Source organism: Corynebacterium hiratae (assembly GCF_009708045.1).
Lineage (GTDB): Bacteria > Actinomycetota > Actinomycetes > Mycobacteriales > Mycobacteriaceae > Corynebacterium > Corynebacterium hiratae.
In genome coordinates, this window is sequence record NZ_VIOG01000013.1 from 1 (window position 1) to 57,671 (window position 57,671).

A 57,671-nucleotide genomic window follows, 5' to 3' on the forward strand; every position below is an offset into this window, starting at 1 on the left:
AATCAGACTACCGGCTACCCCCGCCGATACCCGCTTAGTGCCGAAAAAATAACCGCCACAACACCAAACCTCCAGGCCACAATGTCAAGGGTGACCTTCATCACCTAACCGTGAGCCAAGTCAGGTTTTAGAACCCGCATAAATAAGAAAAGTCCGCCCCCAGAGTGATATCTGGGGGCGGACTTTTGTGAGTAATGGGAAAGGGGGTGTGCGGAAGGGCTAGTCCTTCGGCACCTCGGGCTTCGTGTGCTCCACGAAGGTTACGGAGGGATCTGGGTCCTCGCGGTCGTATTCAATCTCATCGTCGGCCTCGAGCTCCTCGTGGATCTCATCGGCAACGGTCGAGACGAACTCTTCAGTTTCCATGTTGGAGGCCGCTGCCAGCTTGCGCAGCTCGCGCTCGTTCTTCTTGGTGAAGTGCTCGCGCGGGTCAAGGCGGCGCTTAACCAAGGTGCGGGCGCGCACGCGGCGGTCAGACTCGGAGGTGATCTTGTCGCGCTGGGTAATCCAGGTGATGACCATGACGGCAATCATGAGCAGGCCAATCCAACCCAGAATCGGGTAGACGCTGGAGACCAGCTGCTTGAAGCCAATGAAGGAGAGGATGAAGCCCACGACACAGGCGCCCGCGTAGACGGGGTAGAAGAGCTTCGGCTTCTTGCGGGTCAGGCGCTTGCCCATGGCGTAGAACATGCCGATGGCGGTGTTGAAGACCATGCCGTAGATGATGAAGGTCATGAAGTAACCCAGAGCCGGGTTCACGTGGTTGATCAGCGTCAGCACCGGCAGGTCCTGCTTGTAGACTTCCGGCGCCACCATGTAGAGGGAAACCACGAGGAGGGCAAGCAGAAGCAGGTAGAAGAAGCCACCGATGAGGCCGCCAACACCGACGGCGCGGTTATCTAGGATGTTGCCGCCGATGACGATGGACATCGAGACCGCGCACATGACGTTGAGGCCGGTGTAGTTCAGCGCAGCCAGCCACCAGTTGCTGAGCGGACTCTCGACGTTGTTGACAGCAAACTCATTGGCTTGGGACCAATCCACGTCGGTCACGATGATGGTGTAGCCGGTGGCCAGGACCACGAAGATAATGATGAAGGGCGTAATCGCGCCGATGACGTTACTGACCTTATCCACATCGAGGAGGCCTACCAGCAGGACGAGCACGAGCATAATAGCGCCGCCCACCCAGATGGGCACGCCCTCGAATTGCTGGCTGATGGTGGAGCCACCACCGGCGAACATGACGAAGCCAATGGAGAACAGCGTGGCCAGGGTGCCCCAGTCCAGGATCCGGGAGACGATAGGTCCACTGATGCTGTCATAGACTGCGGTGTGCTCGTCGGCCTGGAAGTAGGATCCGAGCTGCAAAATTGCCACGCCAGTAATAATCATGAGGGCGGAGGCGAGGAGCACGCCCCACAGGCCCATGTTTCCGAAAGCCACGAAGTACTGGAGTGCTTCCTGTCCGGAGGCAAAGCCGGCGCCGACGACGACACCAATGAAGGCCATGGAAATGGCCACTGCGCGTTTCCACATAAAGTAAAGAGGTCTCTCAATCTCACACGCGCCGGGGTAATGCCATCACGACCCAAGGTGTGGTGCGGGCAATCGGGAAAGCCTCGCGGGCCCGGTTCGACTATCGATTTATCACGTGTGCCTCGGAAAAGATTAGGCGTGGTCTATCGGTGTTTTCCAGCTGGGGCTGCGGTTTCCTTAAGGATAGGCAGTGGCGGGGGTGTCAGAATTTGCCGTTTGGCGCATGTAGATGCAGGTTCTATGGCCGGCCAAGCCGATTTGTAACGGCTCGATAACGATTAGCCGCGTTGGTTGATTAAGTCCTTGCGGGCCCGGCCACGCGGGAGCGGATAGTGCCAACACGAACCCCGGCGATCTTCGCGGCCTCCTCGTAGGTATAGCCCAGCACTTGAGTCAGGATGAGGGCTTCGCGGCGGTCTTCTGGGAGGGCGTCGATAAGCGTGCGGGCGTCGATCCACTCGCTCCACGTGCCGGCGTTTTCGGGAGTTGCTGCGAGGGCGGCGGCATCCTCGTACTCGGTGGCGGACTTGCGCGGGCGGGCCATGTCGTGGCGGATGTTATCTACCCACACGCGGCGCGCAAGCGAAAGTAGCCACGTGCGCGCTGAGGAGCGTGCAGCGAAGCGGGGGAGTGCACCGATGACGCGCAGGTAGGTCTCCTGGGTGAGATCGTCCGCGATATCGGGGCCGCCAAGGTGGGCGAGCAGGCGCCAGACATCATCTTGGGTGGACTTAATGAACTCCGTGAGGGCTGCGCGATCGCCACGGCCTGCCTTGAGGGCGAGGTCGGTGACGCGCGCATCGTCGCGCTCGGAGTGTCGTTTCACCTCCCATAACTTACCAGTCGGGGGAGGCAGGACTTGGGTGCCTCGGGCTTAAGGCCGTGAACTCTGGCAACGTCAAAAACTGTTGCGCAGGTCATTTTTTATGGGTAGGCTATGAAAGGTCCGTGATTGATAATGTAAAGCAAATTATCAACCGATCTAGGAGGCATTAACCCCATGACTAACGCTTCGAATGAGTCCGCGGCAGACAAGGTTCTAGACAAGGGCCAGCGCGCCCCGGGCGGCCCGAACACAACCCGCCCCTCCGGTCAGCCAATTGCTACTGAAAACACCAGCATCACCGTTGGCCAGAACGGCCCGGTAGTGCTCAATGACATCCACCTGATTGAAAAGCTGGCGCACTTTAACCGCGAGCGCGTGCCGGAGCGCACCCCGCACGCTAAGGGCCATGGCGCCTTTGGTGAGCTGCACGTTACCGAGGACGTCTCTGCTTACACCAAGGCCAAGCTCTTCCAGAAGGGCACCGTGACCCCGATGATGGGTCGTTTCTCCACCGTCGCCGGCGAGCAGGGCTCCCCGGATACCTGGCGTGACGTCCACGGCTTCGCGCTGCGCTTCTACACCGAGGACGGCAACTACGACATCGTGGGTAATAACACCCCGGTCTTCTTCATCCGTGACGGCATTAAGTTCCCGGACTTTATCCACTCCCAGAAGCGTCTGGGCGCCAACGGCCTGCGTGATGCTGACATGCAGTGGGATTTCTGGACCCGCAACCCGGAGACCACCCACCAGGTGACCTACCTTATGGGTGACCGCGGTACCCCGAAGACCACCCGCCACCAGAATGGCTACGGCTCCCACACCTTCCAGTGGGTCAACGAGTCCGGCGATGCCTTCTGGGTGAAGTACCACTTCAAGACCCGCCAGGGCGTGGAGAACTTCACCGACGCCGAAGCCACGGAGATGGCTGGCAAGAACGCGGACTACCACCGCGAGGACCTCTACAACGCCATCGAGGAAGGCAACTTCCCGGTCTGGGACGTCAAGGTCCAGATCATGCCGGTGGCAGAGGCTGAAGAGTACCGCTTCAACCCCTTCGACCTCACCAAGACCTGGTCCAAGAAGGACTACCCGCTGGTGGATGTCGGATACTTTGTACTCAACCGCAACCCGCGCAACTTCTTTGCGCAGATTGAGCAGGTTGCCCTGGATCCGTCCAACATTGTCCCGGGCATTGGGCTGTCTCCGGACAAGATGCTGCAGGCACGCGTCTTCGCGTACTCCGACCAGCAGCGCTACCGTATCGGACCGAACTACAAGCAGCTGCCGGTGAACCAGCCGCTCAACCAGGTCAACACCTATGAGCACGAGGGTCCGATGCAGTACCTATTCAACGCCCCGGAGGATCCGGTCTACTCCCCGAACCGCCACGCCAAGGGCGGCGGCTACCTGGATGGCGATGAGAACCTGCGCTTCAAGGAGCAGGAGACCACCACCGCGCCGGATCTCTACGTCAACCCGGACCCGGCAGGCATCGACCTGGTGCGTGCGCCTTATATCCGCCACGCTGAGGACAACGACACCGTCCAGGCCACCGACCTGTACGAGAACGTCTACGACGATGGCGCCAAGGAGCGCCTGGCGGACAACATCACCAACGCTATGGCCGGTGTGTCCCCGGAGACCGAGGAGCGCGTCTACGCCTACTGGGATGCCGTCTCCCCGCAGCTGGGCAAGCGCGTGCGCGAGCTCTTCGCTGAGAAGAAGTAATTAACGCATACGCGTTAATTACGTAACCCCAGTAGCCCCGCCGGTCTAGTTCATTGAAGCTAGTTCCTGGCGGGGCTTTTCCGCGCGCCTGACCGCTTTTGCCCAGCGTGGGCGATAGTTTCTTTTACATGACCTCACGCCTAGCTACTCCTGCCGACGCTAACCGACAGGTTGGCACCCGCGCACTCCTTCTCGCCCTCGTGCTTATTGTGCCGCTTGTTATCGGCGCGGTCGTTGCCACCGTGTCCGAGTGGCAGCCAGCCGAAGCCTGGTCCCAGGAGCAGGCGGGTGCGCCCAGCGATGGCACCATCGATCCCGCTGAGCTTTACGACGTCGCCCGCGCCCTCAGCGAAGCCAATGCCCAGGCGGGATTCCTGGCGAATGGAGCGCAGCAGCTGGCCGATGGCACCGGTGAGTTGAAGGATGGAGCCGGCGAACTGGGTGGCGGTGTGGACAAGCTGGCCGGCGGCTCGCAGGAGCTATACGACGGTCTCGTCCAGTTGCAATCCGGCACCGCCCAGCTGGGCAACGGTGCTACCGAGCTGGCCGACGGCGTCGGCGGCGCCGTCGACCAAGTCATCGGCCTGGGCGTGGTCCGCGGACAGATCCTGCAGGCCATCGACGGCACCCTCAAGGACTTGGAAGGAAACAACTCGGCGGAGGCGAAGAACATCCGCTCGCAGCTCGGTGATCTGCGCAGCCAAGTGGAGAACTTCCAATTTGACCAGTCCGTTCAGGATCAACTGACGCAGCTGAAGGATGGCTCGCGCGAGCTCTCCAACCAGTTGGCCGTGAGCGGCTACGCCTACCACGATGGCGTCTACCAAGCCACGGAGGGCGCAAAGCAGCTCAATGCCGGTATTGGTGAGCTCAACTCCAAGGTCGATGAGGCCCTGCAAGGTGTGGACAAGCTCGTTGCCGGCGCAGAGAAGGTCGACGGCATGGCGCAGCAGAACCGGTCCAAGGTGCAGGGCGCGCAGCGTGCCTTGCCCACCGTGGCCGGACCAGCTGAGGACGATAGCGCGCCTTCCCAGCTGCTCAGCCCCATCGTGGCCATGCTCCTCGCGGCTATCGCCGTCTTGGGCGGCGGGGTTATCGGAGCGCTGCTGACGCGCGTGGAGCGTCGTATCCTCGCGCTGCTGGGCGGCGCGGTGCTGATCGGAGTTGTGGTGGGCCTGCTCGTGGCACTTCTTGCTACCGGTGGAACCGCCGCGGCCGTGGCGTGGGCGGGTCTCGCGGCGGCGGGGGCCGGGGTGGCGTCGGCAAGCATTGTGTACGCACTCGTGCGCGGACTGGGGCTCGCTGGTTGGGGCCTAGGCAGCGTGCTTGGCGTAGCCCAGGTGGGCGTCGTGGGATGGGCGTGGAAAGCGGCCTCGACGGGAACCGATCTCAACGCCGCGATGAGTGCGCTCGTGCACCTCTTTCCCATGCAGTGGGCAACCTCCGCCATCACCGTGGCAGGCAATGGGGGGCAGTCCCCACAGCTGTGGACCGCGCTGGCTATTTTGGGGGTAATTTCGATCGCGGCTTTCGTTCTCGTGGGGGCACCCGCTAGGCACGAAGAAAATGGAAAAGCCTAGCTCAAAGGCCTGCGTGTGAAGCATCGACTGAGCCGGTAGAAGCGTTACAGAGTTTTTGAAGATTTATCTACCGTTGCGAGGGGAAATAGTGCTAGAGTGAGAATCGCTCACAAAGCCTACTTAGGGGGTAGGCAAACGGTTTCTCCAATCCGTTGTGAGTGATAGGGAATAGGGGCGACGCGGCTGCTGTAGGGGCACCGCGTCGTTTCCAATTTTCGGGGGTAAAATTGGCGGCACTGAACGCTGAAGCATTGGAGAATCACCGTGACCGACTCTCGCGATATCAAACCTTTTGCCGCCAGCCGTGGTCCCAAAATAACGTCAGTCGGCGCTATCGTCGGTGCAGTAGTGGCGGGAGGTCTGCTGCTCGGAGGTATTGGTGCGGGCGCGAGCTTGGCGGTCTTCGATGCGCCGGAGCGTGCCGATTTTCTCATGCAGCCCGCGCAGCGCGAGGTACAGGCCGACATCATGGACCCCGACGATGTGCTCACTCCGGAGGAGGAAGAGCGCATGCTTGGCGACGTCTCCCGGATCGCCGCCCCCGACGTGGTCCAAGGGCTGCACTACATGGTCTTTGCCAAGAACAAAGAAAACGTCAATGACTCCGTGGAGGAGTACCTGCGCGATAATCACCCCGAGCTCATTGGCAAGGATAAGTTTGCCGATGGCCAAGTCTTCGTCGGCGTCGGCCTCGATCCGCGCCAGGCCTTCGTCTTCGCGGGTGAGGACGTGGCCGAGCAGATGAAGCTGCGCAAGAATGACAGTCATCTCGAGCAGTCCATCGAAGCCATTAAACCGGGCGTGCGGGATGACAACATTCCTGCTGGTCTCTTTGCGGGTGCGGCGGCAGCGATCGACGTGGACCGTGCTGCGGATACCCAGTTTGAGAGTGCTCAAAATAACCGCGTTGGGGCGGCCATTGGTCTGGGGGTAGCGGGCCTGAGCGTTGGTGGCGCGGGTGCAGGCATCGTTGGCGGTACTCGCCGCAGCCGTCAGAAGAACGCGCAGCAGGCGCGCGAGGATTGGGATTATGTGTCGCAGACCTATACCGATGTGGCGCAGCGCCTGCGGGAGATCGATATCCGGGCGCACTCGCTGCAATCGGGTCTAGTGGATGAGCGCCTGCGCGAGGACTGGGAGGGCCTGCGCGATGACTTCCTGGCCATCGATGACAAGGTGGGTTCCCTCATGTCGATTCCGGCCGACGCGCCGGACGAGCAGTTCCGCTCACGCTCCGTGCTCATTGCTCGTGCGCGTTTGCTCTGCGAACGTGTAGAGACCGCCGAGGCTAACATCGAAAAGCTGCACCGCATCGAGAACGCTGATCCCGACACGCGCCGCTATGAGCTCTACGAGCTGGGCAAGGACCTCGCCCAGGCGGGGTACCTGGCTGCGGACATCGACTCGGCGCTTGAGCGCCACGCCAAGGAGCTGGAAGACACCGCCGTGGCCCTGTCCAAGGCGCCGAACCACCCGCAGTTCATGGAGCGCTACTTGGAGCTCTTGGACCGAACCGCGCTGCTCTCGGAGCACCTGCAAGCACAGCTGCAGAAGGAGAACGAGGCCGAGGAACGCCCCGTACGCACGCATATCTATGACTCCCACTTCTTCGCCGGCTCTGGCTACCACGGTTACGTGCCCTTCTATGTTGTGAGCACCTGGGACAGTGACGCGACTGCCGCCCGCGATAGCTCTTCCGGCAGCAGCGGCGGCGTCAACAGCGGGTTTAGCTCGGGCTTTTCCGGTTCGGGTGGCTCCTCCAGCTTCTAGGAGGGCGGACGCCCTGCCCGCCGCCCGGTGAAAACGAAAAGAACCCGCAGTTTCCTGCGGGTTTAATGGTCGGGATAACAGGATTTGAACCTGCGACCTCTTCGTCCCGAACGAAGCGCGCTACCAAGCTGCGCCATATCCCGGTGTCTCGCTCTAAGCGGTACCGGAATACTGTAACGCACCCCAGCCTGAAAGGACAAAACGGCAGCGTGGAGGGGGTAATCCTAGGCGGCCTTCTCTGTGATACGCAGCAGCGTGGCGGACGGGCGGCAGAAGAGGCGGAAAGGAACGAACTTCGAGGTGCCCAGCCCGTTGGAGACATGCATGTACATCTCTCCGAATCGGTGCAGGCCCTCCGCGCGAACGCGGTCGATGCCGCAATTGGTCACAATGGAACGTGAGCCCGCCACCTTGAAAGGCAGGCAGAGCTGGCCGCCGTGCGTGTGCCCGGACAGAGACAGCTGGTAGCCGTCGGCGGCGAACTTCTCCAGGACGCGAGGTTCCGGGGAATGCAGTAGCGCCAAGGAGAGGTCGGCGTCCTCGTTCGGGGCGCCGGCGATTTCGGAGTAGTCATCCAAATCGTGGTGCGGGTCGTCCACACCGGCGGCAGCCAGGCGAACATCGCCCACCTTGAACTCCACGCGGGCCTGGTTGGCGTCGTGCCAGCCGTGTTCCAGGAAGGCCGCGCGCATGCCCTTCCAGGGCAGGTTCACGTAGGAAGGTTCGTTCTTCTTCCCAATCAGGTAGTTGAAGGGGTTCGGGATACGCGGCGCCCAGTAGTCGTTGGTGCCGAAGCAGAACATCCCCGGGCGGCTCAGCAGCGGGCCAAGGGCGCGGAGGACCTCGGGGACCGCGCGCTCGTCGGAGAGGTTGTCACCGGTATTGATCACCAAGTGCGGGTCAAGGGCATCGAGGCCTGAGACCCACTCGATTTTGGCGCGCTGGCCCGGGATCATGTGGAGGTCGGACACGTGCAGGATACGGAACTCGGACTCCTCGCGCAGCGTACCGGGCTCCAGCAGCGGCAGGGTGTACTCCTTGAGCTCAAACTTGGTGAGTTCTGAGTGCGCCCACGCGGCAACGCCTAGGCCGGCGGCGGCGAGTCCGCCAAGAACAGGGAAAATCTTCACCTTCACCACACTACCTGGCCGGCAGGCGTAGATTGAAGGGCATGAGTGAGTTGAAAGAAACTATCCGTGCTGACCTCAAGACCTCGATGAAGGCCAAGGACAAGGCCCGTACGAGCGCCATCCGTTCTCTGCTGTCTGCCATCCAAGCGGAGGAAACTACTGGTTCCCGCCACGAGATCACCGATGAGGACATCCTCAAGGTCATCGCCCGTGAGATCAAGAAGCGCCGCGAGTCCGCAGAGGTCTACGCGGAAAACGGCCGCCCCGAGTTGGCGGAGGCAGAGCTTGTCGACGTCCCCTTCTTCGAGGCCTACCAGCCGGAGCAGCTTGACGACGACGCCCTGAACTCCCTCGTCGCTGAATCCATCGCCGAGGTTGAGAAGGACTCCGGCGAGCCGGTGACCATCAAGCAGATGGGCAACGTGATGAAGGTGGCCACCGCCAAGGCTGCTGGGCGCGCCGACGGCAAGCGCCTGTCCACCGCGGTCAAGGCCGCCCTCAACTAGCGTGCTAGCGCAGGAGCGCTAGCACCCACGCTGTAGCTCGTTTTACGCTTTAGCGCCTTGTCACGCTCTAGCCCGTTTTTACGCTTTAGCGCGCTAAGCGCTAAAGCCCGAAGAAATCCCGCACGTCGTTCGTCAAGCGGTCGACATCCTCTTGGGAGAACAGCGGGTCGGACTGAGTAGCCGGCTGGCCATTGTCCGTGCCACCGCCGTTGCCGCTCGGCGCTGATGGGGTGTAATAGCTGTAGCCAGAGGTGCCGGAGCTTGCGGAGTCGCCAGCGGAGCCGTCGGAAAGCTGCAGCGTTACCTCCGCACCCTTCTTAGTGCCGGATGCGCCGGTGATGACACGAACCACCTTGCCGTAGCCCACGCCGGGCGCGGGAACCTCGGTGGTTTTGACCACGTAGCCAGCCTTCTCCAGAGCGGAGCGGGCTTGGCTTTCGGACTTGCCCTTCAACCCGTCGATAAGCGGCGATACCGTGCCCGAATCATAAGCGCGGTCGTAGTCCGGCACCGTTCCCTTCAGCGCATCGGGAACGCGCGCGGCCATGGTGTAGAACGTTGATGCGGGCTCCTTGCCACCGAAGAGGTTGCCGTTGGCGCACTGGCGCACGGGCCCGGTGCACAGCGGGCTCGTGGTGGTGCCGTCATTGTAGATATACGGCGCGGCAGCAACCTCAGAGTTGAAGCCGAGGAATGCCGAGGACTGGTTGGACTCCGTGGTACCGGTCTTGGCGGCGGCCTTTCCGCTGAAGCCCGCAGCACGCGCAGAATCGGCCGCCGTGCCCTTTTCAGTATCGGCGGTCATGTTGTTTTCCAGCGCCTTGGCCACCTCTTTGCCCACCGCGCGTTCGCACGGGGTGTGCTTGAGGTACACCTCGTTACCGTGGGAGTCCGTGACCTCCTCGATGGGGTTCGGCTCGCACCACATGCCTTCCGACGCCACCGTCGCCCCCACGTTGGAAAGCTCGAGCGCGTTCACCGCCGTCGGGCCGAGCGTGAAGGAGCCCAGGTTGGAGTCCTTGATGTGGTCGGCGATGGAGGATTCGCCGTCGTAGCTGCCGGGCTCCTCGTAGGAGCGCAGGCCGAGCTTCACGGCGATGTCGACGATGCGCTCGACGCCAAGCTGCTCAGTGAGCTGGATGAAGGGGGTGTTGGGGGAGTAGGCGAGCGTGTCCTGCATGGTCATCGTGGAGGCGTAGCTGCCGGCGTTTTCCACGCAGTACTTGTTGGGTGGGCAGTTCTCAGCGCCGCCGAAGCCTAGCCCTTCCGCCTCGTAGCGCTTGGGCACTGCCAGTTTGTCTTTGATGCCGTAGCCCGATTCCAAGGCGGCCGCGGCGGTAAAGAGCTTGAACACGGAGCCGGCGCCGTTGCCCACCAGCGAATTGGGCTGGGGCAGGAGGGTTTCGTTGTTGGCCAGGTCGAGCCCGTAGGTGCGCGAGGACACCATGGCGAGGACTTTGCGGGAATCAGTGCCCGGCTTGATCACATTCATGACTTCCGCCACGCCCTCGGTATCCGGGGCGGTGTGGCTGCGTACTGCGTTGAGAGCTTGGTCCTGGACGTCGGGGTCAAGGGTGGTTTTCACGGTCAGGCCACCGCGCGCTAGATGCTCGCGGTCTATGCCCTTATCGGCGAGGTAGTCCATCACGTAGTCGCAGAAGAAACCGCGATCTCCCGCGCCGATGCAGCCATTGGGCAGCGTGGCGGGGCTATCCAACACCCCAAGGGGTTCTTGGGCATAGGCATCGGCGTCCTCCTGGGATAGAGAGCCGGTGTCGACCATAGCTTGGAGCACCACATTGCGGCGCTCGAGCACGCCTTCCTCGTTGGTATAGGGGTTGAGGTATTCCGAGGACTGCACCATGCCGGCGAGCATCGCTGCCTGCGGCACGGTGAGGTGCGCGGCATCGGAGCCGAAATAGGTGCGGGCGGCGGCCTCGATGCCGTAGGAGTGGTTACCAAAGGGCACGAGGTTGAGGTAGTTGGTCAGGATCTCATCCTTGGAAAGCTTGGCGTCGATATCCGTCGCCATGCGCATCTCGCGCAGCTTGCGGGCTATGGATTGCTCGGTTGCGGCTTGGCGTTCTTCATCCGTGGTGGCGTTGACGAGGAGGAGATAGTTCTTCACGTACTGCTGATCCAGCGTGGACGCGCCCTGGGAGACGCCGCCCGCGGCCAGGTTGGTCCACAAAGCGCGGACGTTGCCCTGCAGATCGACGCCTTCGTGCTCATAGAAGCGGCGATCCTCGATGGCCACAACTGCCTGCTTCATAGCGTCGGAGATCTCATCCGGCTGTACGGGATGGCGGCGCTGTTCGTAGATGTAGGCAAGGGGGTTGCCCTTGGCGTCCAAGATGGTGCTCACGCCGGGGGTATCCCCGCTGGTGAGATCCTGGATGTCCGATTGCATCGTTTCGTTCGTCCTAGCAACGGCAATGCCACTGACGCCGGCGACGGGGGCGATGGCTAGCGCGATGAGGATGCCGACCAGTGCTGTGGACAGGACGAGCTTTCCCAGGGATTTGATGACAGTCACCCTCCACACACTAGTGCTTTAGGGCGACAACCGGGAGACCCCCCTAAAGTGTGACCTGTTAGACAGGTATACCGGTCTGTGAATAGACTTACCAATGGTACATAATATTCCGTCGGGTTGAGGGTTATTCACGATCTTCCACTACGACGGGGGGAACTTGGAAGGAGTTACCTAGCCATGGCAGTCAGTGTCAAAGGTGCAGGACGGTCCGCAATGGTAAAGAATGCCTCGTTAACCTCCGAGCGTGGTGAGTGGGTTACCCAAGCCAAGTGCCGCAACGGTGACCCCGATGCGCTTTTCGTGCGAGGGGCAGAGCAGCGTAAGGCCGCGGTGATTTGCCGTCACTGCCCGGTGCTGAACGAGTGTCGCGCGGATGCCCTTGATAACCGCGTGGAGTTTGGTGTGTGGGGCGGCCTCACGGAGCGCCAGCGCCGCGCCCTTCTGCGTAAAAATCCGCACATCACCAGCTGGGCGCATTACCTTGCTGAGGGTGGCGAACTCATCGGTATTTAGTAGCATTGGGCCCATGACTAAATGGGAATATGCAACCGCGCCGGTTCTTACACACGCGACGAAACAAATCCTCGATTCCTGGGGTGAGGACGGCTGGGAGCTCGTCACTATCACCCCGGGCATGAACCCGGAGAATGTCGTCGCCTATTTCAAGCGCCCTCTGGAGGAGTCCTAATGGGTGCCCTCGCACGCTTGGAAGAACTCGGTGTCGAGCTTCCTTCTGTCGCGGCCCCTCTCGCGTCCTATATCCCGGCCATCAAGGTAGGAAACCAGGTATGGACCTCCGGTCAGCTGCCCGTCGTGGGCGGCGAATTGCCTGCCACCGGCAAGGTTGACGCAGAAGTGGACCTCGAGAAGGCACAGGAGCTGGCGCGCACGGCCGCGCTAAACGCGTTGGCTGCCATCGATGGCCTCGTGGGCCTCGACCGTGTCACCCGCGTGGTGAAGGTGGTCGGCTTCGTCGCCTCGGCTCCATCCTTTACGGATCAGGCCGCGGTTATCAACGGTGCCTCGAACTTCCTCGGGGAGGTCTTTGGTGATGCCGGTGTTCACGCGCGTTCTGCCGTGGGGGTAGCGGTCCTTCCGAAGGATTCCCCCGTTGAGATCGAAGTTATCGTAGAAATCGCTGAGTAATCGGATAGGGTTAGAACCATGGAGCATCCTGCATATAGCCAATTGCGTCCCGTGAGCCAGTCCGTCGGTGTTGTGCTGTGCGATAATCCCAGCTACACCGCCTTGGAAGGCACCAACACGTGGATCATTCGCGCCGGAGAAGATTCCCGCGCCATTGTGGTCGATCCAGGCCCAGAGGATGAGGGGCATCTCAACGTTGTGACCGCGAAAGCGGGCGAGGTAGCACTGATCCTTCTCACTCACCGCCACGATGATCACGCCTCGGGCGCTCAGCGTCTGCGCCAGCTCACCGGCGCTCCGATTCGCGCGTTCGATCCGAACTACTGCAACGGCGCGGAGGCGCTTGTCGACGGCGAAGTGATCACCGTCGACGGCATCACCCCGCAACTCGAGGTGGTCCATACCCCTGGCCACACTGCGGATTCCACCTGCTTCTTCGTATGGTCCGAAGAAGCTAAGAACTCCACCCTGGAGGGAATTCTGACCGGTGATACCATCGCTGGCCGTCACACCGTGCTCCTGTCTGAGACCGATGGTGACTTGGGTGCCTACCTGAAGACGCTGGACCTTCTCGAAGAGCGCGGCAAGGATGTAGCACTCTTCCCGGGGCATGGCCCGGACTTGGAGGACACCTCCGCGGTTGCCCGCAAGTACATTGACCGCCGCCACCACCGCTTGGATCAGATTAAAGAGGTCCGCGGGCGCCTTGGTGAGGATGTTGACGTTAAGACCCTCGTCGATGAGATGTACGACGACGTCGACCCGGTCCTTCGCCACGCCGCCGAGCAATCCACGCGCACTGCGCTGAAGTACCTCGCGGCTCAGAACTGAAACACCGCATAGGAAAATCCCCCGAGAAATTCTCGGGGGATTTTGCATTGGGCCACAGCCGCCCGGAGGCGGCATATACAGGCTCGGCCTTGAAGACCTAGCGCGCGCGGCGAGCCAAGTGCTCGGTATCGACGATGAGCACCGACTTGCCTTCCAAGCGAATCCAGCCGCGGTGGGCGAAGGTGGCCAGCGCCTTGTTGACGGTCTCGCGGGACGCGCCGACGAGCTGGGCGATCTCTTCCTGAGTGAGGTCGTGGTTCACGCGCAGTGCACCGCCCTCTTGCGAGCCGAAGCGGTTAGCCAGCTGCAGCAGGGTCTTGGCCACGCGGCCCGGAACATCGGTAAAGATGAGGTCCGCCAGGTTGGCGTTGGTGCGACGTAGGCGGCGAGCCAGCACGCGCAGCAGCTGCTGCGCAATCGCCGGATGATCAGCCACCCACTGCTTGAGCATTTCGGAGTTCATCGTGGCGGCGGTGACCTCGGTGACGCACACAGCAGACGAGGTGCGCGGGCCCGGATCGAAGATAGAAAGCTCACCGAACATATCGGACGGGCCCATCACGGTCAGCAGGTTCTCACGGCCATCCGGGGCGTGGCGAGCAAGCTTAATCTTTCCCGAGGTGATGATGTAGAGGCGGTCGCCCGGCTCTCCTTCCTCGAAAATGGTGGTGCCGCGCGGGAAACGGACGGTTTCCATTTGCTCGATGAGGTTTTGTACTGCTACCGGATCGACGCCCTGGAAAATGCCAGCGCGGGAGAGGATGTCCTGTACGCCTTCCACTGTTACTCCTTAAAGCCTGCGCAGCGAGGAAAACACTTGGACGCAAGCTGGTTTGGTCTATTTTGACGCACCTAGTCTCCAGTGCGCCACGAGGCACTGCACAACATCATACAGTGCAATTAGTCACTATTTCCACCAACGGGAAAAATAGTCACATGCCTTTACTAATCTGTTTAATTCTCGAAGGCCGTTGCCTCTAGCTTTTCCATAAGAATGGCAAACAGAGCGAGGCACAGCGGGACGAGAACAACGAGCGAAATCATGCTTTCCATTTTAACTGCCGTCACTAGAGTTATTTCTATGTCCCCTGACCTTTTTGCACAGCATGACGATGATACCGAGGAAGCGCGTGTTGCCCATATTCGTACCGCCCTCGCGGACGAATATCCCGATGCCGACTGTGAACTAGACTTCACCAACCCCCTTGAGCTACTCGTAGCGACAGTGCTTTCAGCACAGTGCACGGATGCCCGCGTCAACCAGGTCACCCCGGAGCTGTTCGCCGCCTACCCCTCCGCGCCGGATTATGCCGCCGCGGACCGCGCCGACCTTGAGCGCATTCTCCGCCCACTCGGCTTTCAGCGCATGAAGCCGGCCACCTGTTGGGCATCGGTGAAAAGCTCGTCGCGGACTTCGACGGGCAGGTACCACGCGGCATCGACGAGCTCACCTCGCTGCCCGGCGTCGGCCGCAAGACCGCGCTGGTGGTGCGGGGAAATGCCTTCGGGCTGCCGGGAATCACCGTGGATACCCACGTCACGCGCCTGAGCCAGCGGCTCGGTCTGACCGAGGCGAAGACGCCGCGGGCGATTGAGAGGGACGTCGCCAAGCGCGTGCCCGAAGAGGAACAAACCGTATTTTCTCACCGTCTCATCCTCCACGGGCGGCGCGTGTGCACCGCCCGGAAGCCGAAGTGTACGGCCTGCGTCCTCGCCCCATGGTGCCCGTCGCGGGGTTAAGGTGGAGCAATGAGCCAATATTCTCGGTGGCCCGGATACGTGAAGGTGAGCATCGCAGCCATTGTTGCGCTGGCGGCACTCGCGTTCGTCGGCGTGGTGAATCTCCTTGAGGATGATGAGCCGGAGGTCCCCGTCCCCGAGGCGCAGGAGCAAGAAATAGCCAAGCGTCCCAAGTGCCCCGAGGGGCCCATTGTTGGGGTGGACCTTCCCTGCTTAGGAGCGGCCGGTACCGCGGCGGCCAAGAACGTTCAGATCGTCACGGTGTGGGCATGGTGGTGCGAGCCGTGCCGCACGGAGCTGCCCTTCTTCGAAGATCTCGCGCGCTCACACTCGACGTGGAATGTCGTCGGCGTCCATGCGGATGCGAACGCCGCCAACGGTGCCGCGCTTCTGAGTGACCTGCAGGTCGACATCCCCAGCTATCAGGATGATGACGGCACCTTCGCCGGCCAACTGGGTCTGCCGGGCGTCATCCCCATCACCCTCGTGGTGCGCGATGGCAAGGTGGAAGAGAAGTTCATCAAACCGTTTAGCTCCGCCGAAGAATTGGAGGCGGCCGTCGAGGAGGTTCTTCAGTGAGCCGCCTGTTTCCTGCTCACGCCCCGGAGTGGCTGCGCCCGGCGCTCGGGGTTGATACAGACAAGGTCCAAGAACGCCTCATTCGGCAAGTCCCGGCCGCCAAGCGCCGGCGTGAATCGGCAGTGTTGGTGCTGCTGAAGGGCACCAGTTTTGAGGATGGTGAGGTGCTGCTCACGCACCGCTCGCCCTCGATGCGCTCGCACTCCGGGCAGATTGCTTTCCCCGGTGGGCGCAAGGACGAGGAGGACGCCTCGCTTGTCGACGCCGCCCTGCGCGAAGCCGAGGAAGAAACCGGCCTCGACCGCTCCACCGTCACGCCCCTTGAGCAGTGGAGCAAGCTGGATATCCCAGCTACCGGCAACACCGTGAGCCCGGTCCTGGCGTATTGGCATAAACCGGGTGACGTGTGGCCGGCGAGCCCCGCGGAAACCGATGATGTCTTCACCGTCCCTTTGCGGGAGCTGGCGGATCCCACGAATCGCATGATGGTGGGATTTGGCCGCTGGAAGGGGCCGGCGTTTCGGACGCGGGGCTACCTGGTGTGGGGCTTTACCGCGGGAGTGCTGTCTGGGCTGATGGATCATGCGGGCTGGAGCGTGGAATGGGATAAGAAAATGGTTCACGATCTGCGTGAATCACTCAACCGCTCCTTGAATAATGAGAAGATAGGTTAGTTTCTGCCCCTTTTAGCCCTTAAGAAAGCATTCCCTCTGTGTCTCTTGCTGTTGACATCCTGATCGTGGTTGCCGTGCTCCTCGCTGTTCGCGTGGGTTGGCGGCAGGGCGCCTTGGCAGCGGTCCTCGCCGCCGTGGGAATCATTGCGGGGCTGGTGCTGGGAACCGTGGTTGCCCCGCTGGCGATGGGCTTGGCGGACCAGGCCGCCGTGCGCTTCTTGTTGGCTGTCGGCGTGCTCATTCTGCTGGTGGGCTTAGGGCAGCTGGTGGGGACGTCGCTTGGCATGGCGTTGCGGGACCGCATGCGCACCCGCTCGGGGCAGCGCGTGGACTCCTCAGTTGGTGCGGTATTCCAGGCGGTGGCGGCCATCGTGGTGATTTGGTTGGTTTCCCTGCCTTTGGCATCCAACCTGGGTGGCCGGCCGGGGCAGGCGCTGCGTGAGTCGCACGTACTCAGCGCGCTCAATGCAGCGGCACCCTCGCGCCTAGCGGCGCTGCCGAACGGTATCGCAGCACTACTCAACGAGTCTGGGCTGCCGCCGCTGGTGTCTCCGTGGGAGCGCTCCGGTGCCGATGTGGAGGTGGATGCTCCCGCAGTGAACATCGAGGACCCTGAGCTGGCGGAACGCGTGCGACCTTCCGTAATCCACGTGCTGGGTGATGCGGAGGCGTGCTCGCGCCGGCTGATGGGCTCGGGCTTTGTTACGGAACCGGACTACGTCATCACGAACGCCCACGTCGTGGCCGGCACGGATAAGGTTCACCTCGATACTGTGCTCGGGCTCAAGGAGGCGCACGTGGTGTACTACAACTCGGATGTGGACATTGCGGTGCTGCATAGCCCGGGCTTGGGCTTGGAACCTTTGCCGTGGGCGGAGCAAGCGGCTGTGACGGGGGATGATGCCATCGTCTTGGGATTCCCGCAGTCGGGTCCGTTCACGGCGGAGCCGGCGCGAGTGCGGGATCGCCTCACCATCGCGGGGCCGGATATCTATTCCACGGGCCGCGTGGAGCGCGATGCCTACACGGTGCGCGGCAGCATCCGGCAGGGCAATTCCGGCGGCCCGATGATCAACCCGGAGGGCCAGGTGCTCGGCGTTGTGTTTGGTGCTTCCGTGGAGGATTCCGATACGGGCTATGCACTCACCGCGGACGAGGTGCGCGGCCACGTGGGTGACGTTACGCAGCTTGTCGACGCCACCCCAACCGGCTCCTGCGTCGGCTAACACCAGGTATTTTCTTCACTCCGGTTGCGGGGTTGCGGGTGCTGTTTTAGTCTCTGTGCCCATGGGGGATATCGAAACCTACCTCCGCCTCCGCAACTCGGGGATTGCGCTGGTGGAGCATATACCTGGCACACCCGAAAAGCTCCGCGCGCTCGGCGCCGACCCAGCCGATGCTGCCGAGCTGTCACAGCTACACCAGGTGTACTTCGGACCCACCCGCTACACCGGTAAGCAAAAGAAAGCACGTGCAGCCGCCCTTGCCCAACGCCACAGCCTAGGCACCCTCACACTCATTGAAACCTACGTTTCAAAAGTAAAGAAAACCCTCGACGCGTGGAACCTCCGAGCAAAACTCGCCGCCACCCCCGCACACCGCATCCCTGCCGTGGCCACCGCACGCCTTAAAGAACTCAAACGCAAAAGAACCGCCAAACCAGGCGTGCGCATCACCTACAGAACCGAAGGACCCAACACCCTCTCGATTACTGACGATGCCACCACCATCGCCAACATGCGCGCAGTCCTAGAATCCACCAACAACACCGACCTGCTACAAGCCGCCAACGACGTCTTCTTCAACCAAGCCTCCGGCGCCAAGCCTGCGGTGCGCACCCAAGTCATCGTCACCCTGAATGAGTTGGACCAGATCATCAACGGTGACGGGGACGAGATCGAACTCAACCTCACCAACGGCGCGCGCATGACAGGGGCAGAATTCCTCACCCACAAGTTTGCCGAAATCGGGTATGCCACCATCGTGCACCCTGTCGAAGGCCCCATCAACACCTGGCGGCTAGAGCGCGGGGCAAACTTCAACCAACGCCTTACCCTGCACGCTGAATTCCACACCTGTTCTAGGCCTGGGTGTAATAAGCCAGCTGATTACTGCCAAGTGCACCACCTCATTCCTTGGCAGGCTGGTGGCTACACCAACATCAAGAACCTGACCTTCCTGTGCGCCTACCACAACGGGATCAATGATGATGACCCACAAAGGCCTACTGGGCGCGGCTACATGTACCGGCTCAACACCGGGGTCAGCTTCATCCCGCCCTGGGGAGCACCGATTACCGCAATGCCGGAATACCAAGAAGCACTAGCCAGACTCAACGCCGAACAAGCAGGACAACCACCAGAGGAACCACCCGACAGCAGCTAACACCCCAGCCACCAAACACAAAAGAGTAAAAGCGCCGGTAACCTGCAACAAAGGCGCTCCCGATAGAAGAACCCGTCAGACAAAGCCACACTGACGGGGATATCGGCGATCCCAGGTTGCGCTTCAGTCACCGCCGGATACAACAGGGGCAGCCACGGCAGGATCCTTAAGCCCTTAAAGACGAAACCCGCCAACCACAGCAAGGTTGACGGGTAGTCGGCGCGCTTGAGCTAGATATCCGTGCCGATATCGAGGTGCATACCCGGAACCGAGTTGATGAGGTTGCGGGTGTACTCCTGCTGGGCGTTTTCGAAGATATCGTCGGCGGTGCCCTGTTCGACGGCCTGGCCCTTCTTCATCACAACTACGTCGTCGGCAGTCTGGCGGACCACTGCGAGGTCGTGGGTAATGAAGAGGTAGGACAGGCTGAGCTCCGACTGCAGCTCCGCGAGGAGCTGGATGATCTGGTTCTGCACCAGCACGTCCAGGGCGGAAACGGCCTCGTCGAGGACGATGACCTCTGGGCGCAGCGCGAGCGCGCGGGCGATGGCGATGCGCTGGCGCTGGCCGCCGGAGAGCTCGTTGGGGTAGCGGCGCATGGCGGAGCGAGGCATGGAGACCATGTCGAGAAGCTCGGCCACGCGGGCCTCGCGTTCCTTGCGCGAGCCCACCTTGTGCAGCGCCATGGGTTCCTCGATGCACTTGTAAATGGAGTACATCGGATCCAGTGAGCCATAAGGGTTCTGGAAGACCACCTGCATTTTGCGGCGGAGCTTGAAGAGTTCCTGCTTCGATAGCTTCGAGGTATCACGGCCTTCGAATTCGATGGTGCCGGAGGTCGGCTCCAAAAGGCCCAACACCATGTTTGCCACCGTAGACTTGCCGGAGCCGGACTCGCCCACCAGCGCCAGGGTGGTGCCGCGGCGGATGTCGAAGGAGACATCGTCGACAGCCTTGAGGAGCTTCTTGCCGCCACGCTGTCCGCGGATGTCGAATTCCTTGGTGAGGTTGCGAACCGAGATGACCGGGGCCTGAGCCGCGGAAGATGAACCTTCAGCGGAATCTGCAGCGGTGGAGCCAGGTTCGACGGCGGTGCCGATAGCCTCGCCCGACTTGAGTTCCTTGGCCTCCACGCCAGCTTCCTTGGCCGCGCGGATGCGGGAGGAGGCGAGGGAAGGGGCGGCCTTGACAAGGCGGCGGGTGTAAGGGTGCTGCGGGGAACGCAGGATCTCGCGCGACGGGCCCGACTCCACGATGCGGCCGCGGTGCATCACGATGAGGTGTTCGGCGCGCTCGGCCGCCAGACCAAGGTCGTGGGTAATGAAGAGAACGGCGTTACCCAGCTCCTCGGTGAGGTGCTCCAGGTGGTCCAGGATGGTCTTCTGAACAGTTACATCCAGCGCGGAGGTGGGCTCGTCGGCGATGAGTAGCTTCGGGCGGGCGGCCAGGCCGATCGCGATGAGCGCGCGCTGGCGCATACCACCAGAGAACTCGTGGGGGTACTGCTTGGCGCGGCGTTCGGCGTCGGGAAGCCCGGCTTCCTCCAGAAGCTCCACAACGCGTTCGTGGCGCTTGGAACCCTCCACCACGTGGTTGGCCTTGAGAGACTCTTCAACCTGCGTGCCGATGCGCCATACCGGGTTCAGGTTGGACATGGGATCCTGCGGGACCAAGCCGATCTTGTCGCCGCGCAGCGATTCGAATTGCTTGTTGTTGTAGTGAGTGATGTCCTCGCCTTCGAAGAGGATCTGGCCGCCGGTGACCTTGCCGGTGCCCGGCAGCAGGCCCAGGATGGACATCGCCGTGGTCGACTTACCGGAACCGGACTCGCCCACGATGGCCACGGACTGGCCCGGGTAGATGGTCATATTGACGCCACGCACTGCCTCAACCACGCCGGTCGACGTGGTGAAGGAGATGCGAACGTCCTTCATTTCAAGAAGTGGGTTAGTCATTAACGCTTCCTCGCCTTCGGATCGAGTGCATCGCGGACGACGTCACCCATCATGATGAAGCTCAACACGGTCAGGCCCAAGGCACCCGCCGGGTAGAACAGAACTGCCGGGGCAACACGCAGGGAGGCCTGCGCGTCGGAGATGTCTCCGCCCCAGGACACGAACGTCGGCGGCAAGCCGATGCCCAGGAAGGACAGGGTGGCCTCGGCGACGATGTAGGTGCCCAGCGCCACGGTGGCGTAGGAGATGATGGGTGCGGCCGCGTTCGGCAGGATGTGGCTAAACAGGATGCGCCAGCTCGACGCGCCGATGGAGCGCGCGGATTGCACGAATTCCTCATTCTTGATGGAGACTACCGCGCCGCGCGTGATGCGGGCGATAGAGACCCAGCCGAAGAGGCCAAGAACCAAGACCACCGTGATGATGGTGCGGTGCTCCTTGAACATCTGCATAACCACGATGGCGGCGAGCACCAGCGGGATGGCGAAGAAGATATCGGTGATGCGGGACAGGACGGAGTCGATCCAGCCGCCGAAGAAGCCGGCGATAGCGCCGATCATTGAACCAAGCACCACGACGAGCAGCGTGGTGAGGATGCCGACGGCGACCGACGCACGCGCACCGTAGATCACGCGGGCATAGATGTCACAACCCTGGCGGTTGAAGCCGAAGGGGTGGCCCGGCTCGGCGGGGGCGAGGGACCTGGATAGTTCGCACAGGCGCGGGTCGGTGCTAGTAAACAGACCCGGTGCGATAGCCAGGAGGACTGCCACGAGAATCATTACGGCAGCGACCCAGAACAGTGGGCGGCGGCGTAGGTAGCGCCACGCTTCGCCCCACTGAGAGGAGGGAGCGGACTCGTCCTTGACGGCGTCGACCGCGCCGAGACCCGTTTCATCGGTTTCCGAGACGAAGTGCTCTTGGCCCGGGTAGGGAGTGGTTTTCTCGAAATTAGGCATAGCGAATCCTCGGATCAAGTACGGCGTACAGGAGGTCAACGAGCAGGTTGGCGATGATGTAGATGATCACCAACACCGTGGTGAAGGAGACGATGGTGGTCGGCTCACCGCGCAGAATGGCCTGGTACATGGTGCCGCCGACGCCGTTGATGCCGAAGATGCCCTCGGTCACGATGGCGCCGGTCATGAGTGCGCCGATATCGGCGCCGATGAAGGTGGCCACGGGAATCAGCGAGTTGCGCAGCACGTGACGGCGGGTCACCGCGCCGTTGGACAGGCCCTTGGCGCGGGCGGTGCGCACGTAGTCGGCGCGCAGGTTCTCAGCCACGGACTGGCGGGTCAGGCGGATGACGTAGGCCAGGGAGAGCGCGCCGAGCACCATGGCCGGCATGAGAAGGGACTTCACCGTGGCGTTAGCGCCGACGGTAACCGGCAGGACGCCCCACTTAATGCCTACGAGGTACTGGAAGACGAAGCCAATAACGAAGGAGGGCACGGCGATGACGAGCAGGGAGACGACCAACACGGTGGAATCGAAGAAGCCGCCGCGGCGCATACCGGCGAAGACGCCGAAGAGGATGCCGAAGACGGATTCAAAAATGATCGCCATGACGGTGAGCTTCACGGTAACCGGGAAGGCATTAGCCATCACCTGGGTCACGGGCACGCCGGAGAAGGTCGTGCCGAAGTCCAACATGAAGATGCCCTTGATATAGAGCAGATACTGAATGATGAACGGCTTGTCGAGGTTGTATTCCGCCTCAATGCGGGCGCGGGCAGCCTCGGTGAGGCCGCGGTCACCGCCAAGGGCTTCGACTGGATCGCCGGGCATCAAGAAGACGAGCGCGTAGATGAGCAGGGTGGCTCCGAAGAACACCGGAATCATCTGGAGCACTCGGCGCCCGATATAGCGCAGCATAGTGTGGTCCTTTACTCATTGTGGGGCAGGTGCTTGCCAGCGTTCTCCGATTTTTGGGACGCAGGTCAAAGCTTACGAGAATTCTAATGTGTGATCCCACGCTCCGGGAAATCTATAGCGCGTTTCTAATCACACTTCGGGGGTGAAAACGTGGGGCGACCCCCGCTCACGGAGGTTGCGGGGGTCGTGCGAAGTAGCAAAGGTGGCGTTACTTCTTGGTGATGTTGTAGTACACCGGCTGGGACTTCCAGGAGAAGACGACGTTGTCGACGTTCTCGGAGTAGCCGCCGGTGGCGTTGGAGTACCACAGCGGGATGACCGGCAGTTCTTTGAACAGGATTTCCTGGGCCGCGGTGTACTTCTTGATGGCGTCTTCCTCGGAGGTGGAGGTCAGGGCTTCGTCGAGAAGCTTGTCAAACTCCGGGTTGGTGTAGTCACCGTCGTTGGAGGAGCCGTTGGTCTTGTACAGCGGAGCAAGGAAGTTGGCCTGGCTCGGGTAGTCCGCCTGCCAGCCCGTGCGGAAGGCAGTCTTGATGGTGCGGTTGGTCACCTCATCGCGCAGGGACTTGAAGTCAGGGTACGGAGCGCCGACAGACTCGATGCCGAGGGTGTTCTTGATGGAGTTGGTGGTTGCATCCACCCAGCTCTTGTGGCCACCGTCGGAGTTGTAGGCAATTTCGAGGGTCGGGTTGTCCCACTTGTTGATCTTGTCGGCCTCAGCCCACAGCTCCTTAGCCTTCTCCGGGTCATACTTCAGGACCTCGTTGCCCTTGATGTCCTCGGAGTAGCCCGGCATAACCGGGGAGGTGAAGTCCTTGGCCGGGGTGCGGGTGCCCTTGAAGATGATGTCCGTGATCTCCTCGCGGTTGATAGCGTGGGAGATGGCCTGGCGGCGCAGGACGCCTTCCTCGCCGGAGTAGTGCTCGAGGTTCTCACCCAAGGTGAAGGACTGGAACACGGCGGTCGGCTGGTTCACAGCGCGGTCACCGAGGTCGGTCTCGTACTTGTCGAAGGCGGCGTCCGGGATGGCGTCGAGGACGTCAAGGTTTCCAGAGAGCAGGTCGGCGTAGGCCGCGTCCTGGGAGGCGTAGAAGACGAACTTGATGCCGTCGTTCTGCGGGGTCTGGCCACCCTTGTACTCTTCGTTCGGAACGACGGTAGCGTCCTGGTTGTGGTTCCACTCGGTCAGCTTGTACGGGCCGTTACCAATCGGGTTCTGGCCGAAGGAATCCATGTCCTCCAGGGCAGACTCGTGCAGCGGGTAGAACGCGGAGTAGCCCAGCTGTGCCGGGAAGTCCTGCTCCGGGCTGTTCAGTGCGATGGTGAAGGTGTGGTCGTCGACGACCTTAAGGCCCTCCATCTCCTTCACGCCTTCCTCGAAGCCCTTGATGTTGGCAAAGAAGGAAGCGTTGAGCTGGTCATTGGCCACGGCGTAGTTCCAGGCGTCCACGAAGTTATTGGCAGTGACCGGGGAGCCGTCGGAGAACTTAGACTCCTTGAGCTTGACGGTGAACTCGGTGTTGTCATCGTTCGGCTCGATGGATTCAGCCAGCTCGTTCTGGGCTTCGCCGTCGCCGTCGTAGTAGACCAAGCCGGCGTAGATGGAATCGACGATGCGTCCGCCACCGGTTTCGTTGGTGTTGGCCGGGATGAGCGGGTTCTGCGGCTCGGAGCCGTTGACGGTGACGATTCCGTCACCGGATGCGGAGCCGGAAGCAGAGTCCGAACCGGAGTTATCGCCACCACAGGCCGCGAGGGTGAGCGGCAGGGTAGCGACAGAGAGAGCAGCAAGTGTCTTCTTGAGCGTCATGTTGGGTCTTAGACCTCCGTGGTGCGAAAGATGTAGAAAACCTGTGGTGTTGGTTTGTTATGAAGCTACCGCGTGGCGCGCCTCATATACAAGGAATCGAAAAATATGTCCTGCAATGAAAGCTATAGATCGGTAGGTATTTGTCCCTGACCTGCGGTTTTGTTGGAGAATGAAAAAAGTCCCATCCCCCTGAGAGGGGTGGGACACGAAGGGGGGGTGAATGTTACCTATCTCGCAGCCACTGAGTGATGGTCTGAGTAAAACCGTGAGGGTTCTCAAGGTAGGGGAGGTTCTTGGCGCCGGGGGTGGTGGTGGCGGTAAAGCCCCCACGGCAGCGTCGCGCCGCGCGCCGGGCTACCGGCCGCCACAACATCTGATCGGCATGAATGAACAGCGTCGGACACTGCACGCTGAGCTCGAGCCAACTCAGCGGAACCACGGCGGTGCGCAGTCGGTGGTTCCAGATGATTCCGCGGCGGACGTTTCCAATACGTGAGGAGGCCACGCGCAAGCGCAGGGCCTCCGCGCGCTCGGCGCCGCTGAAGGATCCGAGAGCATCGAGATCCATCTCCCGGTGATAGGTATCTTCCCGCAGTAGGAGGCTGGGGGCGCCGATCTTTCCCAGGCGGCACAACGCCGCGCGTAGGAGAACCCACCCGAAATCCCAGGGGCGTGCGGCGATGGCGCGGCGCAAATCGGTTGGGTGTGCTGCCGAAACAGAAACCAGCCCGCGTACCCGCTCGGGCCGCTCGGTCGCCAGCGCCCATGCCACCGCACCACCGGTATCCGCACCAACCAGGTAGGCATCATCGTGGCCTAATGCGCGGATGGCACCACTGACATCGCCAACCGCCACGCGGATATCCTGGCCGGGTTCGAGCGGCGGTTTGTCAGACATGCCAAAGCCGCGCATGTCGAGGGCGGCGACGTGGAAGCCGGCGTCGGCAAGCGGGGCAATGACATTCCGGAAGTCGAACCACCCGCCGAAAGAACCATGGAGTAGCAGCACCAGCGGGTCATCCGGGTTGCCGGCGGTGACGGCGTGCAGGCGGATGCCGCGCGTGTGCAGGAACTCGTGCTCAAAGGGGCCGTCAAGCTCCACTACGGAGGGCGGTAGGGGATTCATAGGGGCGGGCCTTTCGAAGGGGGAGGGTAGATAGACGAAATCCGCCCCGAACGCAGATGCTCGGGGCGGGGCTGTAAAGAGAGAGAAAGGACCCTGAGGGTTTAGGTGTAGAGACCACGCTCGATGGACTTCTCAGCCTTACCCGGAACCAGCTTCTTGAGTTCCTTCGTGGACTGGATGGTCTTCTCCGGGGCCTTGACCTGCTTGACCTGCTTGAAACCGATAAAGGCCACGACGGCGGCCAAGACGACCATAATGAGGAAGACAATCAGGAAGGCAGCCCAACGGTCGAGCCATACGGCCAGCAGCTCCGCCAGGAAGAAGAAAAAGAAGAAGGAGCTATACAGAGCCACGGTGCCGGCCACACCGAACATGCCCGCGCCGATGCCGCCCTTCTTGGCAGAAGCAGCGAGCTCGGTCTTGGCTAGCTCAACCTCAGAGCGAACCAGCTGGGACATCTGCTCGGTGGCGTTGGACACGAGCTGGCCGATGGATGCTTCGCCACGGCGGGAGGTATCCGCATCGCTCAAGGGAATGCTGTCTACCTTCGGGGCGAACTTGTTGGACCCGTCAGTGAATAGTCCGTCGTTGCTCACGGTTTAATACTCCTACTGTTTTGTCGCAATCTATATCGGCCATAGTAATGAACTTTCCAGAGTTCATGTGGTGCGGCCCGCAAAGTGGGTACGGCGTTATTGTAATGGGTATGCCGCATTCTGACCCGCTGACCCCGCTGATGGCCCTTTCTGGGGTGGAGGACAAAGCCGGTTCCGCTGCCGCAGCGATAGCGCGCGTACACCGCCGACCCGCGGGCTTGCGCAAGTATGACGTTATTTCTTCCGAATCGCTGTTGCGCGGTGCGCGGGCGGCCGCGGCGATCGACGGCGCGCCGCTTGAGGCTGACGGTATCCCGCCCGCGGTCAGTGCCTATTCTTTGCTCGCTCCGGAGAAGCAGGCGGCTACGGTGCGCACCTTCGCGCGGGCCCCGCTGCAGGTCCTTGCCCGGATTGATGTCGCGGCGGGCGGCGCGGGCCACCCGGATCAGGAGCCGGCAGTGGTGCAGGCGCTGGCACAGCTCATCACGCGCGGGGCCGGCGTGGATTTCGACCGCTTGTTGCCGGTAGTGCTGCACTCGGAGATTGCCGCGCGCTCGCTGTTCGGTGCGCGCAGCACCGCCGTGGCGCTCGTCGCCGCCCGTACCGCCGCCATCCATACCGGCTTCGATCCGCGGGGATTCGCCGTGCCTGAGACCTACCTCAACCGGCATCGCACGGACTACCGTGCGGCACTGGACGCTTATGACAAGGATCCGGGGGCGCTCATCACGCTGCTTCTCGACGCCTGGGAGGCCGGCGCCCGCGAAGCCGACGGCATCGCGCAAGCGGCTTAATCGCGCAGTTGCTGGCGCGCAAATAAAATCCCGCCGACCACTAAGGCTGCGATGCCGGCCACGACCGCCGAGCCGATACCGAATTCGCGGGCGCTGGGTGCGGTGAAGAGCGGAACGGGGTGTTTAAACGTGCGAATTTCCCAGTCGTGGGTGATGGCGTGCTTCTTCAACAGGCGGTCCGGGTTCACGGCAACGGGGTGGCCAACCTGCTCCAGCATCGGGATGTCTGTGGCGGAATCGGAGTAGGCAAAGGATGCGTCGGGGTCGACGTTGAGCTGTGCGGCCATGCGGGCCAAGGCTTCGGCCTTCGCTGCACCTTTGCAATAAAACAGTATCTCTCCAGTGAACCGGCCGTCTTCCTCGGCGAGCTCGGTGGCCACAACGTGCTCGATGCCCAGTTCCTGTGCGATGGGCTCGACCAGCACGCTTGCCGACGCCGAGATGATCACCACCTCGTGGCCGGCGGCGCGGTGGGCGTCGATAAGCGCGCGTGCCTCCGCATAAATGGCGGGGGTGACCACGGTGTGCATGGTCTCTACCGCGATGTCGTGGACTTCCTTGACGGACCAGCCGGCGGCCATGGCGGCGAGCTGATCGCGGGTGGTGTCCATGTGTTCACTGCTGTGTCCAGCCAGCATGTAACTTGCTTTGGCTAAGGACAGCTGGAGGGCCTCGGCGTGGCTGATGAGGCCGTTGTGCATGAACTCGCGGCCGAAGGCATAGGCCGAGGATGTGGCAATGATCGTTTTGTCCAAGTCGAAGAACGCGGCCGCGCGGGTGGCGCCGTCAGTGGGAAAAGGGGTACCGGTCATCGAGGAAGGCCTGCCGTCATTGTGCGAGTTACCCTGCTCATCGTAGCCTCTTAGCAGGCAGAACCGGGAGTGCATCGGCACGGTGTTAGGGATCTCAAGGAATGTTGTCGCTCGCTGTTGTCATCTGTTCCCTCGCATGTCATAATGTGATGTGCAAGGCCCCGATATACAGTGCGGCCTGCCCCGGCGCACCCCCCGATGCCGGGTTACCGATGGCCCGCGCACACCCCCCCCGAGGCGCGGGCCATCACCTTTTTAATTTTTCCGCCATCAAACTGTTCGTATTTAATGTCCTGGCGTGGCGATATAATCTCAGTCGTGACAGGCTATCGTTCAAATTCTTCCTCTCGCCGAGGAGGTTCCGTTCCCCCTCAAGTGAGTTTGCCACTTGCTACAGAAAGCACCGTCTACTTTGTTGATGAAGCAGGGAGTAAAGGAACTTTAGGGAAGTATTTTGTTGTTGCGGCTGTTCGAACGGGGGATCCTGATTTCCTTTCGAGAGAGATTAAGGCATGTCGTGAGCAGCACAACTTCACAAAGGCTGACGAGATTAAGTTTTCGAAAGTCACTAAACACTCTGGACCTATTTTGCTGGAGATTTTTCAAACAGCGGTAAACGCGGGCTGCTCGTTTGGTGCTTTTGTTCTGGACAAGAGGCATTTTGATCCATGGAGTAGCCGAGAACAGTGGCAGGGGCATTTGTTCGCGACAGATCGGCTGTTACGGGGGTTGGTTACTCGGCGTGAGGTTGGGGTGGTGCTGCTTGATCACATTGATGTTCCTGTCGGGGTTTCCTATGGAGATGCGCTGGTGAATTCTCTCAATCAGAGATTCGGAAATAAGCGGTTTGCAACGGCGGTTAGCCTGGATTCTCGGACGTGTCCGGCTCTGCAGGTGGCGGATTTGCTAGCTAGTTCGGTTTTCCATGCGCGAAAGAAGATCGAAGACGTGGGTTTGGAGGCCTTCTTGGAAGATCGTTCGCCAAAGGCCAGGCTTTCGAAAGGTATTGCGGCTGCATTAGGTGAGAGTCACTTCAGTGACTGCCGTACATCACTTTTGAAGATTGAGACAAGCCATGAGAGGTCATTGACAGAATTGAAGCGCCAACGATACTCTTAAGTGAGGCGCTGAACGCCATAGCCGCAGGCTAAAAGCAAGCGCCCCTCGGGCCGAGTCTCAGACTCACCACCCGAGTTTAATGGCTAACCAAGCCATTATCTACCGCACTTATTGCGATACCCTCGAGCGCAGCTCGGGGGTATTTGCTTTGGGGCCGCCCAGGCGCGGGGCCCGCTTAAGAGGCAAGTTTTTGGTTCCCTGTGAATTATCGGTACCTAAGCCCCGTAACTTTGTTTAAGAGTCAGCAAAATGGGTGCGAATGACGCGAAAACAGCCGAGTTATCCACAGGCGGCTAGGTAGCCCTAGTGCGCGGTTGGTTCGCTCGCGCATGCTTCAGGCATGAGCACGTTTCACCTAGTTATCGCCGTTGGGGACTCCACACTGCGAGCAGAGGCAGCATCCACGGCCGCTGCCAGTACTGCGGAAGTGAGCACTGTGGAGGATCCGCGGGACTTCTCCCGGCACCTGCCCAAGGCGGATGCCGTCTTGGCTGATTCGCTGACAGCTCGCCTGGTGGCGGGACATCCACGGGTGTACTTTGTGGCGCTCGACCCGGGGCCGATCGACTATGAAGCTGCACTATGCTGCCGGGCCACAGCTGCCTTTATCCTGCCTGCGCAATCCAAAGAACTCCTAGGTGCGCTCGCCACAGAAACCAGTCCCGAGACAACGGTGTCCACTGGCGTGACCGTAGCGGTGACCGGTTCCGCTGGTGGCTTGGGGGTCTCGACGGTGGCGGCGGCGCTGGCCCGTGAGGCGGGCGCGGACCTTCTGGTTGATGCGTGCCCCAATTCCGGAGGGCTCGACTTGCTCATCGGCATTGAAAACAAGCCCGGCGCGCGGTGGCCGGATCTCGCTGCGGGGACCGGTGCGGTTGATGCGGCAGACCTCGTCCGTGCATTGCCCACCACCCCAGATGGCATCGCGGTTCTCTCGGCTGCGAGGTCGGCCAGCGCAGAGGCGGTTGCGATGAGCACGACACGGCGCGCGGCCATTATGCAGGCCGCCTGCTTATACCCAGGGACCGTGGTTGTGGACTGCCCTCCGTGGGATATCCCCGATGCGGCGGATCACGTAGTGTTGCTGACCGCCGCAGAGGTGCGGGCGGCTGCCGCCTGCGCGCAGCTGGTAGCAGAGCTTCGCGCCCGGCCGCAGGACTGCTCCGTCGTCGTGCGCCACCGCCAGTGGGCAGGTCTCGATTCCAGCGACATTGCCACGGTCACCCATGCGGATCCCATCGCTGACCTGCCGACCATCCGTGGTCTGACCCGCACGGTAGAAACGAGTGGGTTGCCGCGGCAGCTGCCACGCGCCCTGACGCGGGTGACCCGCCAGATTTGGGAGGCCGTGGCATGAGCCTGCTCGATACGATGCGCACCATCGTGGCCTCCGAGCCGCAGCTTGCCCACGATGCTCCGGCCTTGGCGCGGCGCATTCGTCAGGAAGCCGGCGTCATCAGCGATGTTGATGTGCTTGACCTCCTGCAGCGTCTGCGCCACGATTCCGTGGGGCTGGGGCTGCTGGAACCAGTGTTGTCGCTGCCAGGCCTTACCGATGTCGTTGTCAACGGCCCCGATTCCTGCTTCGTTGATTGCGGACAGGGCTTGCAGCCGCGCGATATTGGCTTTGCCGACGACGCCGAGGTGCGCCAGCTGGCCACCCGGTTGGCTGCGGTGGCGGGCGTGCGGTTGGATGATGCGCAACCTTTTGCCGATGGGCGCCTCACCCGCCCCGATGGCACCCGCATTCGCCTTCATGCGTTGTTGGCTCCGCCATCGGCCGGCGGAACGTGCATTAGCCTCCGCGTGCTACGGCAGGCGCAAACCAGCCTGGGGGAGTTGGTGGCCAATGGGAGCATTGACGCCAGCCTGGAGCATGTCTTGCGTGCCGTGGTTAAGCAGCGGGCATCCTTCCTGGTCACTGGTGGGACTGGCTCCGGCAAGACGACGTTGCTCGCTGCCTTATTGGGGTGCGTGCCCGCCACTGAACGCCTGCTCATCATCGAGGACACCCCGGAGCTTTCGCCCAATCACCCGCACGCGGTGACCTTGGTCTCGCGCCGGGCTAATGCGGAAGGGCGCGGCGAGATATCCATGTCGCTCCTGCTCCGCCAAGCGCTACGCATGCGCCCGGACCGCATCGTCGTCGGGGAGATCCGCGGCGCGGAGGTCGTGGAGTTGTTGGCTGCGCTCAACACCGGGCACGATGGTGGTGCGGGCACCGTGCACGCAAACTCTGTTGATGAAGTGCCCGCCCGGATGGAGGCACTCGCCGCTCTCGGCGGGCTCGACCGCGTAGCGCTGCATTCGCAGCTGGCGGCCGCCGTGCACGTGGTCCTCGGGATGGAGCGCACCGCGCACGGCCGGCGTTTAGCCCACGTCGGCGTGCTGGAGGGAAACCCGGTCACACCGCAGCTGGTGTGGACGGTCGAAGACGGCCCCCTTCCTGGGTTTGCGCAGCTGTGCTCGCGGCTGGGGGTGGAACCATGATGTGGCTATTCCTTGCAGCGGCGTGTTTGCTCTCGCAGCCTGCTTCGGTGACGCGGCTGGAATCGCCGAAGTCACGCTCGCTGGCCCCAGCGCTGCTCTTTCTCGGGGTGGGGTGCTGTGTCTTCTTCGGAAGGCCGACGGTTGTGGTGGCGGCCGGCTGCATCCTGGCCTGTGCGTTGTGGTTTGTCAACGACCTTGCGGCTTCCCGGCGCGAGCGCCGCGGCGCAGAAGCGCTCGCCTCCTACTTTGGCTCTGTTGCGGCTGAACTGCGGGCGGGATCGACGACGGCGGGCGCGCTTCGCCGGGGCGCCGACGCCCTTCCAGACTCCACCCCGGAGAATCTCCGCGCCGCGTTGAGCACGGCAGCGGGCCTCGCGGCGCAGGGCGGGGAACCCGCAGTTGCTCTCACCGCACCGGAGGTTAGGCGCTACGCGGCGTTGCTCACGCTCTCCGGACGCCATGGCGTGGCCTTGGCGAGCCTCATTGAGCAGGCTCAAAGCCAACTGGATACCGCGCGCCGCCACGCCGGTGAGACCGCGGCCTCCTTGCAGGGCCCACAGGCCACCGCGGTCATCCTGGCGTGCTTGCCGCTGGCGGGCATCCTCATGGGCGGGGCGATGGGCGCGGATTCTTTGGGGCTTTTGCTTGGCGGTGGTCTCGGTGGCCTGCTTCTCGACGTCGGCGTGGCACTCGTCTGCGCCGGATTCATCTGGTCGCGCTTGATATTGCGGAAGGCAGCGCAGTGATGGTCGTGACGTATTTATCCGCTGCCTTGCTGGCTGCAGCACTCGCTATTACTGCTGCTGCGCCAGCCGGGAGGATAGCCCAGTCAGGGTCGCGCACACCGCGCCCGAAGACGCCGCGCGATGGCCCAGCGGCAGAATACGGCCCGCTCGATGCGGCAAGCGACTTGGAGCTTTTTGCTGCTTGCCTAGAGGCTGGTCTCTCCACGCGCAGCGCGGTGCTAGCAGTCGCTGAAGCCTCACCGCAGTGGTCGGAGGCGGCAGCTCTCATCGGGGTGGGGGTTCCCATGAGTACCGCGTGGTCGGCGCTGGCCAGTCAGCCGCATTTGGAAGAACTTGTGCGACTGACGCAGCTGTCCGGCGAATCGGGTGCGGCCATGGCGGCTGGGTGTCACCGTTTGGTGGCGCAGCTGCGTGCCGAAGCCTCGGCACAAGCTACCGCGCGGGCGGAACGCGCTGGCGTGTTCATCGCAGCACCGCTGGCGGTGTGCTTCCTTCCCGCATTCCTGGTCCTTGGGTTGATACCTGTCCTCATCAGCTTGGGCCAGCAACTTTTCTAAGTCAGCACATACAACTAACCACTCACCAACTCAGTACATGCAACCAACACAAACACTGGAAAAGAAAGCTAGGTACATCATGCAGAAAAAGGTAAACTACCAGTCACTATTAGGGAATGATGATGGTATGTCCACGATTGAATATGCCATGGGTTCGCTCGCAGCCGCAGCGCTTGCCGCGGTGCTCTATGCCGTGGTCAATGGTGGCGAAGTCACCAGCGCCATTACGTCCATCATCACCGACGCCCTGTCCAACACCCCAGGCTAATGCGCGCGCTTGATGACGCCGGCTCCGTCACCATCGAGGCGGCATTGTCGCTGTCCGCGCTCGTCATCGTTGCTGCGGGAATCGTGGGTGGCATCGCCACGTTGTCGGCCCACCTCGCTGCCGTTGATGCCGCGGGCGCTGCGGCTCGCTCCGCCGCCATCGGCGTGGACTTTCAGCGCGATGGAGTGACGGTGAACGTGAGCGAAGGCTCCGGGCTTATGACCGCTGAGGCCGCCGTGCCGGCACCGCTGGGGACCATGCGCGCGCAGGCGGTGTTTCCTGCGGAGATGGCAGCGGGTGGGAACAACGGGGCGCAGCCATGAGGCGTCATCGGCGCAGCTGGTCGCGGATCCTGGCGGGGGAGGAGGGTTATGCCACCGTCGTCACTGCCGGGATCATCGCCGCAGTGGCTTCTCTGTTGCTGGCGGTTGCGGCGGTTGCTTCGCTCGTTGTGGCGCGGCACGAAGCGCAGGTGGCGGCGGACCTTGCCGCGGTGGCCGGTGCGTGGGAGGTGGCCAAGGGCAGGGAGGCCTGCACGAAGGCCACAGAGATTGCCGCGCTCAACGGCGCGGAGCTTGGCTCCTGCGTCATCGATGGGCGCGACGTTGAGGTTACTGCCCGGCTGCGCGGGCGCAGCGCTATTGCCCGCGCTGGTCCGGTCTAAGAGGTCATGGTGACCAGCGCGCCGAGGAGGGCTATAGCGCCTGCCTTGTCCAGAGGGTTGTTGCCGTTGCCGCACTTGGGGGACTGCACGCACGACGGGCAGCCGGATTCGCAAGGGCAGGAGCGCACGGCCTCAAAGGTGGCCTTGATCCACTCGGGGAAGCGGCGGAAACCTTCCTCGGCGAAGCCGGCGCCGCCGGGATGGCCGTCGTAGACGAAGACCGTGGGCAAGCCCGTATCGGCGTGCTGCGCGGTGGACACGCCGCCGATGTCCCAGCGGTCGCAGGTGGCAATGAGCGGCAGCAACCCAATGGCGGCGTGCTCTGCCGCATGGAGGGTGCCCGGGGTGCGCCCGGCGGTGACTCCCATCGCTGCGAGTGCCAGCGGATCGATGGTGTAGGCCACCGCCCGGGTCACCAGGCGCTGCTCCGGCAGGTCAAGGGGGATATCCTCGCCCACGGAGCCATCGGGAAGCCGCACCTGGTAGCCGGTGACCTTATCGGTCACCTCAACCTCCAGGCTGGCCACCCACAGGCCGGGGGCGTAGTTCACCAGCTCATCGGCTTCGCTCAGGATGCGGATATCCGTCGTGGACTTCGGCTGCGTGGTGTAGTCCGGGGCCTTTGGCACGGCGAGGGCCACGCCCGGCTCGGCGGGAGCTGCGCCACCAGCGCTGCCCAGGTGTAGTTCCTCGATGACGAAGCTCTCGCCACGGTGCAGATACACCGCGCCGGGATGTACCTGGCTCACCGCGCGCGCGGAATCAATGGTGCCGAGCAAGCGGCCATCGGAGGAATCCACAATCATGACCTCCTCGCCCGAGCCGCCACGCAGCGAGACGGCCGTGTGCGCGGTCTCCGGGGTGAGCTCGCTGGAGCCAGCCGGCAGGGGAGCAGCGAACCAGCCCTGCGGGCGCCGGCGCAGCAAGCCTTGCTGGGCTAGGTCGTGGACCACGGATTCGGCGCGGAAGGCGGCCACGTCGGCGTCGCTTAGCGGCTTCTCCACCGCCGCGCAGTACACGTGCCCGGCCAGGATGTAGGGGTTAGCTGGGTTGAACACGCTGGCCTCCACCGGCCGGCCTAACAGCGCTTCCGGGTGGTGGACCAGGTAGGTGTCCATCGGTTCATCGCGGGCCACCAGCACCACCAGCGAGCCCTGGCCGCGGCGGCCCGCGCGTCCGGCCTGCTGCCAAAAACTAGCGACGGTACCTGGGAACCCGGCGGTGACCACGGCATCCAACCCGCCGACGTCGATGCCCAGCTCCAAAGCAGACGTGGTGGCCACGCCGAGCAGGGAGCCATCATCCAGCGCCTGCTCCAGCGCGCGGCGGTCCTCGGCCAGATACCCCGCGCGGTAGGCGGCAATCCGGCGCGCAAAATCCGGCCGGCCCAGCCTCCCGGAGAGCTCTTCTGCTGCCCGCAGCGCGGTGGTCTCTGCCGCGCGCCGCGAGCGCACAAAGGTCAAGGTCCGCGCGCCCTGCGCCACGAGCGCGGCCATCATCCAGGCCGCCTCCGTCGTGGCGGCGCGGCGCACGGGGGCGCCGTTTTGGCCTTCGATGCCTTCCATGAAGCCCGGCTCCCACAGCGCGACCGTCCGCGCACCCGTCGGCGCGCCATCCTCGGTTACGGGGAGAAACTCGCGCCCCGTCAGCCGTGCAGCATGCCGGGCGGGATCCCGCATGGTCGCCGAAGCCGCAATCACCACCGGCCGCGAGTCATAGTGCGCGCACAGCCGCAGCAAACGCCGCACCACGAGCGCCACGTTCGCCCCGAAAACCCCGCGGTAGGCGTGCGCCTCATCAATCACGATGAACTTCAAGTGCCGCAGCACCCGCGCCCACCGCTGGTGTGCGCCCAGCAGAGAAGAATGAATCATGTCCGGGTTGGAAAAGATGAACCGCGCCTGATCGCGGATGCCGGCGCGCGCTTCGGTGGGGGTATCGCCGTCGTAGGGGGCGGGGTGGACGTCGTGAAGCGCAGCGATGCCCTGCGTGAGCTCGAGCACCGTGCGCAGCTGGTCCGAACCCAGCGCCTTCGTTGGCGTGATGTAGAGCGCGCACGCGGTCGGGTCCTGCGCCAGGTGGGACAGGATGGGCAAACGGTAGCCCAGGGACTTTCCGGAACTCGTGCCGGTGGAGACCACCACATCGCGCCCCTCCCACGCGGCCTGTGCCACGGCGACCTGGTGGGCATAGAGCTTGGCGACGCCTTGCTCCTCCCACGCCGACCGCAACTCCGGCAGCACCCACTCTGGCCACTCGGCATAGCTCGCTGGCTGGGCGGGCAGGGTAGTGGAGTGTGTTAGCTCGGACTCGGGGAAACGCTCAACGAGGTGCTCGACGAGCTCCTCGCCCAGAGGGTTCTCACTCACGCTTGCCTCCACTAATCTGCTGTAGGTGCCCAAACGTGGCACACTAGTGCACTAGTTTGCACTACTTTATTTCCGCAAAGGACAACTCATCATGGCATACGGTACCGTCAAGTTCTTCAACGCCGAAAAAGGCTACGGCTTCATTGAGCAGGAGGACGGCTCCGGCGACATCTTCGTGCACTACACCGAAATCCAAGGAACCGGCTTCCGTACCCTCGAAGATAACCAGCGCGTCTCCTTTGAGATTGGGGAAGACGCTAAAGGCCAGCAGGCCACCAACGTCGAGGTGGTTTAGGGGGATTCGGCATAGCCGCGTCGGGTATCCCACCACTCCAGCAGCTTATTCTGTCCCTTCTGCAGGCCGTAGCCGATGATGACGGCGGCGATGATGGAAATGAGCATGGCTATTGCTGGCGAGCCGGAGAAGGCCACGCCGCCGAGATAACCAATGGCTAGAGCCTGTGCCACCCACAGCAGGACGCCGATGGTGTCGAAGAAGAAAAACAGTACCCACGGGTAGCGCATGGAACCCAGCAGAATCGTCATGAAGAGCCGGGCCGAGGGGATGAAACGCGCAATGATGATGGCTGCGCCGCCGCTGCGTCGAATGTTGCGCTTGACCCACGTCAAGGCGTCATAAGCCTTCGTGCCCTTTTGGGCTCTATTAATAAGGGCAATGAGCCGGGTTCCCAGGAGGAAGCACAAGTTATCCCCCAAAATGGCGGCAACCATGGCGACGAAAAACATGGTGGGGAGGTGGGGGAATCCTTGGGAACCAGACCAGGCGCCCACCATGTTGAGGGGAACCTCTGAAGGCAAAACGGGGAAGAAGCAGTCGAGGAAAATCAGCGAGCCCACCAGCGGATAAATCCACTGGGTGGCCATGATGACCTCGAACCATGCAGTAATAGACGCAATCACGCTGTCTCCCTGTTGTGTGCTGTGAGGCGAATCCTCGGACGGCCAGTATAGACCCCCTGTTGTGTGGACGTGTACTGGCCTGAATAACTAGAGTGAACCTCTATCTGTGTACTCTAGGGGCAATTGCCCAGCAGAGGACTAGCCATCGGAAGGGATGAAGTCGAAGTGGCAGAAGCTACCGGCCCGGGGAAGACCCTGGTCATCGTCGAGTCAGCAACCAAGGCGAAGAAGATTCAGCCTTACCTCGGCGATAAGTACATTGTTGAGGCCTCCGTCGGCCACATCCGGGACCTTCCCCGCGGCGCTGCCGACGTCCCCGCTAAATATAAGAAGGAATCCTGGGCACGCCTCGGCGTGAACCCGGAGGATAACTTCACCCCGCTCTACGTCATTAGCCAGGACAAGAAGAAGAAGGTCGCGGACCTCAAAGCCAAGCTGAAGGAATGCGACCAGCTTTATCTCGCAACAGACCCCGACCGCGAGGGCGAGGCCATTGCCTGGCACCTGCTCGAGGTGCTCAAGCCTAAGGTGCCGGTGCGTCGCATGGTCTTCAACGAGATCACCAAGTCCGCCATCCTGGAGGCCGCGGAAAACACCCGTGAGCTCGATGAAAACCTCATCGACGCCCAGGAAACCCGCCGCATTCTCGACCGCCTCTATGGCTACGAGGTTTCCCCGGTGTTGTGGAAGAAGGTCATGCCGCGGCTATCGGCTGGCCGCGTGCAGTCGGTAGCTACCCGCGTCATCGTCGAGCGCGAGCGCGAGCGCATGGCGTTCATCCCCGCCGAGTACTGGGATCTCACGGCAACGCTGAAATCCACGCCGGATTTCGATGCACGCCTGAGTGCCCTCGACGGCAAGCGCGTGGCCGCGGGCCGCGACTTCAACGATAGGGGTCAGCTGAAGAGCGACGAGGTGGTCGTCGTCAAGCAGGCCCAGGCGGAGCAGCTGGCCAGCGTGCTGGAAGGCTCCACCATGACCGTGGCCAGCGTCGAGCACAAGCCCTATTCGCGCAAGCCTTCCGCGCCGTTTATGACCTCGACCCTGCAGCAGGAGGCGGGCCGGCGCCTGCACTACACCTCGGAGCGCACGATGCGCATTGCGCAGCGCCTCTACGAGAACGGCCACATTACCTATATGCGTACCGACTCGACCTCCCTGTCCAAGCAGGGCCTGGACGCAGCACGTGAGGCGGCGACGTCTATTTTCGGCGCCGAGTTTGTGGCCGACGGGCCGCGCACTTACGACCGTAAGGTGAAGAACTCCCAGGAGGCCCACGAGGCCATCCGCCCCGCGGGTGAGCGTTTTGCCACCCCGGGCCAGCTGGCCGGGCAGCTCGACGCCGAGGAGTACAAGCTCTACGAGCTGATTTGGAAGCGCACCGTGGCCTCCCAGATGGCCGATGCCAAGGGAACCTCGATGAAGGTGACCGCGGCGGTCAACGCCGGCGGCCACGACGCCGACTTCTCCGCCACCGGCCGCACGATTACCTTCCCGGGCTTCCTCAAGGCCTACGAGGACGTGGCGGCGAAGGGTTCGAAGGAAGAGTCGCGCTTGCCGCACCTCAATGAGGGCGACACGCTGACGACGTCCGCGGTGACTGCCGACGGCCACTCCACCAACCCGCCGGCACGCTATACCGAAGCCAGCCTGGTCAAGAAGATGGAAGATTTGGGCATTGGGCGCCCGTCGACGTACGCCTCCATCATCAAGACCATCCAGGACCGCGGCTACGTGCTCTCCCGCGGCAACGCGCTGGTGCCCTCGTGGGTCGCCTTCGCGGTCGTGGGCCTGCTGGAGAATAACTTCACCGAGCTGGTGGACTATGACTTCACCTCCTCCATGGAGGATGAGCTCGATGCCATTGCCGCCGGTTCGGAGAACGGCACGGATTGGCTGAATAACTTCTACTTCGGCAACACGGAGGCCGGCGAGCGCAAGGCCGCATCCATTGCCCGCCACGGCGGCCTGAAGTCCCTGGTGGACATCAACCTGGAGGCCATCGACGCCCGCCAGGTCAACTCGCTGCGTCTCTACACCGACGCTGAGGGCCGCGATGTCTTCGTGCGCGTGGGCCGCTATGGGCCGTATATCGAGCGCGCCGTGGGTACCAACGAGGACGGCACGGTGGAGTACCAGCGCGCCAACCTCTCGGAGACGGTCACCCCGGATGAGCTCAACGAGGCTTTGGCGGAGAAGCTCTTTGCCACCCCGCAGGGCGGGCGCGAGCTGGGCCAGAACCCGGAGAACGGACGCACCATCGTGGCCAAGGAGGGCCGCTTCGGCCCGTACGTGACCGAGCAGGTGCGTGACGACGAGCGCGAGAAGGCCGAGGCCGAGGCCGAGGAGATCGTCAAGGAGGAGCGCGCCGCGGAGGACGCCCAGCGCGCGGCCGAGGGCAAGCGCGCGAAGAACTGGGAGACCAAGACTGCGGCGAAGCAGAAGGAAAAGCGCATTGCTGAGTACGTTGAGGAGAAGCTCAAGCCGGGCACGGCCTCGCTCTTTGCCTCGATGGAGCCGTCCAGCGTCACGCTGGAGGAAGCACTCAAGTTGTTGAGCCTGCCGCGTGAGGTGGGCGTGGACCCCTCGGATGGGGAGGTCATCACCGCGCAGAACGGCCGCTATGGCCCGTACCTGAAGAAGGGCAAGGATTCGCGTTCCTTGGCCAAGGAGGAGCAAATCTTCTCCATCACCTTGGACGAGGCGCGCCGCATCTACGCGGAGCCGAAGCGCCGTGGCCGTGCTGCCGCGCAGCCGCCGCTGAAGCAGCTGGGTGATAACGACGTCTCCGGCAAGCCGATGACGGTTAAGGACGGCCGCTTTGGCCCGTATGTCACCGACGGCACCACGAATGCCTCGCTGCGCCGTGGTGACGATCCGGAGCAGCTTACCGACGCCCGCGCGAACGAGCTTCTCTCCGAGCGCCGCGCCAAGGATGCTGCGAACGGCGGGGCGAAGAAGTCGACGAAGAAGAGTACTAAGAAGTCGACCAAGAAATCGACGAAGAAGGCCACGAAGAAGTCGAGCAAGAAGGCCACGAAGAAGCCTTCGCCCGGCACCAAGAACGTGGTCAAGGCCGGATCGCGCAGGAAGTAGCAGGACATGAAGACCAGCTTCGCCCGCGACATGGTTGCCCGCACCCAGGAGGGGACTGAGGCTCTCCTGCGCGCGGTGGGTCCGGCCTTTACTGGCCGCGATCACTTCACCCTCGGCGCGCTCGCCCTGGGGGAGAGTGCCGTGTGGTCACGCCTGTTTAATTGGCGTGCGCTCGGCACGGCCACGACCGCCGCTGTACCCGTGTTGCTGGCCTTGCGCTCGGACTGTGCACCGGAGACCCGGGTGGGGCTTATCGCCGCTGCGCTTGGCCAAGCCGCCAAGCGCAGCGCACCAACGACGTTCGGCGTGACGTGTGTCAGCGTGCAATACGCATCCTTCGCGTGGGCGCTGCGCGGCGCGCGCAATGATGCGCTGGGTTGGGGCCTGCGCGCCGGCGCGTGGGCTGCGGGCCTTGCGCTTTCCCGTACTCGCGGCGAGCACCTCGCCACGGCCGTTGCCGGAATCCCGGCGGCTGCACTCTCCGCGCTAGCCGGCGATGAGAAGCTTCGCGCCAACCAGGCCACGCAAGGGATTAGCCACGGCGCTAACCTGCTTCTGGCCTCTGAGGCGCTGACGGTCCTGAACCCGGCTGAGCAGCGCCAGGATGCGGGCCCGCGTGGCCGAGTCCTGGATGCGGCGCAGTCGGCGGCGCAGACGGTAGGCCTGGTGCTGCTGGTGGATGGGCTGGCGCGGAAGGCGCGGGGTTAGGCGCAGCACCTAATTCCGGGCGCATCGTCTTGCCATAGGACAAGCGGCGGTGCACCCACTCGAAGGGCCCGGGCTTTCCTGCGGCCTCGAGCGCACAGGCAATGAGAAGCGTGGCCAGCCACACGCCGGCGGCCAGCGCTGCCTGGCCTGCGGCGCTGAACTCAGGGCCAATGTTGAGGGTGAAGGGGTAAACCAGCGCCAGGAAGAACACGGACTGCAGCACGTAGCCGGTCATGGAACGCTTGCCCAGCGCAATAAGCGGCCACAGGAACCACGGGCGCGCACCGCGGCGCTGCAGCGGTTCTAGGGCAAGTGTCGCCGCCGCCACGATGCCCGGCCCGGTGAGCATACCGATGCAGCTATTCGCTGCGTTGAGGGGATCCGCTAGTGCTGGATCCAGTACCCCAATCGTCGACAAGCCCCAGGGCAGCCCGAGGAAAAGGATGATGGCTAAGGCCACCAGGGTCCATGCCCACAGCTCGCGCCGATGACCCCCGGCTAAGGTTCCGCGGCGCGCCCACACGAAGCCCACGAGCATCACCGGCAGGACCATGGCGCCGGTTAGGGGAATGGACATCAGTTGGGCGCCGGCCATGATGGCCTGCTCACCCAGCAGCTCCCAGTAGGACTCGGCGGCAGTAAAGCCGCTGAAATCGAATTCTGAGGTATCGATGAACGCGGCCCCAATGCCCATTCCGATGCCCGACACAACCAGTAGCGCACAGAGCCCATAGGCCACGCGCATGAGGAGCTTGTCGGTGAAAGAAAGTAGCAGCGCGATGAGCATGCCCATCGCGCCATAGAGGATCATGATGTCGCCGGAAAAGAGAAAGAGGCAGTGCAAGACACCGAACAGGGCGAGAAAGCCATAGCGTTTTGCCAGCACGGCCTGCGCGCGACGAAGCGGGAAACCTCGCCGCCACAAGCTCATCGCAATAAGCCCCACGCCAAAACCGAGAAGCGTGGAGAACATCGGCAGGCCGCGCACGTGGATGAACATGGCGGAAAAGACCACGTAGATTTTGTCCGCGAGCGTTTCCACGCCGCCGAAATAAGCATCGGGGCCATCGCCGTCGTTCATAATCCACGCGGTGCAGACGTTTGCCAGCGCAATGCCCAGCAGGGCCATGCCGCGGGCGACGTCGGGGACGAGGAGGCGAGGACTCGAATTCTGACGTGGCGGATGGGGCTGATGTGGCTGTTGGAGCATGGCCCCGAAGCTACCAGAATCACAAAGACTTATTTATCCGAGGGCACGCTCCGCCAAGGTCGGGCGAATCGGGCGTGCCAGCTGCGTCATGCGGCGGCGCCCGCGCAGCTCAATAGACTTCATGAGCGTCCAGCGCGCTTGCTCGGCCTCGTTAGCGCCGCGCAGCGTGGCGGAGTTCGTGAGCACCTGGCCCGGGGTGTCCTTGGCCAGCTCAGTAAGACGTGCGGCCTCATTGACGGCGTCACCAATGACGGTGTACTCAAAGCGATCCGCACCACCAATGTGGCCGGCCACCACGTGGCCCGCGGCCACGCCGATGCCTGCCTGCAGCCGCAGCCCGCGCAGTTCCTGGCGCAGCTCGCGAGCGGCCTGCAGGGCCATGGAATTAGCGTCGTAGACCGTCAGCGGGGCACCGAAGACAGCCAGGGCGGCGTCACCCTGGAACTTGTTGATGATGCCCTTGTTGCGGTGCACCACCTCAACGACGTGCTCGAAGAACTTGTTGAGCTCCTCCACGACCTCCTCCGGGGTGTGGTTGACGGCGAAGGTGGTGGAGCCGATGACGTCGATAAACAGCACTGCCACCTTGCGGTCCTCACCGCCCAGCTCCGGGCGCTCCTCCAAGGCGCGCTGTGCCACCTCAGTGCCGACATAGCGGCCGAAGATATCGCGCACGCGCTGGCGCTCACGCAGGCCGCGCATCATCTCGTTGAAGCCGGCCTGGAGAACGCCGAGCTCGGAGCCGTCGTAGATGTCCACCTGGACGTCACTCTCGCCGCGGCGCACGCGGTTGATGGCGTCCTGCAGCTCCAGGATCGGATCCACCACGCTCATCATGGCGAACATGGTGCCGATAAGCCCCGTGCCCAGCGCCGTGATGCTCAGTGCGATGATGGCGGGGATGATATCGGCGGTATCGGCGGTGAACATCCCCATCTTCTGGCCCAGGTGCACCAAGATGATGCCGATGAGCGGGATGCCGGAGGTCATGAGCCACGTGGAAAGCAGCCGGTACTTAATCGGCGGCTCCAGGGTGGAATCCTCGAAGCGGCGTGCCACGGCCTCCGCCGCCACGGGGCGCACGAGGCGCTCCGCCTGCAGGTAGGTCAAGAGCACGATGAGGCCGCCGGCCAAAGTCGCAGAAACGCCCACGACGATGGCCAGCCGCGCCGAGTGCTGGCCCGCAAGTATCACCGCCAAAAGGATGCCCACCAGCCAGACACCCGCGGCCACCCCGGCTTGGTAGAGCGGGATGCGCAGGACTAAGTTGCGCACCATGTTGGGATCATGGTCATCGGGATTGCGCTGCCAGTCCAGCACCGGCCGGAACAGCCGCAGGGTCACCGCGATGCCAATGATGACGGCGAAGGTCACGAACAACGTGCCATAGGTCCACAGATGGGGTGTGTGGGCGATGAAGTCGGAGATCTCCGGCATGGGGAGAAAGAAGACCACGAAGGTCATGATCGCAATGGCACCGATGATGTTGGAGCCAAGGACGAGCGCGGCGTACATCGGCCATTGAGTACCCCATAACCAGCGGGCGCCACGCATCAGTCTATTCATGGTTACTCACTTTAGTTATCCCAGTAGGCTAGGGCGAGTGAATACATCAAGCGTTGCAGAAAGGCTTGCCGACGCCCCCTCCGTCGCCCACACCATCCTCAGTGCTGCCCGCGCGGCACGGGGCGAAGGTGACCCGCGGGCGATGAGCCACTCCTGGCTTTTTACCGGTCCTCCCGGTGCCGGCCGCTCATTGGCCGCGCAATGCTTCGCCGCAGCACTCATGTGCACGTCTGCCGACGAGAACGGCAACCCCGGTTGCGGGCGCTGTCCCTCCTGCCAGAGCGTCTTGGCCAAGCAGGAGCACACCGACTTGGTATATGTGGATCCGCAGGAGCAGTTCATCACCGTGGGTGAGGCCCGCGAGGTTATCGGGCGCGCGGCCAGCCTGCCGAGTGTGGCGCCGTGGCGCGTGGTCATTTTTAATAAAGCCGACCGCCTTCGCAACGAGGCCGCCAACGCGCTGCTCAAAACCGTGGAGGAGCCCCCGGAGCGCACCGTCATCATCATGGTGGCGCCCTCGGAGGACCCAGAGGACTTCTCCGTCACGCTGCGCTCGCGCTGCCGGCACCTTTATATCCCGGCGCCGAGTGTGGAGGGCGTCGTCAAGCAGCTCGTCGCCGAAGGTGCTACCGAGGATGACGCGCGCCTGGCCGCCGTGACCACCCTGCGCCACGTGGGCCGTGCGCGGCACCTGGTCAACGAACCCGCCGCGCAGAAGCGCCGCGCCATGGCCATCAACCTGGCCGAGGACGTCTTCCACGGCTCCCAGGCCTTTCAATCCGTCACCGCCCTGCTGAAATTCATTGAGAAGGAAGCCAAGGACTCCCACGCGGCGGCGGAGGAGGCGGAGCGCTCCAAGATTGAACAATCCTTCGGCGTCGGCGCCAAGGGCAAGGGCGCGACGAAGGCGCAGCGCGACGCCCGCAGTGCCCTGAAGGATATGGAAGAGCTCCACAAGAAGCGCGCTAAACGACGCATCTCCGACGGCCTCGACATCGCCCTCGTGGATCTCGCCGGTATTTACCGCGATGCGCTCATGCTCAAAGTCGGCGCTGAGGTGGAGATGACCCACCCGGACTTCGCGGGCCTGGCGGGCGAACTTGCCCAGCGCGTGAGTGAAGATGGCTTGCTGGCCGCCCAGTCCGCCATTCGCACCTGCCGCGAGCAGCTGCCGCAGAACGTCACCCCGCAGGTGGCTTTCGATGGCATGGTGGGCCGCCTGCGCCTGGCCTGCGGTACGCGCTAACCTGCAGCATGTGCTGTGCGTGCCCCACATCAAGCGGCCCGATTTCTTTCTCAGGCCCGGCCTAGGCTAAACTCTCACGCGGTGCATATACACACTGCATCGTGCCGCCTTAGCTCAGTCGGTAGAGCATCTCACTCGTAATGAGAAGGTCGCGAGTTCGATTCTCGCAGGCGGCTCCACGTCCCCATATACATAATGCCCTTCTCTAGTCTTCACGTTAGAGGAAGGGTGCTTCTTTTTGGCTCCAGGATATCTGCGGGGGTCAGCGTTTTCCCTTACAGTTGCTAGCGTGACCGACTTCGATACCGCCTATGCCCTGAAGTACTCTTTCGAAAGCATCCCCACGCGCCCTGCCCTTGCGCTAAAGGAAAGCTCACGCCCCGATTCACCCACCACTTCGAAGGTATGTGGCACCCCCTACCTTCCGGAGCATGCGCCCTACCCGTATTACGACGCCGGCCCATGTTCTTCATCGCCCAGTTCAATTTCTCTGAGCTCGAGCAGCTTCCGGGGTTCCCCACGACTGGGCTTCTTCAATTATTCGTGCCTGATATTTATTCTTGGGGCGTCTGCCTGACAGTGCCGGACGAGCCGGATCTGTGTGAAGACCGAACTCCGTTCGCCAGGTATTTCGAAGACCTTTCTGCACCGCATGTGGGCGAGATGCCCGAGGAAGAGATCCTGGATTCAGGCGACCATCCAGCTCCCGATCCGCTCGAACCCGTCACGATCGATGGAGTTCGATTCGACCAGGAAGTTAATTACACCACCCACGAGTACGGTCGTACCATTATCGACCCGAAAGGTCTCCGCACCCTGCTAAGGAGAGACCGAGATTATGTGGATATTCACACGTATGAAGGAAGCCTTGTTTCGCGTTGGGTAATCGGAGGGGAGACGACTTTCGAGCAACCCAGCCGTGATGGTCAAGGATCGACGAAAGACGCGTTTGCCGCGGCAGTCGCGCGCGCAGAGCAACAGGGCTTTACTGTCGATCCTCACGCTGATGATTACCTAGAACCCATTGGCGGTGGGGATGCAAACGGATCCTCGCTCGGTGGATACGCAATCTTTTGGAACCCGATCCTTATGGATCCGGCTGATCCCCGATTTACGCTCGCGACAATAGACCAGGATGGCCCTTGCGAATGGGGTGACGCCGGGGTCGGAAACTTTTACATCCATCCCGATGACCTCGCTGCGCGCAATTTCGATCGGGTCGAATTTGCCTGGGATTGCGGATAAGACCTGTGTTGAGCATGCCGGAATAAGCCTTCAACGAACTGAAGTAGCGTTCACCTTTGCTTGCGCCGGTAGTAGACCTGGCGGCGCACATGGGCGACGACATCGCCTTCCTCATCAAGGATTTCCACGTCGAACCAATGTAGGTACTTCTCGCCGTTGGCCGTCTTTTCTTCGATGAGCGCGTAGGTCTCCTCGGGGATACGCATATCGGCGGTGACCGTGCCGCGGCCGGGCTTCAGGTACTTAATCTCACCAGCGGCATCCCAGATGCGGTACTCCTTGCCTAGACGGTGCATGGAGGCGAGCATGAAGAACGGATCCGTCATGGCGGACAGCGTGCCGCCGAAGGCAACACCCATGGCGTTCTTGGTCAACATGTTTGGCTTGTGGCTGACCACGACGCGGGTTCCATCATCAGCGAATTCTTGGATCTTGATGCCAGCGCCCAAGAAAGGCGGCCAGAATCCCATAAAGCGCTTGAGCTGGCGTGCAGAAAAGTGGGCCATGAGGATAGCTCCGTGTAAGTGGTGGGGCAGGTGGGCTAAATGGCGTCAACTCTACCGTTGCGGGATAGGGGATAGTTTCGTTCCGTGGCGTGCCGGTTGTCATGGCTGCATTTTTGCTAAATCTCCAGATAACTGGCGAAGTAGATTTATTGCAGAATTAAATGCTATTTGCCGTCGTTGTCTTGGTCACCGGAGGCACCGTACATGGTGGTCTTCAGAGTTGGTCCCGCAGTGAGGATAGAGGTGCCAAACCCTGATACGACAAGGGCCGCAGCTGGGCCAATGGCACTTACAACAGGTGCCCCGATGATGTATCCAATAAGCATTGCGGAGCTGTTAATTGAACCCATCGTAGAAAGGGCTTTAGGTTTCACTTCATCAGGTACGGATCCGACAACGACTATTCGTAGTGCGGCCACCTGAGCGGCATTGCAGACTCCGCCCAGGAGGAAGCATGGGATGCAGAGCCACAGTGAGGGAAATAGTCCAGGTAAAGCTATGAAGCACCCCATAGCGAATCCTGCCCCGGCCAGGACCTTCCCAGCGTTCTGTGAGTGAAGGCGAGCTGAAAGCCGTGCGCCAAAAATGCGGCCCACGATAAATGCTTGGGCAATGATGGCATATAACGTACCGCTGACGTGGAGGGTCTGTGTCGCATAGAAGACAAGCGAAACGTTGAAAATCGAGGTGCAGATAATTGCTCCCCAAATGCTGGTTAACGCGGACCGAGCGCTTCTATTCTTCAACAAAAGGGAAGGTGCTTCGAGGACCTTCTGGAGAAAACTCGGTGAAGAATCTTTGGTTTCTGAATGAAGCAGTGTTTTCGGGGGCGAGGATTTATAAAGGAAATAAAAAGCAAGCAGCGAGACCCCAACAGCGCAAGCTTCAACGAAGAGCGCTGTCTGCAAGTTTCTTTGGTCCAGTAGTAATCCACCTAAAGGCGGTCCAAGGAATCCGCCGCCAAGTCGGGCTGTATCTAAGAGGGAGAAGGCTTTTGCCTGCTGACCTTCGCCGACCTGAGAGTCAGCGATGGTGAAAATGGATGGAATTGACAGGCCGCTTAAGCATGCGGTGACGAGGTTTCCAAGAATGAGGATCAAAGGCTCTGGATAGGCCGCCATTGATAACAAGCCCAGAAGATCCAAGAAAAGCGCAGCAAGCGCAATGTGATAGCTGTTGAATTTGTTGAAGAGTGGGGCCAGAAAGGGGACTGCAAAAACTTGAGCGCAAGTACCCGAGATGAAGATGCTTGCCACCAACAGTTCGCCTTTGTTGAGTTCGGCGAAGTGGAGTGAAATCGAGAGGCTGGTCATTGACCCGCACACTGACAATAAAAAATATGTGGCGGTCAGGGTGTAGATAGATAAAAGCCCTTCGCCACCACTGTTTCTAGGGGGATGCATTTAGGCTGTAACTGTTTCGTTGCCCTGACCTCTGGACGGACCTGAACCTCCCACTATGGCTACGTCGGAAAGCGTTTCGGAGGTAAGCATTATTTCTCCCGTATGTGATGACGATTACATTCAACAAGATAATGATGTGCGACTCTCATTGCAAGGGTGTGGCGGAGTCAGGTCTTGCACTGTGTACAGGAAAAAGTAGTGCTAGCGCTAGTGACCTTCGCTCTCGTGGGAAACACAATACAGAGCATGAAAAAGCTTGTGGTTGGCATGACTGCCGTGGTGGCCGTGATTGTGGTGGCGTTTGTCGGGTTTGTGGGATTCGTGCAGTGGGTAGACGCAGACAGCGTGACCGGTGATGACGGCGTGGCAGCCGGATACAGCGCTGAGACAGGTGGCCCGCTGGAAGCGTCGTTTGCGGGCGAGGGGCCGCACGAGGTCGACGTGCGGCGCGACGGCGACGTGACCATTGCGGCACCGACGGGTGCGGGACCATTTCCGGCGGTGGTCATGGCTAATGGCACGAACACGCCGCTGAGCAGCTACCTGCCCGTGGCGGAGCACTTGGCTAGTTGGGGCTTCGTGGTCGTCGGCGATGAGACTCCCCAAACCGGAACCGGGGAGAATGTCGTGCACCTAATCGAGAGCTTGCCGGAACTGGATTCTCGCGTGGATCGATCACGGGTTGGCATTTTCGGACACTCACAGGGTGGCGCGGGCGCCATCAACGCTGCGGCCCACACGGAGGTAGCAGCTGTGTATGCGGCGAGCCCGGCCTCCCACAAGGTGGCAAAATCCAATGACTGGGACTACACCACCGCGGACGTCGAGGCACCGCTGTTCTTGATGACGAGCGATGGCCGTTCGGACCGCTGGTTTGTCAGCCCGTGGTCAGACCTAGAGGAGAACTTCGAATCAGCTGGTGGTCCGGCAATCATTGCCCGCCGCCTGGGCGCGGATCACAAGGACGTTTTAGAGTTCGGGGACGGCTATGCCACCGCGTGGTTCCGCTACATTCTGGCTGATGATCCTGATGCACGAGACGTGTTCGTTGGCGCTTCACCGGCGGGTGCCGGTGAGCTGGCGAGCAACGCGCTCTGGGACCGAGTGGCCACCCGTGGCTGGTAGTTCGCGGGGTCTTTCGCCATCCCATGCGGTGTACCGAACACGCAAAAAGCTACCTGTGCTCACACGCCTCTTTGCAGGAGGCGTGGTTCACAAAAACCGGCAGCCCTGATAAATTTCAAATGAAGTGTCAACCGGGCGGTGCCACGCCAGCCTGTACAAACAGAATCGAATGAGTTATGCAGACAAAGGCGAAAGACCACGTCGAGGGCCTCTACATTGATGAGAACTTCGAGCTGCGCGCCGGAGCCGTCACGTTCGGGGAGAACATTGAGGGCATAGTGCTTGGCGACGTCCCCGCAGCCGAGGCCGCCTGGCACGCCGGGGACCCGGATGCGTTGCTGTGGGTGCCCGGTTTCGTGGACCTGCACAACCATGGAGGCAATGGCGGGGGATTTCCCAACGGCGACTATGAGCAGTGCCTGGCCGCCGCCCGCTTCCACCGCGCGCACGGCACCACGACGTTGCTGGCCAGCTTGGTCTCCGGCACGCAGGAAGAGCTGTGTGCCCGGGCTGAGCTTTTGGCCCAGCTGGCTGAAGAAGGCGAGATCGCCGGCATCCACATGGAGGGCCCCTTCATCGCGGCGGCCAAATGCGGCGCACAGGACCCTTCGCGCATCGTGCCCGGTGACCCGGACTTCTTCCGAGCAGTCATCGCCGCGGCCCGCGGCCACCTGCGTTCGATTACCTTCGCGCCGGAAACGGAGAACGTCGACAAGCTGCTCGAAGTCTGCGCGGAGCATGGCATCATCGCCAGCCTGGGCCACACCGAGGCCGATTACGACACCACGCTGAAGGTTATCGCTAAGGCCAAGGAGCTCGGCGTCACCGTGACCGGCACGCACCTCTTCAACGCCATGCCACCTATCCACCACCGCGCGCCGGGCCCGGTAGCGGCCTTGCTCACCGCGGCGAAGGCGGGGGATGTGTCCGTTGAGCTCATCGCAGATGGTGTGCATCTTGTTGACGGCGCCGTGGACATGGTGCACAGCCACCGCGCCTTCGCCATCACTGATGCCATGGCGGCGGCCGGTATGGCCGACGGCGACTATGAATTGGGCTCCCTGCCCGTCACGGTGAGCGGGGGAGTCGCGCGCGTGCCCAGCGGCGCGATTGCGGGCGGCACGTCCACCTTGGCCCAGCAGTTCGCCAGTTTCGCTGCGCGCCATGGTCTGGGTGAGGCGGTGCGCTTTACCTCCACCACGGCAGCCGACGTGTTGGGGGAAACGAATCTAGGCCGAATCGCGGTTGGCGCTCGTGCCAATCTGGTGGGTCTCAATGCCCAGCTGGAACCGGTGCGTGTCATCGTTGGCGGTGCTGATATCCCGCTCGACCGTTAAAAATCTAGACGTTAAATAAAGAAGCAACGAGGAAGGCAGCTCATGGACATACTTATTCGCTCTACCCCCGCCGAGGTGGCCGTGGAAGCCGCGAACATTTTCGCGCATTACGCCAACGCCGGGTCCACCCTGGGCCTCGCCACGGGATCGACCCCGGTGGCGATGTACAAGGAACTCATCGCCCGCTATGAGCGCGGCGAGGTGAGCTTTGCCCGCAGCCGCGCATTCCTGCTCGATGAATACATCGGGCTGGAGCGCACCCACGAGCAGTCCTACTATTCCACCATTCGCCGCGAATTCACCAGCCACGTGGATTTCGATGATGACCTGGTAAAAAGCCCAGCTGGTGACTCCGATGACCCTGCCACCGCCGCGGCCACCTATGACAAAGCCATCCGTGATGCCGGCGGCGTGGACATCCAGCTGCTAGGCATCGGGGCCAACGGGCACGTCGGCTTTAACGAGCCTTCCAGCTCCCTGACGTCGCGCACCCACGTCACTACTCTGCACCCGCAGACCGTGAACGATAACTCCCGTTTCTTTGACACCGTGGACGAGGTGCCGCGCTTTGCCGTAACCCAAGGACTGGGAACGATCAGCGAGGCGCGTCGCCTGCTCTTGCTGGCTACCGGTAGCAACAAGGCCAATGCTGTGCGCGACATGGTGGAAGGCCCACTGTCTGCACACTGCCCGGCCTCAATCCTGCAGTTGCACCAGCACGCAACGGTGATTGTGGATGAATCCGCTGCTTCCCAGTTGGAGGACCGCGAGTACTACATTTTCGCCGACCAACATCGTCCGCACCGCCCACTCTTTTCCTAAAAACTCCATCTAATTCCTTACTAATGTGAAAGGACTCCTCGCATGAAAGTCGATGTCATGGGGCCGCTGCAGCGGCTCGGAAAAGCGCTTATGGGAGCTGTGGCGGTGCTGCCCGTCGCGGCGATCCTCTGCGGTGTTGGTTACTGGATCTCCAGCGCCGCCGGCCCGGATAACCTCGCCGCGCAGCTGCTGATTAGCTCCGGCGACGCGGTCCTGGCCAACCTGGGCTGGATCTTCGCCATCGCCATTTCCTTCGGCCTGGCCAAGGATTCCAACGGCGCCGCAGCACTATCTGGCTTCCTGGCCTTTGCCACGTTCATGAAACTGCTGGGCCCCGACGCCGTGGCCGGCTACCGCGGCATCGAAGACCCCACCGCGCTGACCGGCGATGAGGCGCTGGAATGGGCCGCGGAAGGCTGGAATGCTGTGGGCGGCGGCAACGTCCTCTTCGGCATCCTCGCCGGCATCATGGCGGCCTGGGTATATAACCGTTTCCACGGCACCAAGCTGCCGGACTTCCTCGCCTTCTTCTCTGGCCGGCGCCTCGTGCCGATCCTTACCGCGATCTTCGCCATGGTTGTCTCCGGCATCCTCTACTTTGTGTGGCCGTTCATCTACAACGCGCTGTTCAACTTCGGTACCTCCATCCAGGGCCTGGGTGCGGCGGGTGCCGGTATTTACGGCGTGGCTAACCGCCTGCTCATCCCGACCGGTCTGCACCACGCGCTGAATTCCGTCTTCTGGTTCGACGTCATCGGTATCAACGACATCGGTAACTTCCAGGCCGGCCAGGCCACCATCGACGCCGCCGCGGCCGCGACCTCTGCTGCGGACTGCCCGGGCATTTGGGCGAACGGCCAGTGCACGGTCGAGGGCGTCGTGGGCCGCTATCAAGCGGGCTTCTTCCCAGTCATGATGTTCGGCCTGCCGGGCGCGGCACTTGCCATGTACCTGCGCGCGGATAAGAGCAAGCGCAAGGTCGTCGGCTCGCTCATGGCCGCTGGCGCCCTGGCCTCCTTCTTCACCGGCGTGACCGAGCCGCTGGAGTTCTCCTTCATGTTCGTCGCTCCGCTGCTCTACGTGGTGCACGCGCTACTGATGGGCCTGTCCGTCTTCATCGCCTCCGCCATGGAGTGGACCGCCGGCTTCGGTTTCTCCGCCGGTTTCGTGGATATGCTGCTCTCCTCCCAGAACCCGCTGGCCAACAAGTGGTACATGCTGCTGGTCATGGGCGTAGGCTTCTTCTTCCTCTACTTCGTCATCTTCTACTTCCTCATCGGCTGGCTGAACCTGAAGACGCCGGGCCGCGGCGAGGATGAGGCCGACGACGCGGCGGATTCCGTCAGCGGTGATGACAAGACCGCAGCCGATGCCGCGCGCATCATCGAAGGCCTCGGCGGCAAGGACAACATTGACTCCCTGGACTACTGCACCACGCGCCTGCGCGTGGGGGTCAAGGAGCGCGCGCTTGTCGACGATTCCCTGATCAAACGCGCCTCCGTCTCCGGCGTCATCCACCCCTCCGAGAAGAGCGTCCAGGTCATCGTGGGGCCGACCGTACAGTTCATGTACGACGAGGTCAGCCACCAGCTGCGCCACGGTTCTCCGGTCCTGGCCACTGCTGGCGCTGCGAGCGCGGCTGGAGCTGCGGGTGTTGCAGACAGTGTGCCGGCCAGCGCCGGCGTCGACGTGCGCGCCCCGTTCGCCGGAGACGTCGTCGAGCTCTCCCAGGTCCCGGATGCGTCCTTTGCACAGGGCATGGTGGGCGAAGGCTTCGCCGTTATGCCTGAAACCGTCGATGCCTTCGACGTCTGCGCTCCGGTAGACGGCACCATCACCATGGTCTTCAAGACGGGCCATGCCTTCGGCATGCAGACCGCGGATGGGCTGGACCTGCTCATTCACATCGGCATCGACACCGTGGAGCTCAAGGGCGAAGGTTTCACGGCCCTGGCCAAGAAGGGCGATACCGTCACCGCCGGCACGCCGATCATCGCGGTGGAGGCGCAGAAGCTGCGCGAGCGCGGCGTCAACCTCATCACCCCGGTGGTGTGCCCGACGGCCAAGCAAGTCGCTGGTGTCGACATCGCCCGCGAGGGTCATGTCCAACCGGGCGAGGTTGCGGCCACCGTCAAGCGCAGCAACTAACCTGATTCGGCCCATCTCAAGGGATGGGCCGGCGGGGCCAAATCCCAGATATAAAAACTGCCCGAGTTGCCAAAAACAACGTTGCTCCCTGCGGTGAGGAGCGAAGGTTTTGGCAACTCGGGCAGTTGTGGCTCGGAGGGCCCTATTTCAGCCGGGAAATCTGGAGTGAAGAAGCCGGCTAGTCGGTATTGCTCAGCAGGCGCGGCACCACCTTGCCCGTGGCATTGCGCGGCAGCTTGTCCAGGAAGTGGACATCGCGCGGCACGGAATGGTCGGCGAGGTTCTCGCGGACCCAGGTGCGGATGGCGTCGGCAGTCACGGTGTTGCCCAAGGAATCGCGCGTGGTCACGGCCCACACGGCGATGCGCTGGAAGGTGGTTTCATCCTCCACACCGCCGGCATGCACTTCCGCGATGCCCGGCATGGTTTCAAGCACCTCCGTCACCGACTGCGGGTGCACGTTCTCGCCGCCGACGATGATCATGTCATCGGCGCGGCCCACCACGTGCAGGTAGCCCTCGGGGTCGATATAGCCCAAGTCACCGATGGAGATGAGGCCATCAACCTTGTTGAGCGGAATCTTCGGGTTGGTATAGCCAATGAGCGCGGTGGAGTTGGTCAGATAGATTTCGCCGACCTCGCCGCGCGGGACTTCTTTGCCATCCTCATCGAGGATGCGCAGCTTCGTGCCAGAGGCAATCTTGCCGCCGATGGTCGGGTCCTTCGCCACCTCTTCCATGGTGGCCGTCGATGCCAGTGCTAGCTCCGTGGAGCCATAGACGTTGCAGAGAATCGGGCCGAAGCGCTCGTGGGTTTCTTTGACGATCTCCGGGGTCAGCGCATGTCCTGCAGAAGCAATGAACTTCAGGCTTGAGGTGTCATAGGCCGAATCTGGGTCGGCCTGCACCATCTGGCGGAAGAAAACGGGGGAGGAGAGCAGGCCATCAAGTTGGTAGCGCTGGATGTCATCGAGCGCGGCCGCCGGGTCAAAGACGCGGCGGGTGACAATGGTGTTGCGCAGGCCCAGCGCGATGTTGAGGCAGGCCCAGCCCCACGTGTGGAAGATGGAGGCGGTCATTTGCACCTTCTGGTCCCCACGCCACGGCACCGCATCCACGATGGAGGCAACCACCACGGGCAGCGTGGGCTCTGGGCGCATAATGCCCTTGGGGATGCCGGTGGTTCCGGAGGACATGAGCACGATATGTCCGTGCTTAGGCCAGGCGGGAAGCTTCTGCTTCTCGACGTCCCGCGGGTTCACCACGATTTGGTGCAGCGTCGGGGCCTCGGCCAGCTCAGCCGGGATCTCCTCGCCGGAATCATGACCAATCACGACCTGCAGTCCAGCAACGGGGCTGGGGCTAGCGCTGTCTGCGGGGGCAAGGCGGTCAACGAATTCATCGTCGATAACGAGCACGTTGATGCGGTTTTCCTCAATGCACCCGGCGAGCTGCTCAGGGGAGGAGCCAACGTTGAGTAGGAAGATGTGCGCTCCGGCATAACCTTTGGCGGCCAGCGGGGTGATAATGCCGCGGCCGTTGCGGGCCATGACGCCGAGACGGATCTCGTCGAGGCCCAGAGAGAGCAACCAGCGCGCGAAGGTCTGGGATTGTTCGCGCAGCTGGCGGTAGGTGAGGGCCCCGTCGTCGTCGATAAGCGCTAGGCGTTCTGGGCAGGTCAGGTATGCCTGCTCCACCTCGCGGGCGGTGGTGAAGCGGTAACGGGCGAGAACCGGCGCGGTGGAGAGTACTGCCCGTGGGCCGCCAGCGGGGCTAATAAGGCCGGCGCGAAAGAGGGCGGGGACAAAACGCGCGAGAGCGGCGGCATGGAAGGTGAGATCAGAAAGCTTCATAGGGTTCTCATCGTAGGGAAGGGGTAGAAGGTTACGGGGGAGGCGGCTAACGCGCCTGTTTTTAAAACGACAAATTGTTACAGTTGTTGCTATTGTTACACAAGATTAACTGCTAGCTTAGTTTAATATGGTTTCGGTTAAGAACATACCCTTTTCTTGAAAGGACATCAGTCACGTGAAGTTTACTCAGCGCATCACTGCCCTCTGCGCCTCCCTCCTCGTGGCAGTAGGCCTGTCCCAGGCTCCGCAGGCCGCCGCCGGCGAGCGAAACCTCGTCGCCTTTGGTGATTCCGTTTTGGCGGATCCGCAGCTGGATGTTTACCTCTCCTCGCGCCTCGGCTCCTCGAACCGCAATCCGAGCCTCGACTGCCCCTCTGGCAATAACTACGCCAAGCGCGTCGCGTCCAAGCTGGGCATGCCGGTGGCGGATTTCTCTTGCTCCGGTGCGGTCTCGATGTCTCAGGGTCCGCAGATGAACGCGCAGGTCGATGATGCCATCCGCCGCGGCGCGCTCAGCCCGGACACCCAGCGCGTGCTCTATGCGGGCGGCTTTAACGACACGTATAACAATGCCCAGCTTTCCGACGCCGACATGCGCGCCCGCTTTGTTGGCGCAAATGCGCCGATTATCAACAAGATTCGTGCAGCGGCCCCCAATGCCCGCATTCAGATCGTGGGTTATCCGACCATCGGCTCCGGTGACCGCTACTGCCTCCTCCACTTTGGTCCGAAGCCAGCCGATGCTACGGCCCTGCCGATGGTGCAGCGCTATGAAAACGTCACGCAGTGGATGCAGGTGGACCTAGCGCACGCGACCGGCACCGAGTTCGTGGATATGAAGCCGATGACCTGGGATCGCGGTATGTGTGCCGATGCCGATAAGCGGTTGTGGGCGGGTCTGGTGGACTTCTCTGCCGGCCCGGGCAACCTACCGCTGCATATCAATGCTCGTGGTCACGAGTTTGTGGCCAACCATCTCGCGAGCTTCTAGAAACGCGTTCTTATGACTTTAAGGCCCGGGCAACGTTGCCTGGGCCTTTCGCGTACCCTCGCGGACATGGCTGTTAATGAAAACCTAAATGAAAATAACTCCCAGCAAGGCTCGGAGGTTGTCCGCGGCGTGATTGCGCGCGCGAAGGGCGAGCCCGTCGAGACCGTGAGCATTGTTGTACCCGCTCCGGGCGAGCACGACGTCGTGGTCAAGATCCAGGCCTGCGGCGTGTGCCACACCGACCTGGCCTACCGCGATGGCGATATCGAGGATGCCTTCCCGTTCTTGCTTGGGCATGAGGCGGCGGGCGTCGTCGAGCGCGTGGGCGAGGCCGTCACCCACGTCGAGGTCGGTGACTTCGTGGTCCTGAACTGGCGCGCGGTGTGCGGCGAGTGCCGCGCTTGTAAGAAGGGTGAGCCGAAGTACTGCTTCAACACCCACAATGCGTCCGCGAAGATGACGCTCGCGGACGGGGATAAGGATGCCGGCACTGAGCTCACCCCGGCGCTCGGCATCGGCTCCTTCGCGGAGAAGACCCTGGTTCATGAAGGCCAGTGCACCAAGGTCAATCCGGAGGCAGACCCGGCCGCCGCGGGCCTGTTGGGCTGTGGCGTGATGGCAGGCTTGGGTGCTGCGGTCAACACCGGTGACGTTAAGCGAGGCGAGTCCGTCGCGGTCTTCGGCTGCGGTGGCGTCGGTATGGCGGCTATTGCCGGCGCGGTGCTGGCGGGTGCCTCGAAGGTCATCGCCGTGGACCTGGATCCGGACAAGTTGGAGCTGGCTAAGCAGTTCGGTGCTACCCACACCATCGCGGCGAAGGGCAAGTCTGAGGACGAGGTCATCGAGGCGGTCCGTGAGCTCACCGATAGCTTCGGCACCGACGTGGCTATCGATGCCGTCGGTATCCCGGCCACCACCCGCCAGGCCTTTTACTCCCGCGATCTGGCCGGCCGCATGGTCATGGTGGGCGTGCCGAACCTCACCAGCCGCTTCGACGTCCCAGCCATCGACTTCTTCGGCCGCGGCGGTTCCCTCAAGTCCTCCTGGTACGGCGACTGCCTGCCGGAGCGTGACTTCCCCATGTACGTTGACCTCTCCCTGCAGGGCCGCTTCCCGCTGCAGGACTTCGTCACCGAGCGTGTTGGCCTCGACGACGTGGAGGAGGCCTTCGCTACCATGAAGGCTGGCAAGGTACTTCGATCCGTAGTGGAGCTGTAAATGATTATCGAACAGTTTGTAACCTCAGGAAAGTTCCGCCTGGATGGCGGTGAGTGGGACGTGGACAATAACGTCTACATCCTGGCCGCAGGCGGCGCGTCAAGCGACGCCGAGTGC

Annotated in this window: 50 protein-coding genes, 2 tRNA genes and 2 pseudogenes (1 of these 54 running past the window's edge); 34 read left to right on the plus strand and 20 right to left on the minus strand. The window is 62.3% G+C overall.

Going from position 1 to position 57,671, the window contains the following annotated elements:
- Positions 1-219: 219 nt before the first annotated feature.
- Positions 220-1,542, minus strand: a complete 1,323-nt coding sequence (locus tag FME68_RS10595) for a YkvI family membrane protein (RefSeq protein WP_158397528.1) — start codon at positions 1,540-1,542, stop codon at positions 220-222.
- A gap of 278 nt (positions 1,543-1,820) precedes the next feature.
- Positions 1,821-2,368: pseudogene (locus FME68_RS10600) on the minus strand (RNA polymerase sigma factor).
- A gap of 174 nt (positions 2,369-2,542) precedes the next feature.
- On the opposite strand from FME68_RS10600, the gene FME68_RS10605 reads away from it, so the two are divergent.
- From FME68_RS10605 to FME68_RS10615, 3 genes are all read left to right on the plus strand, one after another.
- Complete coding sequence (locus tag FME68_RS10605; RefSeq protein ID WP_144012811.1) at positions 2,543-4,099, plus strand: catalase; 1,557 nt, start codon at positions 2,543-2,545, stop codon at positions 4,097-4,099.
- Positions 4,100-4,227: 128 nt separating this feature from the next.
- On the plus strand, positions 4,228-5,679 hold the full coding sequence (locus tag FME68_RS10610; RefSeq protein ID WP_158397530.1) for a hypothetical protein: 1,452 nt from the start codon (positions 4,228-4,230) through the stop codon (positions 5,677-5,679).
- A 264-nt stretch (positions 5,680-5,943) separates the two neighbouring features.
- On the plus strand, positions 5,944-7,449 hold the full coding sequence (locus tag FME68_RS10615) for a hypothetical protein (RefSeq protein ID WP_328287819.1): 1,506 nt from the start codon (positions 5,944-5,946) through the stop codon (positions 7,447-7,449).
- A gap of 66 nt (positions 7,450-7,515) precedes the next feature.
- Here FME68_RS10615 and FME68_RS10620 read toward each other — a convergent pair.
- Positions 7,516-7,592: transfer RNA gene (locus FME68_RS10620), tRNA-Pro, on the minus strand.
- 81 nt (positions 7,593-7,673) lie between these two features.
- Positions 7,674-8,579, minus strand: a complete 906-nt coding sequence (locus FME68_RS10625; protein WP_070509590.1) for a metallophosphoesterase — start codon at positions 8,577-8,579, stop codon at positions 7,674-7,676.
- Positions 8,580-8,620: 41 nt separating this feature from the next.
- Here FME68_RS10625 and FME68_RS10630 point away from each other — a divergent pair, with 41 nt between their 5' ends.
- Positions 8,621-9,085, plus strand: a complete 465-nt coding sequence (locus tag FME68_RS10630; protein ID WP_070509571.1) for a GatB/YqeY domain-containing protein — start codon at positions 8,621-8,623, stop codon at positions 9,083-9,085.
- Between the two features lie 100 nt (positions 9,086-9,185).
- On the opposite strand, the gene FME68_RS10635 is transcribed toward FME68_RS10630, so the two are convergent.
- Entirely contained in the window at positions 9,186-11,621 is a 2,436-nt protein-coding gene (locus tag FME68_RS10635) for a transglycosylase domain-containing protein (protein WP_328287820.1), read from the minus strand.
- A 177-nt stretch (positions 11,622-11,798) separates the two neighbouring features.
- On the opposite strand from FME68_RS10635, the gene FME68_RS10640 reads away from it, so the two are divergent.
- The 4 genes from FME68_RS10640 to FME68_RS10655 are packed head-to-tail and all read left to right on the plus strand — an operon-like array spanning position 11,799 to position 13,598.
- Positions 11,799-12,134: a WhiB family transcriptional regulator gene (locus tag FME68_RS10640; RefSeq protein WP_175974779.1), complete on the plus strand. Its 336-nt coding sequence runs from the start codon at positions 11,799-11,801 to the stop codon at positions 12,132-12,134.
- A gap of 13 nt (positions 12,135-12,147) precedes the next feature.
- The gene (gene sp36 / locus FME68_RS10645; RefSeq protein WP_010189965.1) at positions 12,148-12,309 is read left to right on the plus strand and encodes a Sp36 family protein; all 162 of its coding nucleotides are present in this window, start codon (positions 12,148-12,150) and stop codon (positions 12,307-12,309) included.
- Positions 12,309-12,767, plus strand: coding sequence for a RidA family protein (locus FME68_RS10650; protein ID WP_158397532.1), 459 nt, complete (start codon positions 12,309-12,311; stop codon positions 12,765-12,767). Before sp36 ends, FME68_RS10650 begins: the two co-directional genes overlap by 1 nt.
- A gap of 18 nt (positions 12,768-12,785) precedes the next feature.
- Complete coding sequence (locus FME68_RS10655; RefSeq protein WP_070509573.1) at positions 12,786-13,598, plus strand: MBL fold metallo-hydrolase; 813 nt, start codon at positions 12,786-12,788, stop codon at positions 13,596-13,598.
- Positions 13,599-13,695: 97 nt separating this feature from the next.
- Here FME68_RS10655 and glxR read toward each other — a convergent pair whose 3' ends face one another.
- Entirely contained in the window at positions 13,696-14,379 is a 684-nt protein-coding gene (gene glxR / locus FME68_RS10660; RefSeq protein ID WP_046647888.1) for a CRP-like cAMP-activated global transcriptional regulator GlxR, read from the minus strand.
- Positions 14,380-14,679: 300 nt separating this feature from the next.
- On the opposite strand from glxR, the pseudogene nth reads away from it, so the two are divergent.
- From nth to FME68_RS10685, 5 genes and pseudogenes are all read left to right on the plus strand, one after another.
- Positions 14,680-15,338 (plus strand): annotated as a pseudogene (nth, locus tag FME68_RS10665) (endonuclease III).
- 9 nt (positions 15,339-15,347) lie between these two features.
- On the plus strand, positions 15,348-15,917 hold the full coding sequence (locus FME68_RS10670; protein ID WP_158397533.1) for a TlpA family protein disulfide reductase: 570 nt from the start codon (positions 15,348-15,350) through the stop codon (positions 15,915-15,917).
- Positions 15,914-16,591, plus strand: coding sequence for an NUDIX hydrolase (locus FME68_RS10675; protein ID WP_328287821.1), 678 nt, complete (start codon positions 15,914-15,916; stop codon positions 16,589-16,591). Before FME68_RS10670 ends, FME68_RS10675 begins: the two co-directional genes overlap by 4 nt.
- Before the next feature lie 38 nt (positions 16,592-16,629).
- Positions 16,630-17,817: a MarP family serine protease gene (locus tag FME68_RS10680; RefSeq protein ID WP_328287822.1), complete on the plus strand. Its 1,188-nt coding sequence runs from the start codon at positions 16,630-16,632 to the stop codon at positions 17,815-17,817.
- A gap of 61 nt (positions 17,818-17,878) precedes the next feature.
- Positions 17,879-18,976, plus strand: coding sequence for an HNH endonuclease signature motif containing protein (locus tag FME68_RS10685; protein ID WP_158397534.1), 1,098 nt, complete (start codon positions 17,879-17,881; stop codon positions 18,974-18,976).
- Positions 18,977-19,206: 230 nt separating this feature from the next.
- Here FME68_RS10685 and FME68_RS10690 read toward each other — a convergent pair whose 3' ends face one another.
- From FME68_RS10690 to FME68_RS10715, 6 genes are all read right to left on the minus strand, one after another.
- Complete coding sequence (locus FME68_RS10690; protein ID WP_158397535.1) at positions 19,207-20,931, minus strand: dipeptide ABC transporter ATP-binding protein; 1,725 nt, start codon at positions 20,929-20,931, stop codon at positions 19,207-19,209.
- Positions 20,931-21,890 (minus strand): ABC transporter permease, encoded by a 960-nt coding sequence (locus FME68_RS10695; RefSeq protein WP_049157862.1) that lies wholly within the window; start codon positions 21,888-21,890, stop codon positions 20,931-20,933. The genes FME68_RS10690 and FME68_RS10695 overlap by 1 nt, the downstream gene beginning before the upstream one ends.
- Positions 21,883-22,809, minus strand: coding sequence for an ABC transporter permease (locus FME68_RS10700; RefSeq protein WP_049157864.1), 927 nt, complete (start codon positions 22,807-22,809; stop codon positions 21,883-21,885). The genes FME68_RS10695 and FME68_RS10700 overlap by 8 nt, the downstream gene beginning before the upstream one ends.
- Positions 22,810-23,017: 208 nt before the next feature.
- A complete protein-coding gene (locus FME68_RS10705) occupies positions 23,018-24,619 on the minus strand; it encodes a peptide ABC transporter substrate-binding protein (RefSeq protein ID WP_144012801.1) in 1,602 nt (533 codons plus the stop codon).
- A gap of 223 nt (positions 24,620-24,842) precedes the next feature.
- Positions 24,843-25,745, minus strand: a complete 903-nt coding sequence (locus tag FME68_RS10710) for an alpha/beta fold hydrolase (protein ID WP_144012800.1) — start codon at positions 25,743-25,745, stop codon at positions 24,843-24,845.
- A 101-nt stretch (positions 25,746-25,846) separates the two neighbouring features.
- Complete coding sequence (locus FME68_RS10715; protein ID WP_046647879.1) at positions 25,847-26,341, minus strand: phage holin family protein; 495 nt, start codon at positions 26,339-26,341, stop codon at positions 25,847-25,849.
- A 104-nt stretch (positions 26,342-26,445) separates the two neighbouring features.
- Between FME68_RS10715 and FME68_RS10720 the strand changes: the two genes are divergently transcribed.
- Positions 26,446-27,135, plus strand: a complete 690-nt coding sequence (locus FME68_RS10720) for a type III PLP-dependent enzyme domain-containing protein (RefSeq protein WP_158397536.1) — start codon at positions 26,446-26,448, stop codon at positions 27,133-27,135.
- On the opposite strand, the gene FME68_RS10725 is transcribed toward FME68_RS10720, so the two are convergent.
- A complete protein-coding gene (locus FME68_RS10725) occupies positions 27,132-27,947 on the minus strand; it encodes an HAD family hydrolase (RefSeq protein ID WP_230308979.1) in 816 nt (271 codons plus the stop codon). The two genes, FME68_RS10720 and FME68_RS10725, sit on opposite strands and share 4 nt — an antisense overlap.
- A gap of 318 nt (positions 27,948-28,265) precedes the next feature.
- Here FME68_RS10725 and FME68_RS10730 point away from each other — a divergent pair, with 318 nt between their 5' ends.
- The 8 genes from FME68_RS10730 (at position 28,266) to FME68_RS10765 (ending at position 33,791) form a co-directional block, all read left to right on the plus strand.
- A complete protein-coding gene (locus tag FME68_RS10730; RefSeq protein ID WP_195914110.1) occupies positions 28,266-29,066 on the plus strand; it encodes a DUF3800 domain-containing protein in 801 nt (266 codons plus the stop codon).
- A 340-nt stretch (positions 29,067-29,406) separates the two neighbouring features.
- The gene (ssd, locus tag FME68_RS10735) at positions 29,407-30,423 is read left to right on the plus strand and encodes a septum site-determining protein Ssd (RefSeq protein WP_158397538.1); all 1,017 of its coding nucleotides are present in this window, start codon (positions 29,407-29,409) and stop codon (positions 30,421-30,423) included.
- On the plus strand, positions 30,420-31,556 hold the full coding sequence (locus tag FME68_RS10740) for a TadA family conjugal transfer-associated ATPase (protein ID WP_158397539.1): 1,137 nt from the start codon (positions 30,420-30,422) through the stop codon (positions 31,554-31,556). The genes ssd and FME68_RS10740 overlap by 4 nt, the downstream gene beginning before the upstream one ends.
- On the plus strand, positions 31,553-32,302 hold the full coding sequence (locus tag FME68_RS10745) for a type II secretion system F family protein (protein ID WP_158397540.1): 750 nt from the start codon (positions 31,553-31,555) through the stop codon (positions 32,300-32,302). The genes FME68_RS10740 and FME68_RS10745 overlap by 4 nt, the downstream gene beginning before the upstream one ends.
- Complete coding sequence (locus FME68_RS10750) at positions 32,302-32,859, plus strand: type II secretion system F family protein (RefSeq protein WP_158397541.1); 558 nt, start codon at positions 32,302-32,304, stop codon at positions 32,857-32,859. The genes FME68_RS10745 and FME68_RS10750 overlap by 1 nt, the downstream gene beginning before the upstream one ends.
- A 79-nt stretch (positions 32,860-32,938) precedes the next feature.
- Complete coding sequence (locus tag FME68_RS10755; protein ID WP_049157884.1) at positions 32,939-33,127, plus strand: DUF4244 domain-containing protein; 189 nt, start codon at positions 32,939-32,941, stop codon at positions 33,125-33,127.
- Entirely contained in the window at positions 33,127-33,450 is a 324-nt protein-coding gene (locus FME68_RS10760; RefSeq protein ID WP_070524107.1) for a hypothetical protein, read from the plus strand. The genes FME68_RS10755 and FME68_RS10760 overlap by 1 nt, the downstream gene beginning before the upstream one ends.
- Positions 33,447-33,791 carry an Rv3654c family TadE-like protein gene (locus FME68_RS10765; protein WP_158397542.1) on the plus strand — a complete coding sequence of 115 codons (345 nt, stop codon included), beginning with the start codon at positions 33,447-33,449 and terminating at the stop codon, positions 33,789-33,791. Before FME68_RS10760 ends, FME68_RS10765 begins: the two co-directional genes overlap by 4 nt.
- On the opposite strand, the gene FME68_RS10770 is transcribed toward FME68_RS10765, so the two are convergent.
- The gene (locus FME68_RS10770) at positions 33,788-36,160 is read right to left on the minus strand and encodes a DEAD/DEAH box helicase (protein ID WP_328287823.1); all 2,373 of its coding nucleotides are present in this window, start codon (positions 36,158-36,160) and stop codon (positions 33,788-33,790) included. The genes FME68_RS10765 and FME68_RS10770 overlap by 4 nt on opposite strands.
- A 91-nt stretch (positions 36,161-36,251) precedes the next feature.
- Here FME68_RS10770 and FME68_RS10775 point away from each other — a divergent pair, with 91 nt between their 5' ends.
- Entirely contained in the window at positions 36,252-36,455 is a 204-nt protein-coding gene (locus tag FME68_RS10775; protein ID WP_010189920.1) for a cold-shock protein, read from the plus strand.
- Here FME68_RS10775 and FME68_RS10780 read toward each other — a convergent pair.
- Positions 36,452-37,045 carry a DedA family protein gene (locus FME68_RS10780; RefSeq protein ID WP_158397573.1) on the minus strand — a complete coding sequence of 198 codons (594 nt, stop codon included), beginning with the start codon at positions 37,043-37,045 and terminating at the stop codon, positions 36,452-36,454. The two genes, FME68_RS10775 and FME68_RS10780, sit on opposite strands and share 4 nt — an antisense overlap.
- 201 nt (positions 37,046-37,246) lie before the next feature.
- Here FME68_RS10780 and topA point away from each other — a divergent pair, with 201 nt between their 5' ends.
- Positions 37,247-40,177 carry a type I DNA topoisomerase gene (gene topA, locus FME68_RS10785; RefSeq protein ID WP_328287824.1) on the plus strand — a complete coding sequence of 977 codons (2,931 nt, stop codon included), beginning with the start codon at positions 37,247-37,249 and terminating at the stop codon, positions 40,175-40,177.
- 544 nt (positions 40,178-40,721) lie between these two features.
- Here the strand turns inward: topA and FME68_RS10790 are convergent.
- Positions 40,722-42,095: a DUF418 domain-containing protein gene (locus FME68_RS10790; protein ID WP_158397544.1), complete on the minus strand. Its 1,374-nt coding sequence runs from the start codon at positions 42,093-42,095 to the stop codon at positions 40,722-40,724.
- A 33-nt stretch (positions 42,096-42,128) separates the two neighbouring features.
- The gene (locus FME68_RS10795) at positions 42,129-43,661 is read right to left on the minus strand and encodes an adenylate/guanylate cyclase domain-containing protein (RefSeq protein ID WP_158397545.1); all 1,533 of its coding nucleotides are present in this window, start codon (positions 43,659-43,661) and stop codon (positions 42,129-42,131) included.
- Between FME68_RS10795 and FME68_RS10800 the strand changes: the two genes are divergently transcribed.
- From FME68_RS10800 to FME68_RS10810, 3 genes are all read left to right on the plus strand, one after another.
- Complete coding sequence (locus FME68_RS10800; protein ID WP_158397546.1) at positions 43,660-44,907, plus strand: DNA polymerase III subunit delta'; 1,248 nt, start codon at positions 43,660-43,662, stop codon at positions 44,905-44,907. The genes FME68_RS10795 and FME68_RS10800 overlap by 2 nt on opposite strands.
- 103 nt (positions 44,908-45,010) lie before the next feature.
- Positions 45,011-45,086 (plus strand) — tRNA-Thr (locus FME68_RS10805).
- 283 nt (positions 45,087-45,369) lie between these two features.
- Positions 45,370-46,152 carry a DUF1963 domain-containing protein gene (locus tag FME68_RS10810; RefSeq protein ID WP_230308980.1) on the plus strand — a complete coding sequence of 261 codons (783 nt, stop codon included), beginning with the start codon at positions 45,370-45,372 and terminating at the stop codon, positions 46,150-46,152.
- Positions 46,153-46,202: 50 nt separating this feature from the next.
- Here the strand turns inward: FME68_RS10810 and FME68_RS10815 are convergent, their stop codons facing one another.
- Together FME68_RS10815 and FME68_RS10820 are read right to left on the minus strand one after the other, a co-directional pair.
- Positions 46,203-46,658, minus strand: coding sequence for a DUF4442 domain-containing protein (locus FME68_RS10815; RefSeq protein ID WP_102234635.1), 456 nt, complete (start codon positions 46,656-46,658; stop codon positions 46,203-46,205).
- A gap of 164 nt (positions 46,659-46,822) precedes the next feature.
- Positions 46,823-48,061 carry an MFS transporter gene (locus FME68_RS10820; protein ID WP_102234641.1) on the minus strand — a complete coding sequence of 413 codons (1,239 nt, stop codon included), beginning with the start codon at positions 48,059-48,061 and terminating at the stop codon, positions 46,823-46,825.
- Between the two features lie 246 nt (positions 48,062-48,307).
- Here FME68_RS10820 and FME68_RS10825 point away from each other — a divergent pair, with 246 nt between their 5' ends.
- The 4 genes from FME68_RS10825 (at position 48,308) to nagE (ending at position 53,493) form a co-directional block, all read left to right on the plus strand.
- The gene (locus FME68_RS10825) at positions 48,308-49,186 is read left to right on the plus strand and encodes a poly(ethylene terephthalate) hydrolase family protein (protein WP_158397547.1); all 879 of its coding nucleotides are present in this window, start codon (positions 48,308-48,310) and stop codon (positions 49,184-49,186) included.
- 176 nt (positions 49,187-49,362) lie between these two features.
- Complete coding sequence (locus tag FME68_RS10830; protein WP_158397548.1) at positions 49,363-50,523, plus strand: N-acetylglucosamine-6-phosphate deacetylase; 1,161 nt, start codon at positions 49,363-49,365, stop codon at positions 50,521-50,523.
- Between the two features lie 42 nt (positions 50,524-50,565).
- Complete coding sequence (gene nagB / locus FME68_RS10835; RefSeq protein WP_158397549.1) at positions 50,566-51,345, plus strand: glucosamine-6-phosphate deaminase; 780 nt, start codon at positions 50,566-50,568, stop codon at positions 51,343-51,345.
- A gap of 42 nt (positions 51,346-51,387) precedes the next feature.
- Entirely contained in the window at positions 51,388-53,493 is a 2,106-nt protein-coding gene (gene nagE / locus FME68_RS10840; protein WP_158397550.1) for an N-acetylglucosamine-specific PTS transporter subunit IIBC, read from the plus strand.
- A 178-nt stretch (positions 53,494-53,671) separates the two neighbouring features.
- On the opposite strand, the gene FME68_RS10845 is transcribed toward nagE, so the two are convergent.
- Positions 53,672-55,345, minus strand: coding sequence for an acyl-CoA synthetase (locus FME68_RS10845; protein WP_158397551.1), 1,674 nt, complete (start codon positions 55,343-55,345; stop codon positions 53,672-53,674).
- A gap of 175 nt (positions 55,346-55,520) precedes the next feature.
- Here FME68_RS10845 and FME68_RS10850 point away from each other — a divergent pair, with 175 nt between their 5' ends.
- From FME68_RS10850 to FME68_RS10860, 3 genes are all read left to right on the plus strand, one after another.
- On the plus strand, positions 55,521-56,336 hold the full coding sequence (locus FME68_RS10850; RefSeq protein ID WP_049157617.1) for a GDSL-type esterase/lipase family protein: 816 nt from the start codon (positions 55,521-55,523) through the stop codon (positions 56,334-56,336).
- Positions 56,337-56,402: 66 nt separating this feature from the next.
- Positions 56,403-57,554, plus strand: a complete 1,152-nt coding sequence (locus FME68_RS10855; RefSeq protein WP_158397552.1) for an S-(hydroxymethyl)mycothiol dehydrogenase — start codon at positions 56,403-56,405, stop codon at positions 57,552-57,554.
- Positions 57,555-57,671, plus strand: the 5' end (the start) of a protein-coding gene (locus tag FME68_RS10860; protein ID WP_049157613.1) for an MBL fold metallo-hydrolase. 519 nt of this gene lie beyond the right edge of the window; only the first 117 of its 636 coding nucleotides appear in the window; it begins with the start codon at positions 57,555-57,557; its stop codon lies beyond the right edge, outside the window.

Bases quoted from the DNA above. Each gene is read 5' to 3' on its own strand.
- FME68_RS10595 (WP_158397528.1), bottom strand. From the start codon at position 1,542: ATGTGGAAACGCGCAGTGGCCATTTCCATGGCCTTCATTGGTGTCGTC.
- FME68_RS10605 (WP_144012811.1), top strand. From the start codon at position 2,543: ATGACTAACGCTTCGAATGAGTCCGCGGCAGACAAGGTTCTAGACAAG.
- FME68_RS10610 (WP_158397530.1), top strand. From the start codon at position 4,228: ATGACCTCACGCCTAGCTACTCCTGCCGACGCTAACCGACAGGTTGGC.
- FME68_RS10630 (WP_070509571.1), top strand. From the start codon at position 8,621: ATGAGTGAGTTGAAAGAAACTATCCGTGCTGACCTCAAGACCTCGATG.
- FME68_RS10640 (WP_175974779.1), top strand. From the start codon at position 11,799: ATGGCAGTCAGTGTCAAAGGTGCAGGACGGTCCGCAATGGTAAAGAAT.
- sp36 (WP_010189965.1), top strand. From the start codon at position 12,148: ATGACTAAATGGGAATATGCAACCGCGCCGGTTCTTACACACGCGACG.
- FME68_RS10650 (WP_158397532.1), top strand. From the start codon at position 12,309: ATGGGTGCCCTCGCACGCTTGGAAGAACTCGGTGTCGAGCTTCCTTCT.
- FME68_RS10655 (WP_070509573.1), top strand. From the start codon at position 12,786: ATGGAGCATCCTGCATATAGCCAATTGCGTCCCGTGAGCCAGTCCGTC.
- FME68_RS10670 (WP_158397533.1), top strand. From the start codon at position 15,348: ATGAGCCAATATTCTCGGTGGCCCGGATACGTGAAGGTGAGCATCGCA.
- FME68_RS10685 (WP_158397534.1), top strand. From the start codon at position 17,879: ATGGGGGATATCGAAACCTACCTCCGCCTCCGCAACTCGGGGATTGCG.
- FME68_RS10690 (WP_158397535.1), bottom strand. From the start codon at position 20,931: ATGACTAACCCACTTCTTGAAATGAAGGACGTTCGCATCTCCTTCACC.
- FME68_RS10695 (WP_049157862.1), bottom strand. From the start codon at position 21,890: ATGCCTAATTTCGAGAAAACCACTCCCTACCCGGGCCAAGAGCACTTC.
- FME68_RS10700 (WP_049157864.1), bottom strand. From the start codon at position 22,809: ATGCTGCGCTATATCGGGCGCCGAGTGCTCCAGATGATTCCGGTGTTC.
- FME68_RS10705 (WP_144012801.1), bottom strand. From the start codon at position 24,619: ATGACGCTCAAGAAGACACTTGCTGCTCTCTCTGTCGCTACCCTGCCG.
- FME68_RS10710 (WP_144012800.1), bottom strand. From the start codon at position 25,745: ATGAATCCCCTACCGCCCTCCGTAGTGGAGCTTGACGGCCCCTTTGAG.
- FME68_RS10720 (WP_158397536.1), top strand. From the start codon at position 26,446: ATGGGTATGCCGCATTCTGACCCGCTGACCCCGCTGATGGCCCTTTCT.
- FME68_RS10725 (WP_230308979.1), bottom strand. From the start codon at position 27,947: ATGACCGGTACCCCTTTTCCCACTGACGGCGCCACCCGCGCGGCCGCG.
- ssd (WP_158397538.1), top strand. From the start codon at position 29,407: ATGAGCACGTTTCACCTAGTTATCGCCGTTGGGGACTCCACACTGCGA.
- FME68_RS10740 (WP_158397539.1), top strand. From the start codon at position 30,420: ATGAGCCTGCTCGATACGATGCGCACCATCGTGGCCTCCGAGCCGCAG.
- FME68_RS10745 (WP_158397540.1), top strand. From the start codon at position 31,553: ATGATGTGGCTATTCCTTGCAGCGGCGTGTTTGCTCTCGCAGCCTGCT.
- FME68_RS10750 (WP_158397541.1), top strand. From the start codon at position 32,302: ATGGTCGTGACGTATTTATCCGCTGCCTTGCTGGCTGCAGCACTCGCT.
- FME68_RS10755 (WP_049157884.1), top strand. From the start codon at position 32,939: ATGCAGAAAAAGGTAAACTACCAGTCACTATTAGGGAATGATGATGGT.
- FME68_RS10760 (WP_070524107.1), top strand. From the start codon at position 33,127: ATGCGCGCGCTTGATGACGCCGGCTCCGTCACCATCGAGGCGGCATTG.
- FME68_RS10765 (WP_158397542.1), top strand. From the start codon at position 33,447: ATGAGGCGTCATCGGCGCAGCTGGTCGCGGATCCTGGCGGGGGAGGAG.
- FME68_RS10775 (WP_010189920.1), top strand. From the start codon at position 36,252: ATGGCATACGGTACCGTCAAGTTCTTCAACGCCGAAAAAGGCTACGGC.
- FME68_RS10780 (WP_158397573.1), bottom strand. From the start codon at position 37,045: ATGGCCACCCAGTGGATTTATCCGCTGGTGGGCTCGCTGATTTTCCTC.
- FME68_RS10790 (WP_158397544.1), bottom strand. From the start codon at position 42,095: ATGCTCCAACAGCCACATCAGCCCCATCCGCCACGTCAGAATTCGAGT.
- FME68_RS10800 (WP_158397546.1), top strand. From the start codon at position 43,660: ATGGTTACTCACTTTAGTTATCCCAGTAGGCTAGGGCGAGTGAATACA.
- FME68_RS10795 (WP_158397545.1), bottom strand. From the start codon at position 43,661: ATGAATAGACTGATGCGTGGCGCCCGCTGGTTATGGGGTACTCAATGG.
- FME68_RS10810 (WP_230308980.1), top strand. From the start codon at position 45,370: ATGTTCTTCATCGCCCAGTTCAATTTCTCTGAGCTCGAGCAGCTTCCG.
- FME68_RS10815 (WP_102234635.1), bottom strand. From the start codon at position 46,658: ATGGCCCACTTTTCTGCACGCCAGCTCAAGCGCTTTATGGGATTCTGG.
- FME68_RS10820 (WP_102234641.1), bottom strand. From the start codon at position 48,061: ATGCATCCCCCTAGAAACAGTGGTGGCGAAGGGCTTTTATCTATCTAC.
- FME68_RS10825 (WP_158397547.1), top strand. From the start codon at position 48,308: ATGAAAAAGCTTGTGGTTGGCATGACTGCCGTGGTGGCCGTGATTGTG.
- FME68_RS10830 (WP_158397548.1), top strand. From the start codon at position 49,363: ATGCAGACAAAGGCGAAAGACCACGTCGAGGGCCTCTACATTGATGAG.
- nagB (WP_158397549.1), top strand. From the start codon at position 50,566: ATGGACATACTTATTCGCTCTACCCCCGCCGAGGTGGCCGTGGAAGCC.
- nagE (WP_158397550.1), top strand. From the start codon at position 51,388: ATGAAAGTCGATGTCATGGGGCCGCTGCAGCGGCTCGGAAAAGCGCTT.
- FME68_RS10845 (WP_158397551.1), bottom strand. From the start codon at position 55,345: ATGAAGCTTTCTGATCTCACCTTCCATGCCGCCGCTCTCGCGCGTTTT.
- FME68_RS10855 (WP_158397552.1), top strand. From the start codon at position 56,403: ATGGCTGTTAATGAAAACCTAAATGAAAATAACTCCCAGCAAGGCTCG.